This is a genomic window from Terribacillus halophilus (genome assembly GCF_900162685.1).
In the GTDB taxonomy this organism is placed as follows: domain Bacteria; phylum Bacillota; class Bacilli; order Bacillales; family Amphibacillaceae; genus Terribacillus; species Terribacillus halophilus_A.
The window spans coordinates 2,455,249-2,512,919 of record NZ_LT727828.1 but is presented as its reverse complement, the minus strand read 5'-3'; the positions used below and the strand labels follow the sequence as shown (position 1 = coordinate 2,512,919).

58 protein-coding genes and 2 riboswitches (2 of these 60 only partly in view) are annotated in these 57,671 nt (G+C 42.6%); of the genes, 42 read left to right on the top strand and 16 right to left on the bottom strand.

The window, feature by feature from the left end:
• From B1K52_RS17350 to B1K52_RS17330, 5 genes are all read right to left on the bottom strand, one after another.
• Positions 1–349 carry the 5' portion of an ABC transporter ATP-binding protein gene (locus tag B1K52_RS17350; RefSeq protein ID WP_077310469.1) on the bottom strand. It extends 650 nt beyond the left edge of the window, so only the first 349 of its 999 coding nucleotides appear in the window; the start codon lies at positions 347–349; its stop codon lies beyond the left edge, outside the window.
• Between the two features lie 12 nt (positions 350–361).
• A complete protein-coding gene (locus B1K52_RS17345; protein WP_077310468.1) occupies positions 362–1,213 on the bottom strand; it encodes an ABC transporter permease in 852 nt (283 codons plus the stop codon).
• A gap of 15 nt (positions 1,214–1,228) precedes the next feature.
• Positions 1,229–2,176: an ABC transporter permease gene (locus B1K52_RS17340; protein WP_077310467.1), complete on the bottom strand. Its 948-nt coding sequence runs from the start codon at positions 2,174–2,176 to the stop codon at positions 1,229–1,231.
• 71 nt (positions 2,177–2,247) lie between these two features.
• Positions 2,248–3,828, bottom strand: a complete 1,581-nt coding sequence (locus B1K52_RS17335) for an ABC transporter substrate-binding protein (RefSeq protein WP_077310466.1) — start codon at positions 3,826–3,828, stop codon at positions 2,248–2,250.
• Between the two features lie 12 nt (positions 3,829–3,840).
• Positions 3,841–5,037, bottom strand: coding sequence for a M20 metallopeptidase family protein (locus tag B1K52_RS17330; protein ID WP_077310465.1), 1,197 nt, complete (start codon positions 5,035–5,037; stop codon positions 3,841–3,843).
• A gap of 109 nt (positions 5,038–5,146) precedes the next feature.
• Positions 5,147–5,252: riboswitch (SAM riboswitch) on the bottom strand.
• Between the two features lie 195 nt (positions 5,253–5,447).
• Positions 5,448–5,550, top strand: a riboswitch (SAM riboswitch).
• Between the two features lie 75 nt (positions 5,551–5,625).
• Between B1K52_RS17330 and B1K52_RS17325 the strand changes: the two genes are divergently transcribed.
• The 6 genes from B1K52_RS17325 (at position 5,626) to B1K52_RS17300 (ending at position 12,080) form a co-directional block, all read left to right on the top strand.
• The gene (locus B1K52_RS17325) at positions 5,626–6,726 is read left to right on the top strand and encodes a methionine biosynthesis PLP-dependent protein (protein ID WP_077310464.1); all 1,101 of its coding nucleotides are present in this window, start codon (positions 5,626–5,628) and stop codon (positions 6,724–6,726) included.
• Between the two features lie 11 nt (positions 6,727–6,737).
• Positions 6,738–7,910 carry an aminotransferase class I/II-fold pyridoxal phosphate-dependent enzyme gene (locus B1K52_RS17320; RefSeq protein ID WP_077310463.1) on the top strand — a complete coding sequence of 391 codons (1,173 nt, stop codon included), beginning with the start codon at positions 6,738–6,740 and terminating at the stop codon, positions 7,908–7,910.
• A 14-nt stretch (positions 7,911–7,924) separates the two neighbouring features.
• On the top strand, positions 7,925–9,031 hold the full coding sequence (locus B1K52_RS17315) for a 5-methyltetrahydropteroyltriglutamate--homocysteine S-methyltransferase (protein WP_077310462.1): 1,107 nt from the start codon (positions 7,925–7,927) through the stop codon (positions 9,029–9,031).
• A gap of 300 nt (positions 9,032–9,331) precedes the next feature.
• Positions 9,332–10,093, top strand: a complete 762-nt coding sequence (locus B1K52_RS17310; protein ID WP_077310652.1) for a lipoate--protein ligase family protein — start codon at positions 9,332–9,334, stop codon at positions 10,091–10,093.
• Positions 10,094–10,105: 12 nt separating this feature from the next.
• Positions 10,106–11,029, top strand: coding sequence for a lipoyl synthase (gene lipA, locus B1K52_RS17305; protein WP_256855954.1), 924 nt, complete (start codon positions 10,106–10,108; stop codon positions 11,027–11,029).
• A 145-nt stretch (positions 11,030–11,174) separates the two neighbouring features.
• Positions 11,175–12,080 (top strand): DMT family transporter, encoded by a 906-nt coding sequence (locus B1K52_RS17300; protein WP_077310461.1) that lies wholly within the window; start codon positions 11,175–11,177, stop codon positions 12,078–12,080.
• Positions 12,081–12,215: 135 nt separating this feature from the next.
• Here B1K52_RS17300 and B1K52_RS17295 read toward each other — a convergent pair whose 3' ends face one another.
• Positions 12,216–13,112 (bottom strand): AraC family transcriptional regulator, encoded by an 897-nt coding sequence (locus tag B1K52_RS17295; RefSeq protein WP_077310650.1) that lies wholly within the window; start codon positions 13,110–13,112, stop codon positions 12,216–12,218.
• Between the two features lie 208 nt (positions 13,113–13,320).
• On the opposite strand from B1K52_RS17295, the gene B1K52_RS17290 reads away from it, so the two are divergent.
• The 6 genes from B1K52_RS17290 to B1K52_RS17260 all read left to right on the top strand — a co-directional run bounded on the left by B1K52_RS17290 (position 13,321) and on the right by B1K52_RS17260 (position 18,338).
• Positions 13,321–13,596 (top strand): Atu4866 domain-containing protein, encoded by a 276-nt coding sequence (locus B1K52_RS17290; RefSeq protein WP_077310460.1) that lies wholly within the window; start codon positions 13,321–13,323, stop codon positions 13,594–13,596.
• Positions 13,596–14,327, top strand: coding sequence for an SDR family oxidoreductase (locus B1K52_RS17285; protein ID WP_077310459.1), 732 nt, complete (start codon positions 13,596–13,598; stop codon positions 14,325–14,327). Before B1K52_RS17290 ends, B1K52_RS17285 begins: the two co-directional genes overlap by 1 nt.
• A gap of 407 nt (positions 14,328–14,734) precedes the next feature.
• Positions 14,735–15,619: a pyridoxal 5'-phosphate synthase lyase subunit PdxS gene (pdxS, locus tag B1K52_RS17280; RefSeq protein WP_077310458.1), complete on the top strand. Its 885-nt coding sequence runs from the start codon at positions 14,735–14,737 to the stop codon at positions 15,617–15,619.
• 17 nt (positions 15,620–15,636) lie between these two features.
• Complete coding sequence (gene pdxT / locus B1K52_RS17275) at positions 15,637–16,227, top strand: pyridoxal 5'-phosphate synthase glutaminase subunit PdxT (protein WP_077310457.1); 591 nt, start codon at positions 15,637–15,639, stop codon at positions 16,225–16,227.
• Positions 16,228–16,404: 177 nt separating this feature from the next.
• Complete coding sequence (locus tag B1K52_RS17270; protein WP_077310456.1) at positions 16,405–17,700, top strand: aldehyde dehydrogenase; 1,296 nt, start codon at positions 16,405–16,407, stop codon at positions 17,698–17,700.
• Between the two features lie 434 nt (positions 17,701–18,134).
• On the top strand, positions 18,135–18,338 hold the full coding sequence (locus B1K52_RS17260; RefSeq protein ID WP_077310454.1) for a zinc ribbon domain-containing protein: 204 nt from the start codon (positions 18,135–18,137) through the stop codon (positions 18,336–18,338).
• Between the two features lie 32 nt (positions 18,339–18,370).
• Here B1K52_RS17260 and pdxR read toward each other — a convergent pair whose 3' ends face one another.
• Positions 18,371–19,831, bottom strand: a complete 1,461-nt coding sequence (gene pdxR, locus B1K52_RS17255) for a MocR-like pyridoxine biosynthesis transcription factor PdxR (RefSeq protein ID WP_077310453.1) — start codon at positions 19,829–19,831, stop codon at positions 18,371–18,373.
• Between the two features lie 99 nt (positions 19,832–19,930).
• Here pdxR and B1K52_RS17250 point away from each other — a divergent pair, with 99 nt between their 5' ends.
• On the top strand, positions 19,931–20,455 hold the full coding sequence (locus B1K52_RS17250; protein ID WP_077310452.1) for a hypothetical protein: 525 nt from the start codon (positions 19,931–19,933) through the stop codon (positions 20,453–20,455).
• 50 nt (positions 20,456–20,505) lie between these two features.
• On the opposite strand, the gene B1K52_RS17245 is transcribed toward B1K52_RS17250, so the two are convergent.
• Complete coding sequence (locus tag B1K52_RS17245) at positions 20,506–21,051, bottom strand: TetR/AcrR family transcriptional regulator (protein WP_077310451.1); 546 nt, start codon at positions 21,049–21,051, stop codon at positions 20,506–20,508.
• A gap of 226 nt (positions 21,052–21,277) precedes the next feature.
• Between B1K52_RS17245 and B1K52_RS17240 the strand changes: the two genes are divergently transcribed.
• From B1K52_RS17240 to B1K52_RS17220, 6 genes are all read left to right on the top strand, one after another.
• Complete coding sequence (locus B1K52_RS17240; RefSeq protein WP_179106616.1) at positions 21,278–23,449, top strand: MMPL family transporter; 2,172 nt, start codon at positions 21,278–21,280, stop codon at positions 23,447–23,449.
• A 237-nt stretch (positions 23,450–23,686) separates the two neighbouring features.
• Entirely contained in the window at positions 23,687–24,997 is a 1,311-nt protein-coding gene (celB, locus tag B1K52_RS17235; protein ID WP_077310450.1) for a PTS cellobiose transporter subunit IIC, read from the top strand.
• Between the two features lie 169 nt (positions 24,998–25,166).
• The gene (locus B1K52_RS17230; RefSeq protein ID WP_077310449.1) at positions 25,167–25,745 is read left to right on the top strand and encodes a hypothetical protein; all 579 of its coding nucleotides are present in this window, start codon (positions 25,167–25,169) and stop codon (positions 25,743–25,745) included.
• A gap of 82 nt (positions 25,746–25,827) precedes the next feature.
• Positions 25,828–26,112: a hypothetical protein gene (locus tag B1K52_RS17225; RefSeq protein ID WP_077310448.1), complete on the top strand. Its 285-nt coding sequence runs from the start codon at positions 25,828–25,830 to the stop codon at positions 26,110–26,112.
• A 218-nt stretch (positions 26,113–26,330) separates the two neighbouring features.
• Positions 26,331–26,492, top strand: coding sequence for a hypothetical protein (locus tag B1K52_RS18080; protein ID WP_179106600.1), 162 nt, complete (start codon positions 26,331–26,333; stop codon positions 26,490–26,492).
• On the top strand, positions 26,489–26,956 hold the full coding sequence (locus tag B1K52_RS17220; RefSeq protein ID WP_256855951.1) for a GNAT family N-acetyltransferase: 468 nt from the start codon (positions 26,489–26,491) through the stop codon (positions 26,954–26,956). The genes B1K52_RS18080 and B1K52_RS17220 overlap by 4 nt, the downstream gene beginning before the upstream one ends.
• Before the next feature lie 31 nt (positions 26,957–26,987).
• Here B1K52_RS17220 and B1K52_RS17215 read toward each other — a convergent pair whose 3' ends face one another.
• Positions 26,988–27,989 carry an STAS domain-containing protein gene (locus B1K52_RS17215; protein ID WP_077310647.1) on the bottom strand — a complete coding sequence of 334 codons (1,002 nt, stop codon included), beginning with the start codon at positions 27,987–27,989 and terminating at the stop codon, positions 26,988–26,990.
• Between the two features lie 192 nt (positions 27,990–28,181).
• Entirely contained in the window at positions 28,182–29,030 is an 849-nt protein-coding gene (locus B1K52_RS17210) for a YitT family protein (RefSeq protein WP_077310447.1), read from the bottom strand.
• 207 nt (positions 29,031–29,237) lie between these two features.
• Here B1K52_RS17210 and B1K52_RS17205 point away from each other — a divergent pair, with 207 nt between their 5' ends.
• The 14 genes from B1K52_RS17205 to gdh all read left to right on the top strand — a co-directional run bounded on the left by B1K52_RS17205 (position 29,238) and on the right by gdh (position 42,238).
• Positions 29,238–30,236 (top strand): acrylyl-CoA reductase family protein, encoded by a 999-nt coding sequence (locus B1K52_RS17205; protein ID WP_077310446.1) that lies wholly within the window; start codon positions 29,238–29,240, stop codon positions 30,234–30,236.
• Positions 30,237–30,357: 121 nt separating this feature from the next.
• On the top strand, positions 30,358–30,498 hold the full coding sequence (locus tag B1K52_RS18075) for a hypothetical protein (protein ID WP_179106599.1): 141 nt from the start codon (positions 30,358–30,360) through the stop codon (positions 30,496–30,498).
• A gap of 506 nt (positions 30,499–31,004) precedes the next feature.
• On the top strand, positions 31,005–31,871 hold the full coding sequence (locus B1K52_RS17200; RefSeq protein ID WP_077310445.1) for a GAF domain-containing protein: 867 nt from the start codon (positions 31,005–31,007) through the stop codon (positions 31,869–31,871).
• Positions 31,872–31,971: 100 nt separating this feature from the next.
• Positions 31,972–32,778 (top strand): alpha/beta hydrolase family protein, encoded by an 807-nt coding sequence (locus B1K52_RS17195; RefSeq protein ID WP_077310444.1) that lies wholly within the window; start codon positions 31,972–31,974, stop codon positions 32,776–32,778.
• On the top strand, positions 32,753–33,169 hold the full coding sequence (locus tag B1K52_RS17190; RefSeq protein ID WP_077310443.1) for a GNAT family N-acetyltransferase: 417 nt from the start codon (positions 32,753–32,755) through the stop codon (positions 33,167–33,169). The genes B1K52_RS17195 and B1K52_RS17190 overlap by 26 nt, the downstream gene beginning before the upstream one ends.
• A gap of 35 nt (positions 33,170–33,204) precedes the next feature.
• A complete protein-coding gene (locus B1K52_RS17185; RefSeq protein WP_077310442.1) occupies positions 33,205–33,387 on the top strand; it encodes a DUF4177 domain-containing protein in 183 nt (60 codons plus the stop codon).
• 2 nt (positions 33,388–33,389) lie between these two features.
• Complete coding sequence (locus B1K52_RS17180; protein WP_256855950.1) at positions 33,390–33,869, top strand: GNAT family N-acetyltransferase; 480 nt, start codon at positions 33,390–33,392, stop codon at positions 33,867–33,869.
• Positions 33,870–33,891: 22 nt separating this feature from the next.
• Positions 33,892–34,431 (top strand): hypothetical protein, encoded by a 540-nt coding sequence (locus B1K52_RS17175; RefSeq protein WP_077310441.1) that lies wholly within the window; start codon positions 33,892–33,894, stop codon positions 34,429–34,431.
• Between the two features lie 203 nt (positions 34,432–34,634).
• Entirely contained in the window at positions 34,635–36,035 is a 1,401-nt protein-coding gene (locus B1K52_RS17170) for a cytochrome ubiquinol oxidase subunit I (RefSeq protein WP_077310440.1), read from the top strand.
• Positions 36,022–37,038, top strand: a complete 1,017-nt coding sequence (gene cydB, locus B1K52_RS17165) for a cytochrome d ubiquinol oxidase subunit II (RefSeq protein ID WP_077310438.1) — start codon at positions 36,022–36,024, stop codon at positions 37,036–37,038. Before B1K52_RS17170 ends, cydB begins: the two co-directional genes overlap by 14 nt.
• A complete protein-coding gene (gene cydD, locus B1K52_RS17160) occupies positions 37,038–38,759 on the top strand; it encodes a thiol reductant ABC exporter subunit CydD (RefSeq protein ID WP_077310436.1) in 1,722 nt (573 codons plus the stop codon). Before cydB ends, cydD begins: the two co-directional genes overlap by 1 nt.
• Positions 38,746–40,479 (top strand): thiol reductant ABC exporter subunit CydC, encoded by a 1,734-nt coding sequence (gene cydC, locus B1K52_RS17155; protein ID WP_143588912.1) that lies wholly within the window; start codon positions 38,746–38,748, stop codon positions 40,477–40,479. The genes cydD and cydC overlap by 14 nt, the downstream gene beginning before the upstream one ends.
• A 91-nt stretch (positions 40,480–40,570) precedes the next feature.
• Positions 40,571–41,431, top strand: a complete 861-nt coding sequence (locus B1K52_RS17150) for a GRP family sugar transporter (protein ID WP_077310434.1) — start codon at positions 40,571–40,573, stop codon at positions 41,429–41,431.
• 21 nt (positions 41,432–41,452) lie between these two features.
• Positions 41,453–42,238 carry a glucose 1-dehydrogenase gene (gene gdh, locus B1K52_RS17145; protein WP_077310432.1) on the top strand — a complete coding sequence of 262 codons (786 nt, stop codon included), beginning with the start codon at positions 41,453–41,455 and terminating at the stop codon, positions 42,236–42,238.
• 36 nt (positions 42,239–42,274) lie between these two features.
• On the opposite strand, the gene B1K52_RS17140 is transcribed toward gdh, so the two are convergent.
• The 3 genes from B1K52_RS17140 to murA all read right to left on the bottom strand — a co-directional run bounded on the left by B1K52_RS17140 (position 42,275) and on the right by murA (position 44,902).
• Positions 42,275–43,015, bottom strand: a complete 741-nt coding sequence (locus B1K52_RS17140) for an SDR family oxidoreductase (protein ID WP_077310430.1) — start codon at positions 43,013–43,015, stop codon at positions 42,275–42,277.
• Between the two features lie 5 nt (positions 43,016–43,020).
• Positions 43,021–43,527 carry a metallophosphoesterase family protein gene (locus B1K52_RS17135; protein ID WP_077310429.1) on the bottom strand — a complete coding sequence of 169 codons (507 nt, stop codon included), beginning with the start codon at positions 43,525–43,527 and terminating at the stop codon, positions 43,021–43,023.
• Between the two features lie 94 nt (positions 43,528–43,621).
• A complete protein-coding gene (gene murA / locus B1K52_RS17130; protein ID WP_077310427.1) occupies positions 43,622–44,902 on the bottom strand; it encodes a UDP-N-acetylglucosamine 1-carboxyvinyltransferase in 1,281 nt (426 codons plus the stop codon).
• 309 nt (positions 44,903–45,211) lie between these two features.
• On the opposite strand from murA, the gene B1K52_RS17125 reads away from it, so the two are divergent.
• A complete protein-coding gene (locus tag B1K52_RS17125) occupies positions 45,212–45,853 on the top strand; it encodes a TVP38/TMEM64 family protein (RefSeq protein WP_179106598.1) in 642 nt (213 codons plus the stop codon).
• A 529-nt stretch (positions 45,854–46,382) separates the two neighbouring features.
• Here the strand turns inward: B1K52_RS17125 and dat are convergent.
• Positions 46,383–47,249: a D-amino-acid transaminase gene (gene dat / locus B1K52_RS17120; protein ID WP_077310425.1), complete on the bottom strand. Its 867-nt coding sequence runs from the start codon at positions 47,247–47,249 to the stop codon at positions 46,383–46,385.
• Positions 47,250–47,538: 289 nt separating this feature from the next.
• Here dat and queG point away from each other — a divergent pair, with 289 nt between their 5' ends.
• Positions 47,539–48,687 carry a tRNA epoxyqueuosine(34) reductase QueG gene (gene queG, locus B1K52_RS17115; RefSeq protein WP_077310423.1) on the top strand — a complete coding sequence of 383 codons (1,149 nt, stop codon included), beginning with the start codon at positions 47,539–47,541 and terminating at the stop codon, positions 48,685–48,687.
• A 116-nt stretch (positions 48,688–48,803) separates the two neighbouring features.
• On the opposite strand, the gene nfsA is transcribed toward queG, so the two are convergent.
• The gene (gene nfsA, locus B1K52_RS17110) at positions 48,804–49,553 is read right to left on the bottom strand and encodes an oxygen-insensitive NADPH nitroreductase (RefSeq protein WP_077310422.1); all 750 of its coding nucleotides are present in this window, start codon (positions 49,551–49,553) and stop codon (positions 48,804–48,806) included.
• A 246-nt stretch (positions 49,554–49,799) separates the two neighbouring features.
• On the opposite strand from nfsA, the gene B1K52_RS17105 reads away from it, so the two are divergent.
• The 5 genes from B1K52_RS17105 to B1K52_RS17085 all read left to right on the top strand — a co-directional run bounded on the left by B1K52_RS17105 (position 49,800) and on the right by B1K52_RS17085 (position 54,780).
• Positions 49,800–50,651 (top strand): amidase domain-containing protein, encoded by an 852-nt coding sequence (locus B1K52_RS17105; RefSeq protein ID WP_077310421.1) that lies wholly within the window; start codon positions 49,800–49,802, stop codon positions 50,649–50,651.
• 54 nt (positions 50,652–50,705) lie between these two features.
• Positions 50,706–51,179 (top strand): tRNA (uridine(34)/cytosine(34)/5-carboxymethylaminomethyluridine(34)-2'-O)-methyltransferase TrmL, encoded by a 474-nt coding sequence (trmL, locus tag B1K52_RS17100; protein ID WP_077310420.1) that lies wholly within the window; start codon positions 50,706–50,708, stop codon positions 51,177–51,179.
• Between the two features lie 129 nt (positions 51,180–51,308).
• A complete protein-coding gene (locus B1K52_RS17095; RefSeq protein ID WP_256855949.1) occupies positions 51,309–51,677 on the top strand; it encodes a helix-turn-helix domain-containing protein in 369 nt (122 codons plus the stop codon).
• A gap of 86 nt (positions 51,678–51,763) precedes the next feature.
• A complete protein-coding gene (locus B1K52_RS17090; RefSeq protein ID WP_179106597.1) occupies positions 51,764–52,786 on the top strand; it encodes an HD-GYP domain-containing protein in 1,023 nt (340 codons plus the stop codon).
• Between the two features lie 98 nt (positions 52,787–52,884).
• Positions 52,885–54,780 carry a PrkA family serine protein kinase gene (locus B1K52_RS17085; protein ID WP_077310417.1) on the top strand — a complete coding sequence of 632 codons (1,896 nt, stop codon included), beginning with the start codon at positions 52,885–52,887 and terminating at the stop codon, positions 54,778–54,780.
• Positions 54,781–54,820: 40 nt separating this feature from the next.
• On the opposite strand, the gene B1K52_RS17080 is transcribed toward B1K52_RS17085, so the two are convergent.
• On the bottom strand, positions 54,821–55,591 hold the full coding sequence (locus B1K52_RS17080) for a sulfite exporter TauE/SafE family protein (protein ID WP_077310415.1): 771 nt from the start codon (positions 55,589–55,591) through the stop codon (positions 54,821–54,823).
• Between the two features lie 105 nt (positions 55,592–55,696).
• On the opposite strand from B1K52_RS17080, the gene B1K52_RS17075 reads away from it, so the two are divergent.
• Positions 55,697–56,581, top strand: coding sequence for a LysR family transcriptional regulator (locus tag B1K52_RS17075; protein WP_077310413.1), 885 nt, complete (start codon positions 55,697–55,699; stop codon positions 56,579–56,581).
• Positions 56,582–56,750: 169 nt separating this feature from the next.
• On the top strand, positions 56,751–57,671 hold the 5' portion of the coding sequence (locus B1K52_RS17070) for a lamin tail domain-containing metallophosphoesterase family protein (protein ID WP_077310412.1). It continues 4,932 nt past the right edge of the window; only the first 921 of its 5,853 coding nucleotides appear in the window; it begins with the start codon at positions 56,751–56,753; its stop codon lies off the right edge, out of view.

Here is a 57,671-nt window from a genome sequence, read left to right as displayed (position 1 = left end):
TTTGAATGGCTTCAATAAGCTGTTTTCCAATCTTGAAAACAGGGTTTAAACTCGACATTGGATCTTGAAAGATCATTGCAATCTCATTCCCGCGCATACTGCGCAGACGGCGTTTGTTCATTGTTAAAATGTTTTCCCCTTGGAAAAGTATTTCTCCTTTTGGGTAGGTTGCCGGCGGTTCGGGATTTAGCTTAGTCAGCGAGTGAGCAAGGACGCTTTTTCCGCTGCCAGATTCGCCGACGATACCAATTGTTTGACCAGCTTCAAGCCGGAAGGAGACACCATCAACTGCTTTGACGAGGCCAGCTGGTGTTTCCAAATGTACATGCAAATCATTAACTTCTAGCATCGTAATTCCCCCTTAAGCAGCTGGTGCTGTTTGTTTCGGTTTGCGTTTTTTCTTTTTTCTCTTCATGCTGTGTGGATCGAAAGCGTCTCGAAGTCCATCACCGAGTATATTCAATGACAATACCGTAATGACAATTGCAACACCTGGGAAGATTGAAAACCAAGGCGCAATGGTAATATAAATTTGCGACTCTTGCAGCATGTTTCCCCATGTTGGTGTGGAAGGATTAACTCCGACACCAAGAAAGCTGAGCGCAGCTTCCGCCAATATTGCTTTAGCAAAGATGAAGGTACTTTGCACAATAATCGGTGAAAGTACATTTGGCAAAACATATCGAAAAAGGATGACAAAGTTATTTGTTCCGGTCGTTTTGGCTGCTTCTATATATTGCGCATTATTGATTTGCAATACGGCTGAACGGACTACACGTGACATGACTGGGAAAAAGGCGATAGTCAATGCGATGACGATATTCGTAATACTTCCGCCAAGTGCTGCAACTAGCGCTAACGCCAGCAATAGGGCAGGGAAGGCAAGAAATCCATCTACAATACGCATGAGGATAAAATCCGTTTTACGGAAATAGCCTGATATAAGTCCAATCAATGTACCGACCACGGTAGCGACAATCGCTACAATGACGCCGACAGCAAGTGAAACGCGGGCAGCGACGACAACCCGTGCAAAGATATCGCGTCCAAAATCATCCGTACCAAACCAGTGAGCGGCAGATGGTGACAGCAGTCGCTGTTCTGCATCAATGGCGGTAGGGGAGAGTGGCAGCCATAAGTTTGCTGTAATTGTCCCTAATGCTATTAATAAGAAAATAGCTAAAGCAATTAGATTCCTTTTTTTTGACATCATCGGTTATGTACCTCCTTATTCGTCATAACGGATTCTTGGATCTAAAAATGCATATAGCAGATCGACAATTAAGTTAACCAATACATAGATTGCAGCGATAAACAACACCACACCTTGAATCACTGGATAATCGCGGCGATGGATGGAGTCGATCAGCAGCTGTCCAATTCCGGGTATCGTGAAGAGTGTCTCAATAATAACTGTTCCGCCAAGCAAACCGGCAACGGTGGCACCGAGTACAGTTGTTGTTGGGATTAAGGCATTGGCAAAGACATGTTTCATTAACACATCGCGTTCACGAACACCCTTTGCTCGGGCAGTCTTCGTATAATCCTGGTTAACAGAATCAAGCATGCTGTCACGAAGCATACGAGCGATGATGCCGATTTCTAGTATGGCTAACACAAATGCTGGCAGCAGTAAATGGTAAAGCCAGGATCCAAATCCTTCTGCAATTGGCATATAGCCAGCTACTGGGAAAATCGGAATTGATACACCGAGGCCAAGTACAAGTAAGATAGCTAGCCAAAATTCAGGCACCGACACACCTAGAAGCGATGCAGATGTGAATAAAGGATCTAAAATGGTTTTTCGTAAAGAAACGATCAAAATGGCTAATGGTATGGAGATAACCAAGATGAAAAGAAGTGACAAGATCATCAAGCTGAAAGTTGGACCAAAATTGGAGAAGATCAATTCCGTTACCGGCTGTGCAGAAAAGACACTCGTACCGAGATCACCTGTAACGACTTGTTTCAGCCAATCAAAAAATTGAATATACCATGGATCATTTAACCCGAGCTGCTCTTCAAGTTGTGCTACCGCTTCAGGGGATGCATCTTCTCCAAGAATAATGTGTGCAGGATTTCCAGGTGTTAGGTGAACAAGTAAGAAAACGATAATGCTCACAACAAACATAACCGGAATAACAGATAAGCATCTGCGAATCGTATAACCGAGCACGCTTCCACACTCCTTTTAATAAAAATAGAAGAGAATCGCCTGCATGTAACGCAGGCGATTCTCTGCAGGCATTACTTCGTTTTCCAAGTATTCCAGAAGCGAGGCCCATACCACTCGTCAAAGCCCTGCAAATCTGTCGTGCGGGCGTCCAAAGCAGAAATATTCGTCACTTTTTCAAACGGAAGTTCTTCATAAAGCGTTTTGTTGAGCTCAGCTAAAATCTGCTGCTGCTCACCCTCATCTGCTGTTCCCCACTGTGCGAGAAGTTCTTGCCAGCGATCACTGTGATACCAGCCGCTGCTGTTGTTTTCGCGGCTTACCATACCAGCTTGGTTCGGGGAGAAGAATGGCGACCAGCCAACAACGACCATATCCCAATTCTTCGCATCGCCCCATTTTTCCAAGTACGTTGCCCATTCATACGATTCCAGCTCTACCGTAAATCCAACGGCTTCCAGCTGTTGCTCAGCAATCTCAGCAATCTTCGCATAATCTGCGTTGTCATTAGAGAAGATAATCTTCACTGGCTGGCCGTCATAGGAGCTTTCTTCTAGCAGTTTTTTCGCTTCTTCTTCGTCGAAGGCAGCAAAGTTATCAATATTTTCATCTGAATAAAGTGCGGTTTGATCTGGTGTGAATAATGCACCGTCCAGTTCATAAAAATCATCGTTCCCGTAAGTTGCTTTTGCCATTGCTTCTTTATCTAAAGCAGCGTGGAGCGCTTGACGGACTTTTAAGTCATCAAATGGTGCTTCTGACTTATCCGGTGTGATGACGGAATAACCATTACTTGATGTAACAGCTTCCACATTCGGTGTAGAAGTGACTACTTCATACAAATCAAGCGGGATGGATTGCACATAATCATACAAATCTGTTTTCAAACCATTGAGCATAACTTGCGGATCTTTCACTACTTTGAAGTGGATGGAATCCAGGTAAGCTGTTTTCTTACCTGTTAAACCGCCCCAATCTTCTTCGTCACGTGATTTGTAGTCTGCAAACTTCGAGAGAACAATCTCATTTCCGCTTTTCCAAGACTCGAATTGGAATGGTCCAGTACCTATAAATTGTTCATTTGTCAGCGGCTGCTCACCTGCTGCTTCGGCAACATCAGATGGGATGATAATTGCTGAAGCTTTTGGTGCGGCTAGGTCTGTCAGTAAAGAGGTATACACGTCTTTTAGCGTAATAACTAACGTTTTATCGTCTGTTGCTTCAATAGAATTGATGTGGCTAGACGCAATTTTTCCCACAGAAGATACCTTTGTCCAGCGATCAAGTGATGCTTTCGCGTCATTTGCAGTAACATCTTGGCCGTTATGGAACTTGAGGCCATCACGAAGTGTAATCGTGTAGGTTTTCTTGTCATCACTTACTGTATAATCTTCCGCTAGCAACGGACGAGCCTGATATTCTTTATCTAAGGCGAATAATCCTTCATATATATGCCAGCCGATTTTCCGTGTAGCACTTTCACCAGAATACATCCAGTCCAAAGTGTCAGGTTCTGAGCCCATGGCAACGTTTAAGTCGCCGCCTTCGACAGGTTCCCCGCTGCCGCCAGCCGAACTGCTGCTGGAATTGTTAGAGCAGCCGAACAGCGCGATGGCTCCTAATAATCCGAATAAAATAAGTGCGAGTTTCTTCAAGTTAATTCCTCCTTAGCTTCCTAATAACGAGAATACAATTTTTGTAAATGCCTTTTCTGTAATGAGCAGTGCGCGTTCATCAATGTCAAACTTCGGATGATGATGCGGGAAGTGCGTGCTAGTATCTTCATTGCGAGAGCCAACTTTGAAAAAGCTGCCCGGCTTTTCTTGTAAGTAATAAGCAAAATCCTCTGCACCCATGCCTGTTTCAAACGGTATAACTTGTTCCTCCCCGAACTCTTCCGTAAATAGCTGCTTTAGCAAAGCGGTTTCTTCTGGGTGGTTGTAAAGAGCAGGATAACCATTCAAGTAATCAATAGAATACGTTGCGCCAAAACCGCTCGTAATTCCGGCAACAATTGCTTCAATTTGCTCTTGTACTTGCTGACGGATAGCTGCATTGAATGTACGGACAGTACCCTCAATTGTTGCGGTATCTGGGATTACGTTGAACGCTTGACCGGACTGGAAAACCCCAAGTGTGACGACTGCAGATTCCAGCGGGCTGACTCGTCGGCTGACAATTTTTTGTAGGGCGCTGACGATATCACTGCCAATGACGATGGGATCAACCGTTTCTTGTGGCGCTGCGCCATGACCGCCTTTTCCTTGAATGGTAATTGCAAATTTATCGACAGCAGCCATCTTGAAGCCTTCGCCAACATTAACTTTTCCTACCGGGGAAGCAGAATTGAGGTGAGCGCCATACACATAGTCGACACCTTCAAGTGCACCATCTTCAATCATCGCTTTTGCCCCGCCTGGCGGCACTTCTTCAGCTGGCTGGAATAAAAATACTACTTTCCCCTTAAGGCTGTTTCTTTGATTAATAAGTGCTTTAGCGGTTCCGAGGAGCGCAGCGGTATGTCCATCATGTCCGCAAGCATGCATAACACCGTTTGCTTTGGAACGATAAGGGACATCTTTTTCGTCTTCAATCGGCAGCGCATCAAAATCTGCTCGCAAGGCGATTGTCGGTCCCTCTGTTTTTCCTGTCAGCGTGGCAACAATTCCATATCCGCCAACATTTGTCTTTATTTCTTCGTAGCCGAAACTTCGGAGTTTGTCAGCAATAAACCGGGCGGTTTCGGTTTCTTGAAAACTTAATTCCGGATGCTGATGGAGGTATCGTCGCCATTCAACAACCTCCGTAAAATCGTTTTCTAAGTCGATATGTACATCAGCTAGGTTTTTTGTGTGCATTTCCATTCTTTACCTCCTATAAAAATCTTGATATATCCAATCAAAATAATCGGGATTGTTCGCAAAAAAAATCCTCTTCAGAAAGAAGAGGGGGGATGATGCCGCAATTCCGCTCTTCTTATCTTCAGTGTATGTCACACTTGGAATTAGCACAGTGCTGGTGTTTACAGCCTGCTGCTTTGGTTTCGACGGGCCATTCCCTCCACCAATCTTGATAAGAAATATCATTTGTAAGAAACAGAATAGACGGAAAACGATAGATTGTCAATCCTCTTTTCATACTTACTTAGGAAATTGCCAGATGATGCTAAAAATATCAATAAAGAAAAGTTTATTTGGCAGAAAATTTCTAAAAATATATTGACTGCTATTTTTTGTATGTTAGAATAACTTTAATATTAAAAATTAAATATTTTTTCTTATCAAGAGAGACGGAGGGAATTGGCCCTGTGATGTCTCAGCAACCAGTCGAAGAGACACGGTGCTAAATCCAAAAGGTATCTGCCTTAAAGATAAGAAGCTGATTCGGTTATTACTGAACCTTCTTCCTTTTGGGAGAAGGTTCTTTTTTTGATTAGAAGGGTGAGAAGCAAGATGAAAAACAACTTGGAAACCGCATTCGTACAATTAGGAAATCGCAGCGACATGACAACAGGAGCAGTAAATCCGCCATTGTATTTATCAACTGCTTATGCACATCCGGGTATTGGCGAATCAACAGGTTATGACTATACACGTACGAAGAATCCAACTAGAACGGTACTTGAAGAAGGGTTTGCTGAGCTGGAGAAAGGTGATTGTGCCTTTGCATGCAGTTCAGGAATGGCAGCCATTCAATTGGTTTTATCATTATTTCGCAGTGGCGATGAACTTCTTGTTCCGGAAGATATATACGGCGGCACATACCGGCTGTTTGATTTCTATGAAGAAGCATACGACATAAAGCCGATATATACTCCTTTTCGGACGGTGGAAGAGACAGCAGCTGCAATTACAGCGAATACGAAAGCTATTTTCCTTGAAACACCCACAAATCCGCTTATGCAGGAATTTTCAATCGCGGCTTACAGCGAATTAGCTAAGACCTATAACCTGCTGCTGATTGTCGACAACACATTCCTAACGCCTTATTTACAGCAGCCAATTGCAGACGGGGCAGACATTGTTATTCATAGTGCAACCAAGTACATTGGCGGCCATAATGATGTACTCGCTGGGTTGGTTGTCAGCAAAGGAACAGAAATATCCAATCGTTTGGCGGTGCTCCATAATGGTGCAGGTGCCGTACTAGCTCCGCTTGATGCCTGGCTGCTCATTCGAGGTTTGAAGACACTGCCGCTACGAATGCGTCAGCATCAATCCAATGCAGAGCAAATCGCTGCTTATCTCGAAGAAGAGCCAAAAGTGAAGGATGTGCTGTACGCAGGAAAAGGCGGGATGCTTTCCTTCCGTGTCCAGGACAGCAGCTGGATTGATCCGTTTCTCCGCAGCTTAAACGTGATTACATTTGCGGAGAGCCTTGGCGGGGTTGAAAGCTTTATCACTTATCCAACAACACAGACGCATGCTGACATACCTGTTGAAGAGAGAGAAGCCAGAGGGATTTGTAATCGGCTGCTTCGTTTCTCAGTCGGCATTGAAGATGCGGAAGATTTGATTGCAGATCTGCAGCAGGCTTTTGCTAATTTGGATTAGGAGGTCATCTTATGTATAAACAGCAAACAGAAACAACATGTATCCGCGGAACACATAGAGAACAGCGCACGGGTGCGGTGAATGTGCCAATCTATTTATCTTCTACTTTTCATCAGGAAAGCTTTGACGGCTTTGGTCCATTTGATTACAGTCGCTCTGGTAACCCGACTCGGGAAGCATTGGAACAAAAAGCAGCCGAGCTGGAAGGCGGCACGCGCGCCTTAGCATTTTCATCCGGCATGGCAGCTATATCTTCTGCCTTCATGCTTCTGTCTGCAGGGGATCATGTCATTGTGACAGAGGATGTGTACGGGGGAACATACCGGTTTGTAAGTGAAATCCTGCCAAAGTTCCAGATTAGTTACTCTTTCGTTGATTTGACAGATCTGACTGCTGTAAGAGAAGCCATACGTCCGAATACAAAAGTAATCTACCTGGAGACACCTTCTAATCCTTGTTTAAAAGTGACAGATATCCGTGCGATTGTTCAGCTAGCCAGACAGCAGGACTGCTTAACGTTTTTGGACAATACATTTTTGACGCCGCTGTATCAGCAGCCTTTGTCACTGGGAGTAGATGTGGTGCTTCATAGTGCTACAAAGTTTTTGTCTGGTCACAGTGACATCATTGCCGGTCTGGCGATTACAAAAGATGAAGAACTAGGCTCCCGATTGGCATTTATTCAAAACACTTTTGGAGCCATACTCGGTGCCCAGGATAGCTATTTACTGCTGCAAGGCATGAAGACGCTAGGAGCAAGATTACATCAAGCGTCAAACACAGCTGAGCGAGTTGCAGGTTTCCTGTTTGAACATTCGCTTGTGGAAAATGTGTATTATCCTGGCTTGCCCAATCATCAGGGACATGACATACATACAGGGCAAGCCAGTGGAAATGGTGCAGTATTATCCTTTGTGCTGCCGAGCAGAGAGCATGCAAAGGTATTTGTAGAACAGCTGCAAATTCCAATCTTTGCTGTAAGTCTTGGCGCAGTAGAATCGATTCTATCGTATCCAGCTTCCATGTCACATGCTGCGATGCCGGAAGCAGAGCGGAAGAAACGAGGCATAACAGATGGATTGCTTCGTTTGTCCGTCGGATTGGAGCATGCAAATGATCTGCTGGAAGACCTGCAGCAAGCTTTAGCTGCTGCAGCACAAGTAACAGAAACGATAAAACCATAATGGGAGAGATGAACATGACAACGACAACGAAAACAGCACCATTCAGAGCGGATCACGTAGGGAGCTTACTGCGCCCGGAAAGCCTGCACAAAGCGAGACAGCAGTTTAAGGATGGCGATATCAGCCAGAAAGAACTTCGTACGATTGAAACAACAGAAATTAAGCGTATTGTTGATAAACAAATCGAAGTAGGTCTGGAGCTTGTAACAGACGGGGAATTCCGCAGAAGATTCTGGCACACTGATTTTCTGGAAAATTTGAATGGTATTACTGGGTATATTCCGGACACAGGATATCTATTCAAAGGTGAGGAAACAGAACGCTACAATATTAAAAACACAGGAAAAGTCTCCTTTAATCCCAATCATCCATTTGTCGAAGATTATAAGGTTTTCCATGAAATTGTAGACGGTCGTGCAGTTGCAAAGCAGACGATTCCAAGTCCGAACCAGCTTTTCCATGAAGATATCCGTGATCGCAGTGTTTATCCTGATATTGAAGATTTTGCTGTTGATGTGATTCAAGCTTATCGTGACGCAATTCAAGCGTTCTATGATGCCGGTGTCCGTTATTTACAGCTGGATGACGTATATATCGCGGGATTATCTTCACCTGATTTAAAACTAAGTGGAGAACATTCCAGGGAATTTCTAATTGATCTAGCACGCCGGGTCATTAATGGTGTGTTGGAAGGCAAACCAGAAGATTTGGCAGTGACAACTCATCTGTGCCGCGGAAACTATCGCTCTACTTATGCTTTTGGTGGCAGCTATGATCTTATTGCCAAAGATCTGCTGGCGAAGGAAAAAGTAGACGGGTTCTTTTTAGAATACGATGATGAGCGTTCTGGCTCGTTTGAACCGCTTGCTTACATTCCAGAAGGAGGAGCAAGGGTAGTAATAGGAGTTGTAACATCCAAGTTTGGTGAGTTGGAAGATAAAGATTATATCATTAAACGTATTGAAGAGGCAGCAAAATACGTACCGCTAGATCAAATTTGCCTGAGCCCGCAATGCGGCTTTGCTTCCACACATCATGGCAACAAACTAACAGAAGAACAGCAGTGGGATAAGCTGCGCTTTATTGTGGATGTTGCGAATACTGTGTGGGCAGACAAGTAAGGACAAGAAGACCGTCAATTATATTGACGGTCTTCTTGTCCATGAGCTGGGAGATTTGGCGTGTAGAAGAAAACCAGTATAGGATTTATTAACGTTCACATTATGATAAAAATTTCCATGGAAGAAAAGGTACAATTATCCTAGTATAATAGTCGGGTTTTGAGAAAGCGGTTGCGAATTGCGCTTAACGGGAGCTAAAATGAGAATTGTTAAGATTATTTGAACTTTTTAAACTAAGAAGGTGACAATGTGCGGAATTGGGTTTTCTGGGACGACGGTGATCATACGCCAGCCTTTAACATGGCAGCTGATGATATGCTGATGCAATGGCACCGAGAGGGACAGATCGCCCCAGTATTACGTTTTTATGGGTGGAAGCCTGGAGGTTTTTCGATAGGCTATTTTCAAAAGACAAAAAAGCGATTTGATTTGGAAGAAATCCAAAGACGAGGATTTGAATTGGTGCGCCGTCCAACTGGCGGACAGGCTGTCCTGCACCATAACGAACTGACGTATAGCATGATTGTTTCCGAAGATTACCCTGGCATGCCATCGACCATCAAAGAAGCATACAAGGTTTTATCAGAGGGACTGCTGCTTGGTTTTGCGAATCTTGGTATAAAAGCGGAGTTCGCTATACCGGCTGATTCCAAGCCGAAAGGTACAGCGAATTGCTTTGAAGAAGCTTCTTGGTATGAAATCAATGTTGACGGAAGAAAAACGGCCGGCAGTGCACAGACACGACAGAGAGGTGTCATCCTCCAGCATGGATCAATTCCAATTTGGCTTGATCTGGAGGATCTATTGGAATTATTTATCTACCCCAATGAACGAGTGAAAGAACGTACTTACAAAAGTTTCGCCAAAAAGGCAGCTAGTTTGCAGGAATTTATTCCGTCGGATATGACTATCGAAGATATACGGGCTGCATTTTTAGACGGTTTTCAAAAAGGATTGGGTGTAACGTTTGAAAGATTGGAGTTGTCAGCAGACCAACTAGAAGCAATTGAACAGCTAGCGAAGGAAAAATACCAGAATCACGAATTCTTATATGCACGTTAAGGAGGAACGGAAATGGTAAAAAAAACAATGGCAGAGCGGCGGGAAGGCATGCTCCGCAAACCGGAATGGCTGAAGATTGATTTCAATACGAACGAAGATTATATGGATTTAAAGAAAATGATGCGTGAAATGAACTTACATACGGTATGTGAAGAAGCAAAATGTCCGAATATTTATGAATGCTGGTCTGTACGTAAAACAGCGACATTTATGATTCTAGGCTCCATATGTACAAGAGGCTGCCGATTTTGTGCTGTCACATCTGGCAAACCAACAGAGCTTGATTGGGCCGAGCCCGAGCGAGTTGCTGATTCTGTTGCTAAAATGGGACTGCGTCATGCAGTCGTAACAGCTGTTGCACGTGATGATCTGGAAGATGGCGGTTCCGCAGTGTTTGCAGAAACGGTACGTGCAATTCACCGTAAGATGCCGAATACAACGGTTGAAGTATTGCCATCTGATATGAAAGGTACATACGAAAGCATTAAAACTTTAATGGATAGCAAACCGGATATCTTTAACCATAATATTGAAACAGTGCGTCGACTTACGCCGTCCGTTCGTCACCGCGCCACATACGATCGTTCACTTGAATTGCTTGACCGCGTAAAAACAATTGCACCCGATGTGCCGACCAAATCCAGCATCATGCTTGGTTTAGGTGAGACAAAAGAAGAAATCATTCAAGCGATGGATGATTTGCGGGAACACCGTGTGGATATTATGACAATTGGCCAATACTTACAGCCATCTTTCAAGCACTTGAAAGTACAGAAATACTATCATCCAGATGAATTCGCGGAACTAAAGGAAATTGCACTGCAAAAAGGCTTCAGCCATTGCGAAGCAGGCCCTATGGTCCGTTCCTCCTATCACGCAGACGAACAAGTAAATCCAGAAGCGAGACAGCGTCAGTTTGGCGGCTGTGCGCAATAAGACAAAGGAACATGCCTGGTCGGTATGTTCCTTTGCTATTGGTACATACACAATCCCTAAATACAGAGTTGTTAGGGATTACTAAACAAATAATCAAGCTAACTAACAAACTAAATATTCCAATCAGAAGTGAGGAGGGTTCGCTGTGCAGTCGAACCGGGTTGCCATTCTTTTAGTCATTTCTATTATTGCCATCTCTTTTGCAGCTATTTTCGTGAAGTGGTCTGATGCACCAGCCACGATTCTCAGTATGAATCGTATGTACTTGGCCTGCTTTTTTCTTTTGCCAGTTGTTTGGATGAGTAGAAAAGAATTTAAGAAAATTGGCAGCAGAGAAGCATTATTTTTCGTCTTGTCAGGCGCTTGCTTGGCGGCACATTTTGCACTTTGGTTCAGTTCTTTAAAGCTGACAACTGTGGCGAGCTCTACTATTATTCTTTCTCTTCAGCCGATCGTCGCAATGGCTGGAGGATTTTTTTTATATAAAGAGAAAGCATCAAAAACTGTTATCGCGACAATCTGTATTTCCATTGTAGGTGTTGTGATGGTTGGTTGGGGAGACTTTGGTTTGCAATCATCAACGGTTTTGATCGGGGATTTGCTGTCTTTCTGCAGTGTTATTGCTGTCGTTGCGTATTTGCTGATTGGACAGAATAATGTAAAGAAAGTATCACACTGGATCTACAGTTTTTGTGTCTTCTTATCAGCAGCTGTGTGGCTGAATATCTATAATCTTGCAGCAGGCATTCCAATTCGCGGTTATAACTTTGATGAATGGAAAATCTTCATCTTATTGGCTATTTTCCCAACAATAGCACATGTCATCTTTAATCTGCTATTAAACTATGTAAATACTACTGCCATATCCATGAGTGTGCTAGGTGAACCTGTAGGCGCAACGCTTCTTGCCGTTTGGCTGTTAGGTGAAAAATTGACTTTGCTTCAGTTTACAGGCGGGGCGATTGCTTTGATTGGAGTACTGCTGTTTTTGATACGGCAGAATAGTGAGTATGATGTGATGACAGACGAGACAGAGTCGAGAGCTGAATGACGTGATGTAGGTTCAAAGAACTTTATTATGTTTGCTTAAAGAGTCAAACCAAACGGTACTGCTTAAATTACAGTGCCGTTTGGTTTTTTTTTTTTAGTTGCATCATTAATACAGGATACCAGTAATCCCATTTTCTTATAACAATTCCCGCAGACGCCGTATGTCTTTAATAGGCGACAGACCGAATTTTCGGCTGTATTCTCGGCTGAAATGTGATGGACTTTCATACCCTACCTGGAACGCAGCCTCAGCTGCTTCCAGGTTTTCTGTTAAGAGCAATCGGCGTGCTTCCTGCAGACGGAGTTGTTTCTGGTACTGGACGGGGCTCATGCCTGTTATCTCTTTAAAATGGCTATAAAATGATGAAGAGCTCATACTGGCTTCTTTCGCCAATTCATTTACCTTTAGCGGCTGGACAAATTTTCGGTTCAGCATTCCAATCACCTTCGCAATTCGCTGCCCCTGACTACCTGCAAGCGCAAAATGTTTCATGGAATCATTGTAATCATGCTGCAGAACACGGTATATAATTTCTCGCTTAATACTGGTGCCAAGTACTGGTATATCCTGCGGGGTTTCCAGTAGCTTGATGAGCCGCAGCACTGCTTCGATAAGCGAGTTGTCTACCCGATTGATGACTAGACCACGACTTGGGGATTGGTCTTGGGTAATTTGATTTGAGGATTGAAGCACTTCTAAAACTAAATTCATATCAAGCTGTAAACTTACACTTAAATAAGGACTTTCCGGTGAAGCCTTTACTACTTGCCCTGTGATTGGCAGATGAACAGAAGCAGTCAAATAACTGGCCGAATCGTATGTATAGCTTTCATCTCCTAGCATCACCATCTTTGAGCCTTGGGCCACGACACATAGGGAAGGTTCATAAACAGCGTATACAGGATCAGAGATTCGAGAAGCTCGAATAAGCTGTAAGCCAGGTATAGATGTATTATGTGTTCCATCTGCTGTTGCACTTTTCTCTATTGACGCTGCTAGTTCCTTCGTTCTGTGCAATAACAACTCCCCCATTTCCATTAAATGTTTTTTTGCTCTTGTTCTACATATTATAGTTTATTGGAGGATTAGGCAATCATCATGTAGCTTCCGAATACCGCTCTCTATTCGTAACAATTCATAATGAAATTGTGGTCAGAAACTTTGTAGCGGGAGGATGTTTCTGTTACCGGCTCTATTATCATTCAAGTATCATTCTTGATCAGTGAAAGGAGATAGTGTAATGAAAAAAGAACATAGAAATGCTCATCCTTATGTCGGCATGTGGGTAACGGCAGACGGTCATATTCGACATGAGTTACTTCTGAACGGTCGATACGATGAAGCCCGCGGTAACCGCAAAAGCGCCTATCAAGGAAGTTATACGATGAAAGGCGATCATATCGAATATATTGATGATACAGGTTTTACTGCGGACGGAGACTTCATCAACGGGGTACTATACCATGCCGGTATGGTGCTCAAGCGGGAAGAAAACAGGGAAGGGAGCAAGAAATGATGTCATTACTTCGTGGGAAAGTGGTTGTGATTACAGGAGCAAGCAGCGGAATTGGTAAAACAGCAGCGCGGCTTCTTGCAAGTCAAGGGGCTCAACTTGTAATTGGAGCAAGGCGAGTGGAGAGACTAGAGGCACTGGCTTCAGATATTCGGGCAGAAGGTGGTACTGTAGCAGTTCAACAGCTTGACGTGACAGATTTGGAACAGATGCAGGAGTTTCTTAACACAGCACAAAGTCGTTTCGGACGAGTGGACGCTGTTATTAACAATGCTGGTGTGATGCCGCTCTCTCCGCTGGAATCTTTGAAGATTGAAGAATGGAACCGTATGATCGATGTCAATATTCGCGGAGTACTCCATGGAATTGCTGCAGGGCTTCCGATTATGAAAAAACAAGGATTTGGGCATTTCATTAACATAGCATCTATCGGCGCCTATGAAGTGAGTCCTACAGCTGCTGTTTATTGCGCGACTAAATATGCTGTACGCGCCATATCAGAGGGATTACGGCTGGAAACTGCGGGGCAAGGCATCCGCGTGACACTTGTATCGCCAGGAGTAACGGAATCAGAACTAGCGGAAAGCATTACAGACAACGAGGCAAGGGAAGTTATGAAGGAATACCGGCGTATTGCACTGCCAGCGACGGCTATTGCCCGTGCTATCATGTATGCGCTTGAACAGCCAGATATTGTTGATGTAAGCGAACTGGTCGTTAAACCGGTCATTTGAGTAGGCAGGTTATAGTTCGTTTCATTTCGTTCTGAATTCGTAACTATAAACAGCGAAAGTTAGATGCTAAACTGTAACTCCTTCTTTCTCACACTCTAGTGCAAGCAAAAGTCCATAGAAGATGAAAGCAATAGTCAAAAGAGGTTTTCTCCTAAACTGAAAACACCTTTAAGTTTTAAACGGATTGTATTATCCGAAATAAAACTTTGAGGTGTTTTTCTATTGGGACAAGCTAATCTAACAAAAGCAATTGGAAAGACCATGTTAATAGAAAGAACAGTACATAGCTGATCTATAAATGTTGCGTTACATTGTTATACTCATCTATTGCGTGTTATACCCCTTAACTATGTACAATGTACCTATCAAACTTTTCCGACAACGGAAAAAGAGCAGGGGGAGTCAACATGGCGAAAACAGGTACAGATTTAGTCAAACGAGGAATGGCAGAAATGCAAAAGGGTGGCGTCATCATGGATGTCGTAAATGCCGAGCAAGCGAAAATTGCAGAGGAATCTGGTGCAGTAGCAGTTATGGCACTGGAGCGTGTACCTTCTGATATTCGTGCTGCTGGCGGTGTTGCGCGGATGGCGGATCCGACAATTGTAGAAGAAGTATTGAATGCTGTATCTATTCCTGTCATGGCAAAGGCTCGTATCGGGCATATCGTAGAAGCTCGCGTATTAGAATCAATGGGTGTGGATTACATAGATGAAAGTGAAGTGCTTACACCGGCAGACGAACAGTATCATTTGAACAAACGTGATTTCACGGTACCATTCGTATGCGGAAGCCGTGATCTTGGTGAAGCTGCGCGCCGTATTGGGGAAGGTGCTTCTATGCTGCGGACGAAAGGGGAGCCGGGAACAGGCAATATTGTCGAAGCTGTTCGGCACATGCGTATGGTGCAGTCGCAAGTTCGCAAATTGACTTCCATGGACTTGGATGAAGTAATGACATTTGCGAAAGAAATAGGAGCGCCTTACGAAGTATTGCTTCAGATCCGTGAAGCTGGCAAACTTCCTGTTGTAAACTTTGCTGCTGGCGGCGTGGCAACTCCTGCTGATGCGGCTTTGATGATGCAGCTCGGAGCAGATGGTGTCTTTGTCGGATCTGGTATTTTTAAATCTGATAACCCAGCGAAATTCGCTAAAGCAATCGTAGAAGCAACAACACATTACCAAGATTACAAGCTGATTGCTGAACTTTCCAAAGGGCTTGGCACACCGATGAAAGGTATTGATATCGCAAGCTTATCTCCAGAAAACAGAATGCAGGAGCGCGGCTGGTAAAGGAAGGAGATTATATCATGAAAATCGGTGTTTTAGCACTTCAAGGAGCGGTAGCGGAGCATGTGCGAACAGTAAAAGCTGTTGGGGCTGAAGCGGTTCTAGTGAAACGTGTGGAACAGCTAGCTGATTTGGATGGATTGATTTTGCCTGGTGGTGAAAGTACTGCGATGCGCAGACTGATTGATCGGTACAACTTCTTGGAGCCGTTACGCGCTTTTGGGGCTTCGGGCAAACCAATCTTCGGGACTTGTGCTGGGATGATTCTGTTGGCCAAACAGATTCATAATCAAGAATCCAGCCATCTTGGTCTGATGGATATGACCGTCGAGCGAAATGCTTTCGGGCGGCAAGTGGACAGCTTCGAAGCAGACCTTGCCATTAAAGGTGTAGCGGAGGACTTTCCAGCAGTATTTATTCGAGCTCCTTATATTCTCGAAGCAGGAGACGGTGTCGAGATATTAAGTGAAGATACTGGACGCATCGTAGCGGCGAGAGATCGTCATTATTTAGCAACTGCCTTCCACCCAGAGCTGACGAAAGATACAAGATTAATGGGATATTTTTTAAGAATGGTAGAAGACGCGGCTGGAAAAGTTGCGCATAATTAAGGAGAAGATCTTCAGAGATCTTCTTCTTTTTTGTTTACCCTGTAAGTCGTATCTCTTGCAATATGTTATCCAGTATATTATATTTTTCCTCGGCTAATCATTGAGCTATCAATTAATTATATATTGCAAGATTTGCTAGTTTTACTAGATGTACCTAATCTGCAGAGGAGACTTACCATGGAGAACTATCAAGAGCTTTTAAATAAACAGCGTACTTTCTTCAGAAGCGGAAGAACGAAGGATGTACAATTTCGGATAAAATCATTACAAGCTTTGAAAGAACTTATTCAGGCAAATGAACAAGCTATTCTGGATGCTGTAAAAGAAGATTTGAACAAGTCCGAGATGGAGGCAAAGCGCGCAGAGGTTGGTTTAGTAGTAAGTGAAATCAACTTCACGCTGGATAACTTAGAATCTTGGGCAGAAACAAAAGAAGTTCCAACAGCCGAATCGCATGCGGGCGCAAAAAGCTTTATCCAGCCGGAACCTTACGGCAGTGCCCTTGTTATTGCACCGTGGAATTATCCATTTCAGCTCGCCGTATCACCATTAGTAGGCGCGATTGCGGGTGGAAATACAGCGGTGTTAAAACCTTCGGAACTAACACCGAAAACATCAGCAGTTCTATCTGCTATTATTAATGAACATTTCCCGGAAGAATATCTCCGCGTTGTAGAAGGGGAAGTAGAGACGAGCACGGCGCTGTTAAAAGAAGACTTTGACTATATCTTTTTCACAGGCAGCACAGGTGTCGGTAAGATTGTGGCAGAAGCAGCAGCTAAGCATTTAACACCAGTAACACTTGAACTTGGCGGGAAAAGTCCGACGATTGTTCATAAAGATGCAAATTTGGATGAAGCGGCGCTCCGTATTGCACGTGGTAAATTCGCTAATGCCGGTCAAACGTGTGTTGCACCGGATTATCTATTAGTTCATAGCAGCGTAAAAGATACGTTGTTAGCTAAATTAAAAGCTGCTATCACAAGCATGTACGGAGAGAACATTGTAGAAAATCCTAACTTCGGGCATGTTGTCAGTGCCAGACATTTTGACCGTCTCGCAGGCTTCTTAGACAATGGAACACTGGTGACAGGCGGGCAAACAAATCGCGAACAACTAATCATTGAACCAACAATTTTGAATTCTATTTCTTGGGAAGATCCGATTATGCAGGATGAAATTTTCGGACCCATTTTGCCAGTGATGGAATACAACGATACATCCGATATTATCAACCGTATTGCAGAGCGGCCAAAACCACTTGCGCTTTACTTATTTACAGAAGATGAGGCTTTGCAAGATGAAATACTAACTAGCATTTCATTCGGCGGCGGAGCAATAAATGATACACTCAGCCATATGACATCTCATTACTTGCCATTCGGCGGAGTCGGAGCAAGTGGTATGGGAGCATATCATGGGAAAGCAAGCTTTGATACATTTTCTCATTATAAGAGTATATTGAAGCGTTAAATTAAATGAAGAAAATAAAAGAGGAGTCAGTCGAATTAGACTGACTCCTCTTTTTCGTGTATGTATGTAATTTATAGATTTTGCTTAAATTTATCAGTTGCTCTATGTTTAAGCTTATTAGCCAATTTCATAGCGAAGAGCTGAGGGACGGTATTCAACACACTAACAAACATCAATAATTGATCCGTTGTTAACGGCTTGAAATAAACGCCCCATTCATCGTTCCAATCCATCTCGCGTATAAAATAAAATGATACTGCTGCAGATAGTATATTACCGACTATTAGAATACGAACTATTAACTTATTCATTTATTTCCTTCACCTCTTTCTGTATTTTATAGGAAAGCAGTGGATTGGCAATGATTAAATTGAAACCTGGATTAAGCTACTTTCGTATGATAAAGAAAGAAGAAAAAGAAAGAAGTGATGAACATGTCTGAAAGAGGCTGTGTGAAATGCGGAGGTTCAGAGATTACACAAAAGGAAGTTGCTATGACGGGCACGGGTTTGTCAAAGCTATTTGATGTGCAGAACAATCAGTTTCTGGTCATTTCGTGTAAAGCATGTGGTTATTCAGAGTTTTATAATAAAAAATCTTCCCAAGGCAGTAATTTGCTGGACTTATTTTTTGGTTAAAAGCTATCCGTTTAGGGATAGCTTTTACCTCATTAAAAAGTAGGCGAAGAGGTGCTTGCTGACTGCATCGCCCGCATAATCTCACAAAGAATCATGACGCCGTCTTGAAGCTGTTTTTCATTCGCGTAGGAATAGCTTAGCCGTAACGTGCTGTGTTCATTTTCAATTGCAAAACACGCGGACCCGGTCAGGAAAGAAACATGACGCTTATTTGCTTCGTATAATAAGACATTGCTGTCAATCCAAGAAGGAAGCTGGATCCATACATTTAGGCCGCCTTTTGGGATGAAGCATGTCACGCCACTGGGTGCATGCTCTTTTAGAACGGCCAATACAACATCGCGTCTGCTTTTTAAGGCAGCTCGCAGCCGCTTAAGATGCTGTTCCGTCTTCACAGAATCTACAAGCGGCACGATCACCTTTTGCGTAAGCAGCGGGCTGCCAAGATCCATGTTTGCCTTAGCAGCATATAAGCGTTTAAAGATAGAACCTGAAGCTGCTAACAAACCGATTCGGCATCCTGGTGCGATTGTCTTGCTTAAGCCTTTTAAATAGATAACATGCCCGGATTTATCCAGAGATTTAATAGGTAAGGGCGGTTTTCTGTCGAAATAAATATCACTAAAAGGGTCATCCTCCATAATTAAGCAATGATGACTTTCGGCGATATCTAATAATACTTTGCGCCGCTGAAGAGGCATGATTGTGCCCGTAGGATTATGAAAAGTCGGTGTTGTGTAAATAAGCTTCGGGTTATGTTTTTCGCATAAAGCGTGCAGCATGTCGACACGCATGCCGTCTTTATCAATAGGAACTGTCAAGATAGTAGCGCCACGGCTGCGGAATACATCAATGGCACCTGGATAAGTCGGCGCCTCCATAATAACAACGTCACCAGGACCGACGAAAGTACGGGCGACTAAATCAATACCTTGCTGGGAACCGCTAGTGATTAACAGGTTTTCTGCGGTAGTCTCTATCTTAGATTTTAACAAGTTTTGTGTCATTTTCTCCCGCAAAGCAAGGTCGCCTTGAATACCGCCATATTGGGAAAGAATTCGAGGATTTTGCTTGAAAACTTGTTCAATTAGCTGGTCCATATATTGATTTGGGAACAAAGCAGGGTCAATCATAGAAGACGAGAAATGGTAGCTCGCATCTGAATCTTGGAAACGCGCATATTGGGAACGATGCAAATAATCGGGAATGCTTAATTGCCAGTCAAAATCCTGTTCCGGATTACTTGTCTCTGGCTGAAGCTGCATCTTTACATACGTCCCTTTACCTTTGCTTAATTCAATGAATCCATCTTCCTCTAGCTGTTTATAAGCTTTCATTACCGTAACAAGGCTTACCTCAATATCTTTTGCCAGCTGCCGAACTGTTGGCAGCTTTGATCCGCTTGGCAATAGTCCAGAACGAATTTTATCTACGAAGGACATATAAATTTGCTTGGAGAGAGGAATAGCTTCGCTTTTATTAATTGTAATCATCTAATCTATCTCCTATGTGTTATAGCTTGTTATAGTGAAAATAGTATAGCATGATTTTTGTATATGATGTGTTATATAAAAGAGGGGGCAGGTGTATAAGTGACAGAAAAACATTATCTTGCAGTGAACAAAAGATTGCAGCATGGTAGCTATGGAAGAAACGAAATCTGGCTGCCCAGTGAAGAGGTAGATGAGGAGATGCTAAAGAAAATTTATTTCGCACAAGTGCGTGAGATAAAGAAGAAGAAATACTGGCTCATCTGCAAGACAAGAGAAGATGCGGTGGGTATTACCGTGGAACGGCAAAAAGAGATGTATATCCCGCACTTTGAGAATAAGTTTATTTACGAACTAGATTGCCCAGATGAAAGGCTCGCTTATAAGATTCTGTTTCGGTTTATTGAAGAGAAGTTGGATTTCGGCGATAAGGTGGAATTATATACTTGTTTCGATGGAGAAGAAGAACAGCCAAGGATTGCAGCTTGTGATACGGAGATCTTATTGGAAGAAGGCAGGTTTATCTCCGGAGAAACTGAACGCTCTTTCAGGCAGGATAATCGCATAGAGAGCTTATCGCAAAAATTCCGGTGGCACGATCGGCAGTATGTTGTTATAAGCCGCTGATAAGATCGAGGATGGTAAAAACCATTTTCGATCTTTTTGCGCTTTATCATCTATTCCTTTTTCAGCACCACATCTGGCAGAACATCGGCAATCTTAGCAGCGATAGACTGCGGAGATTCTTTTAAATCATGTTTAAACCAATCTGTAATAACACTGAACATCCCGCCTGCAACGAACAATATACTCGCTCGATCCATATCTTTGTTGAAGAATGCACCAGATTGGGCTAGTTTGTCGATGGCATAGATGAAGTAATCCAGCAGTATGCCAGACATATTTGTGTCTATTTGGCGCTTCAATGCAGTGGGGTTGGCAGCCAGCTCTTCCATCATATTAGCAATCACATCGCGGATATCTTTATAAGGGGTCGGTATCACGTGTCTCTCAATGAGGCTTTTTACGGTAACTTCAACATTGGCGTTCATGACATCATAAATAGAGTGATAGTACTTGTAAAAGGTAACCCGTGCTACACCTGCTTTCTTACAAATGTCAGTGATAGTAATATCCTCTAAATCATTTTCTTCAAGCAATTGACTGAGCGCCTCCATTATATATTGCTGTGAATATAAACTATCTTGCCTTGATTTTCTCAAAAGCTAACACTTCCTGTCTGTTTGTTCGTTTTATGCTCAATTTATCACAAGATGATTGAAGAATTTTAACACGATAGTATACTTACAAATTTAAGTACAAACGTTAACTTTAATTACGGGTAAGTGTAATGGAATGCAAAACACAAGTCAATCTAGCTGTGAGAAGCAGCGCTTGCATATGGAAACGTAACTGTACTTGAATCAATCACAACTGGAGGAGATTCAAATCGCAAAGCTTTTATATAAATTAGGAAAATGGGCAGTAAACCATCGCAAAACAATCGTGTTTGGTGCTTTAGCTTTACTTGTTGTTTTAGGACTTGTAACAGCAAAGATGGGCACTGCATTTAATGAAGATTTGTCTATACCGAACACACCTGCTGAAGAAGCCAATGATGTGCTGCGGGATGCCTTCCCAAATGCTGAGTCAGGAGCACAAGTGCAAGTTGTGTTCAAAGCGCAGGATGGCGAAACCCTTGATTCAGAAGAGGCGAATACAGTTATTACAGATATGCTGAATGGCATTAAAGAAGATGATGCGGATGTTGTATCTGTTGCAACACCGGCTCAGCTTCAAAATCTAACGGAAGATAAATCAATTGGGTATGGTACGGTAACATTTGAGAATAAAGCCGAGGAAGTAACGCAAGATTCTATCGATAATATTACCGATAAAGTGGAACAAACAAGAGATGAAGGCATTCAGACGGAGCTGACAGGTGATGTAGAGTTTTCAGGTACACATCTCGGAGCCGGTGAGGTTGTTGGGATTGTCGTTGCTTTCCTTGTATTGGCAGTCACATTCACTTCCTTCCTAGCTGCAGGTATGCCAATTCTATCTGCTTTGATCGGTTTAGGAATTAGTTTGCTGACTATCGTGATAGGATCTAATTTCTTTGATATTCAGAATGTATCCTTATCTTTGGCGGCTATGTTAGGAATTGCAGTTGGTATTGACTATGCTTTATTCATCATGAACCGCTTCAGACAACAGCTGGCAGAAGGGCATGCTGTTAAAGAATCCGTGGCCATCGCAATTGGTACATCCGGCAGTGCTGTTGTATTCGCAGGTATAACAGTTATTATCGGTTTACTAGGGCTGGCAGTTACCGGTATCCCGTTCTTAACAGTGATGGGAATCGCTGCTTCTATCAGTATTTTACTAGCAGTTTTAGTATCAATCATTGTTCTGCCAGCTGTACTGGGAATGCTTGGTTCAAGAATAGCTCCTGCGAATGGCAATATATTTCTGAAGAAGGTCACGGGGTATAAAGAGGGGAAAACTAGCAAAAACGTGTGGGGTAAGTTTGTTACGAGACGACCATGGCTTGTGACGTTCCTTGCAGTAGCCATTTTGCTAGTCATTACGATTCCGTTCACACACATGGAATTAGGACTTCCGGATGATGGAGTAGCAAAACAAGAAGATACAACAGAACGAAAAGCATACGATATACTGGCAGATGCTTATGGGGATGGGTACCATGCTTCGCTCATTGTTGCAGCAAAAATCGAAGCAGCTGAGAGTGCTGAGCAGGTGCAGCAAGATCTACAGGCGTTCAGTCAAGATGTCAGTGAGCTGGACAACGTTAAAAGTGTTACACCGCCAATGCCAAATGAAGCAGGCGATGTGTTTATTATTAATGTAACACCTGAAACAGGACCAAATGATCAAGAAACGAAAGATATAGTAAACGAAATGAGAGGCATGTCCAATAAGAATATTGAATTTCTTGTTACCGGTACGGCCGCTGTCAACATTGATATAGCGCAGAAACTGAACGATGCACTGCCTATTTTTGCATTGCTGATTGTAGGATTAGCTTATGTGCTGCTAGTTCTTGTATTCCGCTCCATCCTGCTGCCGCTTAAGGCTGTTCTAGGATTCTTGCTTTCTATCGGAGCTACATTAGGATTTGTAACGTTTGTTATTCAAGATGGAAACTTAATCAATCTGTTTGGATTCCCAGGTGAAAGTCCCATCTTGGCATTCCTGCCGATTATTGCGATTGGTATTCTTTTCGGCTTAGCTATGGACTATGAAGTATTCCTTGTCAGCCGCATGAGAGAAGTGTACTCGCAAACACAAGATCCTAAAGAAGCGATTCTTGCAGGTATGCGGGATAGCGGGAAGGTCGTCGTTGCTGCAGGATTAATTATGATATCCGTATTTGTCGGTTTCATGGTAACTCCTGACGCTATGATTAAATCGATTGGTATGGCTCTCACATTTGGTGTACTGTTTGATGCCTTTGTCGTACGATTAACGATTGTACCAGCTGTGATGTCCTTAATGGGTAAAGCGGCATGGTATATGCCGAAATGGCTAGATAGAATTTTGCCGAATATCGATGTAGAAGGAGAAGCACTTCTTCATAACAAAGAAAAAGATAAGTAAGTGTGAGGCGGGGGCGTTCTATAATTGAGCGCCTCTTTTTTGTGCAGGTATATATAGCATAGATTTTAAACTAGTCAAATGCAGCCAATGCAAATAAGAATTACAGCGCATCAAGAATTGTAACTGGATGAAAGAAGCATGAAAATTGCAGGTGTGTTTTCATATTTAGGCAATAACCCTTCATCAAATTGTAAGCGTTTACATAAGATGCTGTAATTCAGCTAAGGGGGTACGATGATGAGCAAAGTAAACCAGTTCTTAGAGGAGAAAGTTATGCCTGTCGCAGCGAAGGTAGCACAACAGCGGCATTTGAATGCATTACGTGACGGTCTAATCTTATCGATGCCGCTAATTATTATTGGCTCGTTCTTTCTAATACTTGCAAACTTCCCAATACAGCCTTATATAGATTTCTTAGCAGAAAGGCCGCAGCTGAAAGAAAGCTTGCTGTATCCGTATCGAGGTACATTTGAATTAATGACATTGATTGCTGTTTTTGGGATTGGATATCGGCTTGCCGAATCTTATAAAGTTGATCCGTTGGCAGCAGGTGCAGTTTCTTTGTCGGCTTATTTTGTCGGTACACCCTTTGTTACGTATGTGATCGGCAAGACTCCTGAAGGAGCAGCTATTACAGAAACAGCGTACCAAACAGCGATGTTTACTAGTAAAGGGTTATTTGTCGGAATGCTTATTGCATTATTGTGTACAGAGATTTATCGCATTATTGTGCAGCGAAATATCGTCATCAAACTGCCAGATGGAGTACCTCCAGCAGTAGCGCGCTCATTCACTGCACTTATACCGGGATTCTTTGCCATCATTGCCGTTTGGCTGCTAAGACTTTTAGTAGAAAATGTTGGTTCCTTTGAAAGCATTCATAACGTTATTACGGTGCTGCTCCAGAAGCCGCTCACTTCTGTCGGAACGAGCCTTGTTGGAACGATGGTAATCTTCCTTTTAATCACATTACTTTGGAGTACAGGACTGCATGGAGCAACGATTGTCGGAGCTGTAACAGGTCCGATTTGGCTGACGCTGACAGCAGAGAATGCGAAGTCATTTGAACTTGGTGAACCAGTCCAGCATATTGTTACAAATGAAATAAATGATATTGTCTTTATCGGCGGCTCGGGAACAACGCTAGGCCTTGTTCTGGCCATGCTGCTGTTAGCAAAAAGTCAGCAAATGAAACAGCTAGGCAGGCTCAGTATTGGTCCCGGAATTTTCAATATCAATGAACCGGTACTATTCGGGATGCCGATTGTGATGAACCCGCTGTTAATTGTTCCTTTTATCATGACTCCGCTTCTATCTGTCTTGATTACGTATCTCGCCATGGACTGGGGACTTGTCGCCAAGCCAATTGGTATTGTACCCCCTTGGACGATGCCGCCTATATTGCAGGGATATTTAATAACCGGCAGCATATCAGGAGCGATTTTGCAGGTAATAATTCTAGGATTGTCGTTTTGTATCTATTATCCATTCTTTCGCCTCTGGGACAAACAAAAAGCAGCTGAGGAGGCAGGGGGAGAAGAGCAGTAATTTGCTCTTTCTTCTACATAGAAGCAACATAAATCTGAAGAAGTGTGAAAAGAGAAGGATTGTGGAAAGTTATTTAAAGTTATCTTTCAATATAGAAAAATTGAAATTCATGCAGGAAATTCTGTCTGTCATCGAGAAAGAAATAAAAAAAGGCTATAGGAGGGGAATCATGACGACGTCTTATGAAGAATTAGTAGCGGAAATGGAACGTATTTCGACAGTGATTCAAAAGTTCCCGGAGAATCTGCAAGGAAAAGTTTTCGATATTATGGTCAAAAGCTATCTTGGTGATCAAACCTACGAAGCTGCGACTATGGAAGAACCAGAGCCAGAGCCGATGCAGCATATTTCGGTAGTTGACTCCAATCGTGTCCAGCCAATTAAGAAGCGTCCTATTCGCCGCAACAAGGACTCCTATAGCATGGTAAAGGATTTAGACTTGCTTGGTAAAAGCGGTGTAGAGCCATTCCGTGATTTCCTTGAGCGCTATGAAGTCAATTCAAATATTAAATTTAACACGGTAGCAGTCTATTACTTGAAGAATATTTTGCATATTTCGGACGTTACCATTGATCATATTTATACATGTTATAAAAACGGAGAACGGAAAGTGCCTGGGAATTTAAGGCAGAGTATTACCGACACCTCTAGTTCGAAATACGGCTATATCAATATGAGTGATAATCATATAACTCTCAGTGTACTTGGGGAAAACCTAGTAGAATTCGAGTTAAAGCAAGAAGCTTAAAGTAGTTTAAAGTAAGCGCAGATAAGGAATATATACTTTAGAGAACGTTACTGAAACACAAATGAGTGGAGGGAAGTAACAAATGAAGAAATCAAATATTGGATTGATAGCAGGTGGAACCGTCGCATTAGCCGCAGCAGGTACCTTTTCTTATTTGAAAAAGAAGAAAGAGGAGCCCAAGGTAACTGGGTCAAACCTTCAAGACAAAGAACGCGAAGACAAGATGCCGAGCCCGGAAGCAGAGTTTGAGCGAGAGGAAAGAGGCTTGACTGCACTTGACCACGCGTACAAAGAAGAATGGGTTGCAAACACGCTTACGCCAACAGAAGAAGATATTAAACGAGCAGAAGAAAAAGCGAATAAATGAGAGAATCCCGGCTGATGCCGGGATTTTTTGTTGCACAGCTTGTCATTAATGACCGAGAGCGGCAAGTCTTACGGAATATAAAAGAATAGAAACGTGCACCTAAGCAAGTTTTATGGGTCCAAGAATGATTGAATTTTCCCTCCATATTATTCGCTAGTGTAGATATGGATTTCAATCTATAATGAAATTAACTTTGGTAAGGACAGAAGGAGAAATATATGACGATTGTATCTTTATATACCGTAGCAATCTTGGCGCTTATTGTCCTAGCTTTAATAAGCGCAGTAATTAGTGTTTATTTTATATTTAAGCTATTCAATCGGAGAAGGCAGCAACAGATGATAAAAGTATGGCAAGCAGAGAAGGAGCGGCAGAAATGACAATGTACCAAATGATACCGATGACACAGAGTGAGGCAGAATATATTGCAGCGGAGTGGAAGTATGACGATGTGTATCGTTTCTATAACTTGGATCAAGATGAAGAAGATTTAGCGTTATTTTTAGATCCAGAAGCGCGGAAAGACAAGGTATTTGCTGTGAAGCAAGAAGAAGAGCTTGTTGGGTTTGCCGAAGTAATGATGGAAAACAACATAGCCGAAATTGGATTTGGTATGCGGCCTGATCTTACGGGAAAAGGTCTTGGATATGCATTTGTTTCTTTCTTGGTGGAAACTATTCGAGAAACATACAGACCTGATCATATTACACTTGCAGTAGCGACATTCAATCAACGGGCAATAACTTTATATAAGAGAATCGGATTTCAAGAGACAGCGCATTTTGATCAGTCTACAAACGGCAATGTGTTTCCGTTCGTTAAAATGGTCTTACATACAAGATAACCCTATCACATCGATGTGATAGGGTTAGTGCTTACATAATTTTTTTGCCCATTTGTCCTAAAGCATAATGAATACCATGCTGCAATGTTTGGAAACAATCAAAAGCATCTAGCGAAATTCCGGAGCTGGTAATTTCCATGCCAAGTTCTGGCGAGATGCCGACTAGCAAGGTTTTCGTTCCAATCATGGAAGCTGCCGAGCCTACTTTGCTAATTAAGTTTGCCGTATACTTGCTAATATCATTATCAAGCCCTGTTAAATCAAGCAAAAGATAATTGGCTTTGTATGCTGGTAAGTTTTCCAGCGTTTTGAATAGCAGCTCTTCGGATCGTTCTTCATCATATGTTCCGATTAAAGGAACGACGACAACGTGATCAAGGACAGGAATAATCGGTGAGGATAAGTCACGGACGAGCTTCTTCAGTTCCCGTGTTTTATCTTCTACAATTGCCTCTAGCTCCACAATTTGGTCTTGCTCTTTTCTTCGGGACAACTGATGGATATTCTCTGTGACAGTAATATCGGAAGGGAAGTAACGGATGATTGTGCTTTCGTAACCTTCCAGTTGATACCGTTCCACTTTGTACCATATATTTGTTCCGAACATCCCGCTGAAAATACCGGCATAATGGGCAGGCAGGAAGGAGCCGCCTTCTGTTTTGCCTTGCGAAACATTTAACTTATGTTCCCAGCTGTCAATCAGCTCAGCTGTTAAGGTGAATTTCTCCGGATCAAGATCTTTAATGGCTGTCTTGCCCCAGCCGGCAGAAGCATATGTATTCGTAATTAATTCAGCAGCTTCATGCAATCCAACATCCGGCTTGTTTTGAAAGTACTCGCCGACTACAACGCCCTGGCGGTAACCGGTTGTTTCGAAAACAAGGTTAGATGCCTCTTTTCCAGAAATTTCTTCTATGGTATCAAAAAATGCCCGCATGGCACTGGAGATCCAAAAAAGTACTGCATCTTCGTTCTCGTAAGTGAACCTACCCTTATCCAGTTCCCAACCGAATTGAAGGCCACCAATGTTCATCTTCTCCAATGGCTCCGAACTCCTTTTTGTGTAATTAATTTTAAACGTCAAGTACTATTATAAATTGTCTATATGGTGAATGCCAGTTTTACCTTTCATTAGGTAATTTTATCGATAGTCACAGTATTTTGACTGCAATGCAATAAAAAAAGCAAAAAGCGCACCAAGCAGGAGATGGGTACGCTTTTGCTGTTATTTTGAAATATCCATAAATCCTTCACCAAATACATCGCGTACATCATATAGCGTGATGAAAGCGGAGGAATCTATCGTACGAACAATTCGTTTTAATGGAAGCAATTCTTGTTTATTAATTACAACATACAAGATTTCTTTTTGATTCTGCGTATAATAGCCGCGTCCTTCTAGTAAGGTAACACCGCGGTCAAGCTGAGTTGAAATCGACTGGGCTATGGTGTCTTTTTGATTCGAAATGATAAAGACAGCTTTCTTTGGGTTTAAGCCTTCGATAACAAATTCCATCACCTTGGTAGCAATATAAAGCATAATAACGGTGATCAGCAGTTTTTCAGTACCAATGATAAACCACGATGCTGCTACGACGATTAAGTCAAAGAACAGCAAAGCAAAGCTTGTGTTCCAATCTAGATACTTATTCGCAAGTCGCGCTAGAATAGCTGTTCCAGCTGTTGTGCCGCCTACTTTTAATACTAAGCCAATGCCGACTCCGGCAAATAAGCCGCCAAATACAGCGTTAACTAGTACTTGGTCAGAAGCAATTCGCCAGCTTTCTGTTAGATGTAAGAAAAAAGAATTTAAAATAATGACGATAATTGTATAGTAAATAGTCTGTTTATCCAAAAAACGATATCCTATAATAATGAGAAAACCGTTAATAATGAGATTCACAATACTCGGAGCCCAGCCAAGTGCATAGAACAAAATAATTGTTACACCCGTTACGCCGCCTTCACCCAATTCACTGGGAATGGCAAATACGTTTACTGCTAAAGAAAATATGAATGAACCAGCAATGAGGAATACCAGGTCTCGGAGAAATCGCTGTTTTACTTGTTTCATCTGATAACCCCCTTCTAAGTTGTTTTTTCACTGATGAACCACGAGATTATATCATACTAGCAGATGACTTACTATATTACTTGACAAGATTTTTAATAGAATATCTGGGAGCCGAAAAGGGAAAAGTAGCAAAGTATCGTACAATGTGCACATAAATTGTATCTGATGGGGAAAAGAACTAGTATGAGTAGCAGGAGGTAATGCAAAATGACAGACACTTTTAAAGCACTAGTAGCAGATAAACAAGCAGATGACGTTTCGGTTCAGGTGGAGAATCTTACAGTGGATGATTTACCAGAAGGCGAAGTACTAATTAAGGTTCACTATTCCGGAGTTAACTACAAAGATAGTTTAGCTTCTATAGCGAATGGCAATATTGTGAAAAATTATCCGATGGTACCAGGGATTGATATGTCCGGGGAAGTAGTTTCTTCTGAGGATGAACGCTTTCAGCCTGGTGACCATGTTATTGCGACAAGTTATGAAATAGGTGTGAGCCGGCATGGCGGATATAGTGAATTCGCTCGTGTACCAGCCGAGTATATTGTAGCGCTGCCTGAAGGAATGACAACAAGAGAAGCAATGATTATTGGTACAGCAGGATTCACTGCAGGACTCTCTGTTCAGCGTTTATTGGAAAATGGATTAGATAAAGACAATGGACCTGTTCTCGTAACAGGTGCAACTGGCGGAGTGGGCAGCTTTGCTGTAGCGATATTGAACAAACTGGGCTTTGAAGTGGAAGCTAGCACAGGTAAAGCGGAAGAAGCAGAATATCTGAAGGAACTTGGTGCTACACGAGTGATCTCTCGTGATGAAGTTTATGATGGAGAGGTGAAGCAGATTGCCAGTCAAAGATGGGCAGCTGCGGTTGATCCTGTTGGCGGAGAGCCACTTGCTTCCTTGCTGACACAGCTAAAGTACAATGGATCGGCTGCAGTTAGCGGCTTGACAGCTGGAACAAGTGTACCAACATCTGTTATTCCGTTCATTTTGCGCGGAATCAATTTACTTGGCATAGATTCTGTTTATTGTCCGAAGCCAACTCGTGAAAAGATTTGGCTGCAAATGGCCACAGCTTTTAAACCAGGTGATATGGAAAGCTTTGTGTTAAATGAAGTAACCTTAGATGAGCTTCCGGAAACATTACCTCAATTACTAAAAGGACAAGCTCGCGGACGCTATCTAGTGCGCATTGCGGATTAAACCTATGTGACAAAACTGTGTCAGTTAGAATATGAACGGTTTGTGAACATCGTCACAAAGGGTTTCCTTCTCCTTTGTTCTCATGGCATAATCATGACAAATGCTTAGGAGAGGTGCAAATATGATCTACCTATTAGGATTCATTGCAATCGCATGTGTTATTGGCTGTTTCGCAATTTGGATGAAAATGGTCAAACAGGACGAGCAAAAGTTCTCGAACGAACCAGAAAAGCTAACACAATCATATAAACAAGCAAATTAAACGATAAGAGGCTGGGACATAACTGTTTAAGCTATATAAAAATCCAAACAATACTGCAATTAAAAGCAGTATTGTTTGGATTTTTTGCGTTGGAAACGAGATGAGAGCATCGCTTCGGAAATACACGCCGCTTTCCTGCGGGCGGCTGGTGAGCCTCCTTCCGCGGGAGTCTCCGTGTATTTTCTACGCTGATTTTTGTTATAGGAAATCTTTACTCGTGTAGGCAGAGTACGTAGACTCCTCGAAAAAGATAGCGATTTTCTTGTCGGTGTCTACTTCAAAAGCCATTCTTGTCCGACGATAACAGCTAAAGTTGGAAAGTAGCAGTCGTTAGAGAACTGCATTAAAAAGTACGGATCTAGTTATCGTTCGCTTTTAGGATGAATTAATCTTGTTTTGTCTCGCTCTCTTTTTTGTAATGTCTTTTAAAAATACGTTTTAATAGCAGTGGTCTAGGGTAAAAGATTGATATTCGAATTATGACTAGAGAGAAAGGTACTTAAATAATGAAAACAGTTACAGAAATGACAAAGCGGGTCAAGTTATTTCATGATTTTGATGAAGCGGCTCAAGGTGTACTGAATATGATAAGTGAATTTGTTAAGATCAATACACTTTTCATCGCCAAAAATGACAATGCACGAAATCAGATTGTCAAAGTTGTCAATCAGAATGAAGAGCTTTTACAAGAGGGAGAAACACTACCTTATAATGAAACGTTATGTAAACTTAGTGTTGATCATGGAGAAGAGATATTGATAATTTCTGACTTGGCAGAAAGCGAACTGACACAATCACTAGATGTAGCGAAACATTTGGGCGGCGGCAGCTTTATTGGCATTCCTATTTATTATGAGAATGGTGATAATTACGGTACGATTTGCGGACTGGATAAAAAGTCGTTTCCATTTACAGAAGAACACGTCCGTTTATTCGAGACAATGGCATCTCTTTTAACTTTTGTGTTGGAGCTGGATAGTGCTAACCAGCAAATTAAAAATCTCTCGGCGCCATTTGTACCAATTACATCCGGGGTAGCTGTTTTGCCTGTTATGGGTTTTATAAATGATGTCAGGGCGGAAAATATCATTCAGCTAGCATTGCAGAAAAGCCAGGATCTGAATTTGGATTATCTAGTTATTGATCTATCTGGCATCTCGCAAATTGATCATGTTGTCAGCAATTCGCTGCTAAAGATAGCAACTTTACTGAAGCTTGTCGGTGTAACACCTATATTGACTGGCTTTCATCCAGACTTAGCATTAAAAGCCCGATCTCTGCAAATGGAGCTGAAGGATATTATGATAGAGGCGAATCTGGAACGTGCCCTGAACAAGATAGGTTTAATAGTAGAAAAGCGGGATACCGTATAAAACCAGACAAATGTCTGGTTTTTGCTTTACATATGCTAAAAATTTGTTTGGTTATCTTTCTTACAATATATTAATGGTAAAATAAGGAGGGGATTTATACATGAAGAAGATGCTCGAATATCAGCATAAGGGGACGCTTTTGCGCGGGTCTGTCCACATACCGGAAGGGACTGGATCTTTTCCGGCGGTTTTGATGCTGCATGGCTTTGGATCTAATCGGATGGGCAGTCAGGACAGCTTTGTTAATATGGGAAACAGGTTGGAAGCAGGTGGTTTTGCTGTATTCCGATTTGATTTCAGCGGCAATGGCGAGAGTGAGGGTGATTTCTTCGATATGACAGTCACTAAGCAAATCGAAGAAGCAAACGCGCTTATCCATTTTTGCTGTGGTCAATCTTACGTTGACCACAAACAGTTCCATCTGCTTGGTATGAGTTTGGGGAGTGTCGTGGCCAGTATGGCTGCCGGTACACATCCAGAGCTGATTAAGTCCATCTGCCTGTGGTCGCCAGCTGCTGTCATTGTCGATGAAATAACGCAACAGCGGACCATTCAAGGACAGTCTATTGATGTGTTTGCAACGCAAGGCTATATGGATATCCGCGGCAGAAAACTTGGCCCTGCCTTATTAGATGATGTAAAGGTGTTGGATATCTATGGTATGGCAGCGCATTACCGAGGGTTAGTCAAGATCATCCATGGAGATGCAGACAAAATCGCACCTATTCGATATGCAGAGAAGTATATGGAAGTATATCCAGAGTCAGCGGAGCTTGTCACTGTAACAGGTGCAAATCACGGCTGGGCAACTGTGGCAGACAGAGCTATTCTCTTTGATGAAACGGAGCGCTTCTATCTGCAGCAAGTAGGGGGAGATAGTAGTGGAAATCAAACAAACGAGCAATGATGAGGTAAGAGATTTTGTTCGCAATAAAGTAATTGCTTACAACATGCAGCAGCTGCCAGGAGAAAAAGGTGCAAAAAAGGAAACAGCTGAATTCACCATACAAGATGAAAATGGCGATATCACAGGGGGAGTTACTTGTACCTTCTACTGGCATCATTTGCACATTGATTTTCTTTGGGTAGATGAAACCAAACGGCATAGCGGTTATGGTACAAAGCTTTTAATGAAGGCGGAGGACTTTGCTCGACAAAACGGAGCTAGATTGATAAAACTGGATAGCTTTAGTTTTCAAGCGCCGCATTTCTATGAAAAGCACGGGTATTCTGTTTACGGCAAGCTAGAAGATCACCCTGCTGGTCATACGCATTACTATCTAGTTAAAAGACTTTGAAAATGTATATATGAGTTGACAGGGAGGATTTTTTTATGATGACATATGCATTTGAGACAATTGAAATGAAGAGTTTTACTGGGAAAATGAAGACCGATTACCGGAAAATCGTACAGGAATATGCGCAGAAAGGATGGCGCTTGCATAGTATGAATCCTATTCCGGGGTATGACGGAATGGCTGCCAGTATTGAGCTAATCTTTGAAAGGGAAGCGTAAAAGTGCGGAGTAGGAAGATTAGGGAGATTGAAGAAAAAGACAACTTGCTTATAGAACAGTTAATACGAACATGCTTAAAGGAATTTGGCGCAGACAAACCTGGAACAGCTTGGAGTGACCCAGATTTAGGCCGATTTTATTCTCTTTATCAGCAGCCTGGCTCAAAATATTGGGTCGCAGAGGAGGAAGGACATATAGTGGCGGGCTGTGGTATTGGACCTGTGGCAGCGCATCAAGATGTTTGTGAGCTGCAGAAAATGTATGCAGAAAAAGAGCAGCGCGGAACAGGCATTGCCGAGAAGCTGCTTCAGACAGCTCTTACCTTTGCGAGCGAGCGTTATAAGCAGTGTTACTTGGAAACGTTGAGTAATATGCATGCTGCCAATCGCTTTTATCAGAAGCAAGGTTTCCAGCAGATGGACAAACCGCTGAACGAATCGGAGCATTATGCATGTGACGTTTGGTATATAAAGAATTTGTAATCAGCAGAAAGAGGGCGGTCGGTTGCATTTTCAACCGGTTTTAGAGCTGTTGGAGGAGCATGAGGTATCTTATAGCATTGGCGGATCGCTGCTATTGTCTTTAAAAGGACTGCCTGTCCGGCCGAATGATGTGGACCTTTTGGTAAAGCCAGAGAATTTTACACAAGCAAAACAAGTGCTGCAAAAACGAGCCGTTAGAAAAAAGGATAAGCCACCTCAAGATTGTTTTTTAACAAAAGCATGTACCACTTTTACCATGTTAGATAATATACAAGTAGATTTGATGGCCGACTTTGCGATTATATATGAAGACACTATATTCCGGATGCCGTTTACTGCAGTTATGGAGCAAACAGTTGCTGGTATACTACCGCTTAGCAGTATGGAGGCGTGGTATGTGATGTACTGGCTGCTGCCAAATAAGGAAACAAAGCGAGAACTGATGGAGAATTATTTTCGATCTCATGGCCTTTCCAACCGTCAAACCCTTGAGGAAGCACGCAGATTAGGCATGCCGGCAGAAGCGAATCATACAATGGAGAAGCTGCTAAAAGAATTGTAAAAAGAATAGAAACAACACCAATGAAAATCCCTATGCGAAGGGATTTTTTTGTTTGTTAACAAAGCTGTGACGAATACGCCACAATTTGTTCAATATTTCACAATCTCAAATAGGGAAGAAGGAGTATACTAAATGTAACAGGACATTGTGACTATTTTCACAAAGTTACCGATTACATTACGTTAAAGAAAGAAGGCGGCAATATGGATGTTGTAGAACTATCTCGGATCCAATTTGCATCAACGACTTTGTTCCACTTCCTATTCGTTCCATTGAGTATAGGTTTGGTGTTCATCATTGCAATCATGGAAACATTGTATGTTGTGAAAAAAGACGATAAGTACAAAAAAATGGCAAAGTTCTGGGGGCATTTATTCCTAATTAACTTTGCAGTCGGTGTCGTCACCGGTATCCTGCAGGAATTCCAATTCGGAATGAACTGGTCGGAATATTCCCGATTTGTTGGGGATGTATTCGGTGCGCCGCTTGCAATAGAAGCTTTGTTAGCATTCTTCATGGAATCTACTTTCTTAGGTTTATGGATCTTCGGCTGGGACCGCCTGCCGAAATGGCTCCATGCATTATGCATTTGGTTAGTATCTTTAGGGACGATTTTCTCGGCATTCTTTATTTTGTCGGCGAACTCCTTTATGCAGCATCCAGTAGGGGCTGTGCTGCAAAACGGCAGATTAGAAATGAATGATTTCTTAGCTATCTTGACGAATGGGCAGCTCTGGGTCGAGTTCCCGCATACTCTGTTTGGTTCATTTGCGACTGGAGCGTTATTCATAACAGGAATCAGCGCTATTGCTCTTCTTCGCAAGAAGCATGTAGCCTTTTATAAAGGATCATTTAAAATAGCAATCATTGTTGGTTTAATCAGTGGTATTGGTATTGCGTTGTCCGGACACGAACAGGCGCTTTATCTAGTAGAAACACAGCCAATGAAAATGGCAGCGAGTGAAGGACTTTGGGAAGACAGTGCTGATCCAGCTCCTTGGACAGTGATTGCTAACATTGATACAGAAGCTGGAGAAAACACAGGTGAGCTTAAAATTCCTTACTTGTTAAGTTTCTTATCTTATGGTGATTTCCATGGCTCCGTTGAAGGTATGAATACCTTACAAGAACGCTATGAAAATATGTACGGCCCTGGCGATTATATTCCGCCAGTGAAAACAACATTCTGGAGCTTCCGGATTATGTCTGCACTTGGCGGTGCAATTGCTGCATTAACAATTTGGGGTGCGTACTTGTATGCACGTAAAAAACTTATTACTAGTAAATGGTATCTGCGTATGATGATTGTTGCCATTAGCTTCCCGTTCATCGGAAGTTCTGCCGGCTGGATTATGACAGAAATCGGCCGTCAGCCATGGGTTGTGTTCGGTTATATGCAAACAGAAGACGCAGTCAGTGCAGGTGTAAGTGCAGGGCAAGTGTTATTCTCACTCCTTACATTCTCTGCTTTGTATTTAATTTTGTTCGCGGTCATGATAACGCTATTTGTCCGTGAGATTAAAAAAGGACCAGAACACGATATTGAACAATCTGATTCGATTGGGGATCCATTTACGAAGGAGGGTCAACATGCTTTCTCTTAATGAATTATGGTTCATCCTTGTTGCGGTGTTATTCGTTGGCTTTTTCTTCTTAGAAGGCTTTGATTTTGGTGTTGGAATTGCCGGCAGATTCGTCGCCAAAGATGATTTAGAAAGACGCGCGTTCATAAACTCTATCGGCCCATTCTGGGATGCAAATGAAGTGTGGCTGATTACAGCTATTGGGGCTATGTTTGCTGCCTTTCCGAATTGGTACGCGTCTATGCTGAGCGGTTTTTATCTCTGCTTTGCATTTATCCTTTTCGGGTTGATTGGTCGCGGGGTTGCTTTTGAGTTTCGCGGTAAAGCAGAGCATCCGACATGGCGCAAAGTATGGGATTGGGTTATCCTGATCGGCAGTATTATTCCGCCGCTCACATTCGGAATTATGTTCACAGCTTTGATCCAAGGTGTACCGATTGATGAAAACATGATTATGCATGCTGGCGTAACCGATGTTATTAATGTCTATACCGTTCTTGGCGGCGTAACATTGACGATGCTGTGTGTATGGCACGGTCTTATCTTCGGGACACTACGTTTAATGGATACACTTCGTGAACGCTGCCGCCGTGCAGCAAAGAACTTGCTGCCAATCAATGCTGTTTTACTCATTGCCTTTCTGGGCATGACTTTCTTTAAAACAGATATGTTCGCAGTTCATGGCAATATGTTAGAGTACCTATTCATGGTCGGTATCTTGGTTTATATCGCATCCGGCTATTTCATCACACGTAAACGTGATGGCTGGGCGTTCTTGATGTCAGGATTAATTATTATTCTGCTGATTGCATCTGTATTTATCGGATTATTCCCTCGGGTAATGATCAGTTCTATCAGTGATGCTTACAGTCTGACAGTACAAACTGCATCTTCAGGAGATTATTCTTTGAAAATCATGACCTACCTAAGTTTGGCGCTTTTGCCGTTCGTGTTAGGTTATCAAATTTGGAGCTACTACGTTTTCCGTAAGCGAGTAGATCATAAGGAGCATATGGAATACTAATGGGCAGAAACTTAATGGCTTACAAAGGAATAAAAACGGTGCTGGTGGTGCTCTCCGCGTTCACGCTGCTGCAAGCTGTGGCCATTATCTTTCAAGCAAAGTGGCTGGCGGAGGCCATTACGCACCTGTTCCATGGACAAAGTTTTACATCGCAAATTCCACTTATAGGCTGCTTCGTAGCAGCCTTTCTTGCTAGACAGCTGTTGCAACTAATAATTAAAAAGATATGTTTCCGCTTTGCACAGGCGACTGTAGAAGAGATGCGGAAAGCATTCTTAGAGAGTGTCTTTAAGCTTGGACCACGTTATACCAAGCAAGAAGGTACTGGAAATCTGGTTACGTTTTTGATGGAGAGTGTAGGCAAGCTTCGGGATTATCTCGAACTATTCTTACCAAAGCTCGTTTCCAATATGATTACGCCATGGCTTGTGCTTATTTATATTTGGATGCACGATGATATTTCCGGTGTGATCTTGCTCGTAACCATTCCTATCTTAATTGCATTTATGATTTTGCTTGGCTTAGCGGCTCAGAAGAAAATGGATAGTCAATGGAAGGCTTATCGTATGCTTTCCAATCATTTTGTTGATTCACTGCGGGGCCTGGAAACATTGAAGTTTCTTGGACGCAGCAAAGAACACGGTGAAACAATCGAGAAGGTAAGCGGGCAGTACCGCAAATCGACTTTGGGTACGCTGCGAATTGCGTTTCTATCTAGTTTTGCACTAGATCTGTTTACGCAGCTGGCAATTGCGTTTGTTGCAGTAACGCTTGGGTTGCGTTTAATTGATGGCACGCTGTTATTAGAGCCGGCTTTAATGATCTTGCTGCTTGCTCCTGAGTATTTCCTGCCGATTCGTGAAGTAGGAAATGACTATCATGCCACATTGGACGGCAAAGATGCCGGTGACCAGATGCTTGCTGTTATTCAGCTTGCGCAAGGGAAACGTCAAGGTAAAGATGCAGGTAAGTGGAAACAAGGCAGCGAGCTGGTTCTGCGTGATGTAACAGTTGCTTATGAGGAAAATCAGTCTGCTTTAACAGACTTAAGTATTCGAATAAAAGGCAATCAAAAGGTTGGGCTGATTGGAGCTAGCGGTGCAGGTAAATCGACTTTTATTGATTTGCTTAGCGGTTTTATTGACCCTGCTAGCGGACAAATGGAATTGGACGGAAAAGCTATCGACTTTAACGCAGATGCTTGGCAGCAGCAAACTGCATATATTCCGCAGCATCCATTCATCTTCCAAGGCAGTGTAAAAGATAATGTTCGCTTTTATGCCCCAGAAGCAACCGATGAAGCTGTGGAAAAAGCAATTGATCATGCGGGTCTGCGTGACGTCATCAATAAGCTGCCTGAGGGGTCTGATACGTTAATTGGTGAAGGAGCTCGCAGTTTAAGTGGCGGGCAGGCGCAGCGAGTCGTGTTGGCTAGAGCGTTCCTTAGTAATCGCTCCATCGTCCTTTTGGATGAGCCAACTGCGCAGCTTGATATTGAGACAGAATATGAATTGAAAGAAGTAATTGAGGAATTGGCTGCGGATAAATTGCTGTTCTTTGCTTCACATCGGCTGCATTGGATGCAAGAAATGGATCTTATCATTGTGATGGAGCATGGCAGAATCGCAGAGTACGGTACGCACGAAGAATTAGCAGCAAAACGCGGGCAATATGTCCGCTTGCTGGAAGCACAAATGGGGGATAATCATGAAGCATCGTGACTGGATCATGCCATATGTTAAACGCTATAAATATCGCATGCTGACCATTATGCTGCTCAGTATGCTGACAGTAGGTTCAGCGGCAGCTTTGATGTTCACATCTGGTTTTTTGATTTCTAAATCATCTTTGCGTCCAGAGAATATCTTGCTTGTTTATGTGCCAATTGTTCTGGTACGTGCATTTGGGCTTGGTCGCTCCGTTTTCCGATATTCCGAAAGGCTCGTCAGCCATGACTTCATTCTTCGTGTGCTGGCGAAAATGCGGACACGTTTGTATCATTTGGTTGAGCCGAAAGCGGCAACCAGTAAGTCAATAAAAACGGGTGAAGTGTTAGGTATTTTGTCAGAGGATATCGAGAGCTTACAAGATCTGTATTTACGGACGATTCTGCCTACCGCGTCTGCAGTTCTGCTGTATGTTATCAGTATTTGTGCGCTTGGTTATTTCAGCATAGGATTTGCTTTGCTCATGGCTATTTACTTCTTTGTGCTTGTTGTTGTCATGCCGATTTTCTCCTTACTGCATATGCGGGCAGTCAATCAGGCATATAAGAAAGATAAAGATCAGCTTTATCAATATGTGACAGATGGCTTTCTTGGAATTCATGATTGGCTGTTAAGCGGGCAGAAAAAACATTTCTTCAGCCGCTTCTTCGCACAGCAGCAGACGCAGGATATAGCGGATAGACGGTCGAAGAGTTGGGCGTATTACCGGGAATTTATCGGACAAGTGATTGTTGCTGCTATGCTAGTTACGATGTTAGGTTTCGGAGCTAACCTATTTGCTGACGGCAGAATTGCTGGTGTATTTATTGCGGCGTTTGTACTTGTAATTATTCCATTATCAGAGGCGATTTTGCCAGTATCCAATGCTGTAGAAAAGTATCCACGCTATGAAGAGTCACTGAATCGAGTTACGAAGCTGGAAGAAGATGCAGAAAAAACGCTCGTCTCGGTACCGTATGAAGGTTTATTAGATACAGCTGGGTTAACAATGCAGCATGTCGATTTTGGTTATGATGATGAAGAGAACGTCATCAAGAACTTGTCTCTTGAATTGACCCAAGGAAAGAAAGTTGCAATTATTGGGAAGAGTGGCGCCGGCAAGTCGACACTTTTGAAACTGCTGCAAGGAATGCTCAAGCCAGATTGTGGTTCTGTTCGTATTAATGGCTATGATGCTTCGGCAATTCGTCCGGATATGACAAAGCTTGTATCCGTATTGAATCAAAATCCATATCTGTTTTATACAAGTGTGGCCAACAACTTGCTGTTGGCAAATGAAAGTGCAACCGAAGCACAAGTAAAAGCGGTTATGAAACAAGTGAAGCTTCATGACTTAGTCGCCAGTCAGCCAGAAGGATATCAAACGTCTATGCAGGAAACAGGTCAGCGTTTCTCGGGTGGAGAACGCCAGCGAATTGCCTTGGCACGAGTGCTGCTTCAGGATACACCAATTATTATGCTGGATGAGCCAACAGTAGGGCTTGACCCGATTACAGAACGTGATTTGCTGAATACGATTTTCGATAGCTTAGCTGGGAAATCGTTGCTATGGGTGACACACCACCTAGTAGGGATGGAACAAATGGACGAAATCATCTTCTTGGAAGAAGGTAAAGTCAAGATGCGCGGTACGCACGCACAATTGCTGCAGGAATCGCCGCATTATAAAAAACTGTATGAATTGGACCGCCCTGCGGTTTTCCAAACTACTTAATCCAAAGCATTTGCTTTGGATTTTTTTTTGCATAAAAAGATACTAGCGTCATCATACTAGCATTAAAGCATAACTGAAATGGAGTGACGTGATGGATATCTTACTGGCGGTTCTGCCTGCCTTGTTTTGGGGCAGTATCGTTCTATTCAATGTGAAGCTTGGCGGATCCCCTTATCATCAGATTCTCGGTACGACGATTGGTGCATTGCTGTTATCAATCATACTGTATTTCTTTGTACGCCCGGAATTAACAGGCTTCATCTTCTTAATCGGTTTCCTTTCCGGTGTATTCTGGTCGCTTGGCCAGACTTTCCAGCTGAAAAGTATTCATGCAATTGGCGTTTCACGCACGATGCCAATTTCAACTGGAGCTCAGCTCGTTTCTACTTCTCTGTTTGGTGTTATTGTGTTTGGAGAATGGAGTACATCAAGATCCGTTATTCTCGGAATTCTGGCGTTATTGCTTATTATTGGCGGAGCAATTCTTACTTCCAGACGAGCTAAAGGGGAAGAAGAGGATGAGGCAAGTCGTGGGGCTTTCCGAAAAGGTTTGGTCTTCCTGGCTATTTCTACAGTAGGTTACTTAGTTTATGTTGTTATCGCCAGATTGTTTGGCGTTGACGGCTGGACTGCTTTATTCCCGCAAGCTGTTGGTATGGTGGCTGGCGGACTTATCTTAACTGTGAAATACAAACCGTATGATATGTATACAATAAAAAATATTATCCCCGGTGTTATATGGGCAACAGGTAATATGTTTTTGTTCATCTCGCAGCCTCGAGTTGGTGTGGCAACAAGTTTTTCTTTGTCTCAGATGGGAATTGTCATTTCCACACTCGGCGGTATTTTCATATTAGGTGAAAAGAAAACGAGGGGGCAGCTGGTTAGTGTCGCTATTGGTATCGTGCTAATCGTTATTGCAGGTTTTCTCTTAGGTTATACAAAATCATAAAGCAGCTAAGGAGTGTTGAATATGTATCCAAGTTTAAAGGATAAAGTAGTCGTTATTACCGGTTCATCAACAGGATTAGGAAAGGCAATGGCATTACGTTTTGCCGAAGAAGGCGCAAAAATAGTTATCAATTATTATAAAAACCAAGAAGAGGGCGAGGAAGTTGTCCAACTCATTAAAGATAGCGGCAGTGATGCAGTAGCCGTACAAGGAAACGTGATGCAGGAAGAAGATGTGCAAAAGCTTGTCCAGACTGCCATTGATTCTTTCGGCAAGCTTGATATTATGATTAACAATGCGGGAGTAGAGAATCCTGTTCCTTCACATGAGTTATCGCTGAAAGATTGGGATCGGGTTATCGGTACGAACTTGACTGGTGCGTTTCTAGGCTCCAGAGAAGCATTGAAATACTTTGTTGATAACAACATCAAAGGAAATATCATCAATATGTCCAGTGTGCATGAAGTCATTCCATGGCCGTTATTCGCACATTATGCAGCGAGTAAAGGCGGCGTTAAATTGTTGACAGAAACATTAGCGCTTGAATATGCACCGAAAGGTATCCGTGTGAATAATATCGGACCAGGGGCCATCAATACACCAATTAATGCAGAGAAATTTGCCGATCCGAAGCAAAAGGCGGATGTAGAAAGCATGATTCCAATGGGCTATATCGGAAAACCAGAGGAAATCGCCGCGGTTGCAGTGTGGCTTGCATCTGAAGAGTCCAGCTATGTTACTGGTATTACGTTATTCGCAGATGGCGGTATGACAAAGTATCCGAGCTTCCAAGCAGGAAGAGGCTAAACGAAAGAGAGACAATGCCCGCGGGCATTGTCTCTTTTAATGTGCATAAATCATTTTACGTGTCATTCCGCCATCGATAACTAAATTTTCACCATTGATAAAGTTATTCTCCGCGGTTGTCAGGAACAAACAAGCTCTGGCAATGTCAGATGGAGTGCCGACTCGTTTGGAAGGATGCTGATCGTGATCAACAGGTCGCAATGCGTCGTAATCCTCTGTTTCAATCCAGCCAGGACTAATGCAATTGACGGTAATATAATTATTCTGTAAAGATACTGACAGTGCATGCGTAAGTGCGGTGATGCCGCCTTTTGTCGCAGCGTAGGCCTCTGTATCCGGTTCGGACATGGATGCGCGCGTGGATGCGATGTTCACAATGGCACCGCCTTTTCCGCCATGTTTCATGTAGCTGGCTGCTTCTCGGCTAGCCAGGAAGGTGCCGCGTAAGTTGGTATTGATAATACTATCCCATTCTTCTACGGCTAATTCGAACATATTTTTAAACGCACTAACACCGGCGTTATTGATTAGAATATCAATTTTCCCAAAGTGCTCGTATGCTTGTTTCATGAGATTAGTTATTTCTTTATGGAGACGCATATCGGCTTGCAATGCAAGTCCCTCGCCTTCCATTTCCTGAACAGTCTGTTCGACAGCAGACTTATTCAAATCTACCGCTGCAACTTTCGCTCCGGCTGCTGCATATTGCAAAGCCACAGCCTTACCAATTCCGTTTCCTGCTCCAGTCACAACAACTACTTTACTTGTAAAATCCATCTTGTTCATCCTTTCTTATCTTTGTAATAAATATGTTTTATTCTCCATGTACCATCTTCTTCTACAACTAATTCGCCAAAAGAAAACTGCTCCTGGCGCCGTTTATCCGTTGGTGAACCTGGATTAAAGAGAACCATTCTTTCTTCTGTCTTGTGTTCAGGTATATGAGAATGCCCGTAAATGAGCAAATCCAACGATTCCTCTGCAAAAGCTGCCCGAGCTCGCTGCTCCGTCGTTTTTCCTTTTCCGTGGCCGTGCGTAATACCCACTGTTACACCGTGAAAGGAAATAATCTGTCTATCTGGTAAGATCTCCGTTACATCCGGACCATCTGTATTACCATAAACAGCGGTTATTGGTGCAAAAGACTCGAGTGAATCAAGCACTCGTCGGTCATTAAAATCGCCAGCATGCACAATATGGTCGGCTTTCTCCAAATAAGGAAGTAAAGCGGGGGGCCATATCTTTGCCATCCGAGGCATATGTGTATCAGCTAAAATGATAATACGCATCCGTTTTCCTCCCGTCAGTGACATAGTACCCAAATGTTTCTTTTAGCAATCATAAAAAACGCTCTCCTGCCAAGAGGAGAGCGTTCAAATTTAATTAATATTGTGTTTGATGTGCAGGCTGATGTAACGTAATGTCGGCACCTAGCTGTGTGAACAGACCAACAATATCTTCATAACCTCGCTGAATATGTTTAATATCTGTAATCTTCGTAACACCGTCAGCTGCGAGACCTGCAAGGATTAAGGACGTGCCAGCTCGTACGTCATGCGCCTTCACGGTTGCCCCCGTTAGCTTGGATACGCCATTAATCATAATTTGATGGTCTACTACGTTAATATCTGCGCCGAGCTTCTTTAGTTCAGCTACGTGACCAGTACGGTTTGGATATACTTTATCCGTAATGGAGCTGGATCCTGCAGCAAGTACGAGCAAAGTTGTCAGCGGCTGCTGCAGGTCGGTAGCTAATTCAGGGTACATACCCGTCTGGATTCGTGCACCATGTAAAGCGGAACCGGAAGCAGTCATGGAATCGTCTTCTTCGGTAATCGTCATACCTAATTCAATTAACTTGTTTGTACAGCTTGCCAAATGTTCTGGAATAACGTTTTTCACTGTGATGCGGCCATTCGTTACACCAGCAGCCATTAAGAATGCTCCAGCAATCAAGCGGTCTGGAATAACAGTATGTTCAATCCCGCCATGCAGAGAGGCAACGCCATCGATGGTGATTTTATCTGTTCCGGCACCTTTGATTTTAGCTCCCATTAAGTTAAGCAAGTTGCCTAGATCGACAACTTCCGGGTCTTTAGCGGCATTATGCAATACAGTACGGCCTTCTGCTTTAACTGCCGCCAGCATGGCATTAATAGTGGCACCTGAAGTAATTACATCAAAGGTAATATCCGCTCCTGTAAGTTTGTCACAAGATACTTCATAATACTTTTGCTTAAAGTCAAATGTTGCTCCAAGTGCCGAAAGAGCTTTAACGTGCTGATCAATGGGGCGGGAGCCAAAGTCATCTCCGCCTGGATAGCCAATTTGGACAGTCTTTACTTTTGCAAGTAAAGCTCCGACAAAATAATAGGAAGCACGAAAATCCGATGTTTTTGCCACGTCTAATTTACCGGAAGTGATATACCTTCCGGTAAGCTCATAGGTGTTTTTCTCTGTCTCTTCCATATACAAACCAATATCTTCAGCAATTTCTTTTATTAATAAAATATCCCGAATAGCGGGTATATCATGAATCGTGATCGTTTCATCTGTCAAACAGCCTGCTGCGACCAGTGCAAGAGCACTGTTTTTTGCGCCGGGAATCGTGACTTCTCCGAATAGCGGGCCGCTATTTCTAACTTCAAACCATGCATTGTTCACTCTATTACGCTCCTTGTCTAATTCCAGCTCGGAAGGCAAGAAAACAAGAGGCGAAGAACGATTATGTTAAGTTGCTTCGCTTTTCCTGTATTTTAAACGGCCTTCTGCTCTTTTTCATCTTCTCTCATATGCACATAAACTCCATTTTACCATTAAACACGCAAGAAGTAGATAGGGAATAAGTATTCCTGTATGTAGAATTTTCCTATAGTCCGAACTTCTGTACGAAAGCTTCATATACTACCAGTAACGAACTTTTGTGCTACAATGAAATGGACTGGACTATACCACTGGAAAGGCAGGCTTATCATGAAAGGAAGCAAAGTTATCAAGGGCTTGGGTTTAGGGCTGCTTGTACTTTTTCTAATTTGGTTTGTCCGGGAACATATGAAACTATCACCTGAAGAGATCCAAAAGTGGATTGTATCATTTGGGATTGTCTCCCCTTTAATTTATATTGGAATCTACACAGTAAAACCTATCATCTTTTTTCCTTCGTCAGCACTTTCAATTGCTGGGGGGTTAGCTTTTGGATTTATAAAAGGAACGATTTTTATTTTGATAGGCGCAGCTGGTGCTGCCGTTGTCGCATACTTTCTGGCAAGCATATTCTCTGAACGGTTTGGGGATAAGGATTTTGGTGAACGGGCAGAGAGAATTAAACAAAAATTGCGTGATGCAGGCTTTTTTTACGTTCTCGTCATGCGGGTGCTGCCGGTTTTTAACTTTGATTTGGTTAGTTATGTTTCCGGTCTGACACGTGTTAAATTCAAGCATTATATGGTGGCAAGCATTGTAGGTGTGCTGCCAGGTACGATGACATACGCTCTTGTTGGTGCAAGTATCGTATCCTTCAATTATATGTATCTCGCTATTATTATATTGGTTATGTTAATTTGTGTTCTGATTGGGTTTTGGAAAAGAGATAAAATAAAAGAAATACTAACTTAAGGCAGCCTAGACTGTCTTTTTTGTTTCGGCAGGAAATGATTTTGCTGCTATCGAAAGAAGTTTGTCTTGTATTCGGGCGGATAAATAAGCAGAGGAAGAGGCCGGGACATAACTTGTTTAAGCTATATAAAAATCCAAACAATACTGCATTGTTTGGATTTTTTGCGTTGGAAACGAAGATGAGAGCATCGCTTCGGAAATACACTCCGCTTTCCTGCGGGCGGCTGGTGAGCCTCCTCGTGCTAAAGCACTGCGCGGTCTAACCGAGGCCTTTTTCCCGCGGGAGTCTCCGTGTATTTCCCACGCTGATTTGTGTGATGGGAAACCTTCATTCGTGTAGGCAGAGTACGTAGACTCCTCGAAAAAGATAGCGATTTTCTTGTCGGTGTCTACTTCAAAAGCCATTCTTGTCCGACGATAATAGCTAAGGTTGGGGAGGCAGCAACCTCATAGGACAGCATTAAAAAGTATGGATCTAGTCATCGTTTGCTTTTGGGATGAATTTATCTTGTTCTGTACCAGTGTCTTTTTATGATGTAGATGCTGTTCGTTGGATTTCGCTAACTTTCTCATAAGCAAGCTGTAAACGGCGTGTAATCACACCAGGCTCCCCATTACAAATGCGATTTCCGTTCACTTCTATAACAGGCATAACTTCGCTTGTTGTACTCGTGATAAACACTTCATCTGCATCTAAAAGTTGCTGTGTTGAGAAGATTGTCTCTTGTACTTCCAGCGCTGATTCTGCTGCGAGAGTTAATACACGGTTTCGAACACAACCGTGCAAAATGTTTTTTGCTGCTGGATGGGTGTAAAGGACATTGTCTTTCACAATAAATACATTGGACGAAGAGCCTTCTGTAACTTTGTCGTTTCTATGAAGAATAGCTTCGAATGCACCTTTTTCCTTGGCTGTTTGCTTTGCAAGTATGTTAGGCAGTAAGTTTAAGCTTTTGATGTAGCATAAATCCCATCGGATATCTTCCGCTAATATTGTTCGCACACCTTGTTTAAGCTGTGCAACCGGCCGTGGGCTTTCCTCGATATATGCGTATAAATTGCTCGGCACATCTGGAAAAGTATGCTCACGCGGCGCAGAACCACGGGTAATCTGTAAATAGACCTTTGCATCCGTCTGCACAGCATTTTTTTCTGCCAGTTCTTGCAGAGAGGCGATGATTGTTTCCTTATTGAAAGGTACTTTCAAACGAATTGCTTCTGCTGAACGATAAAGTCGGTCGATGTGAGCTTCGAGTAAATCATAGTTCCCTTGATAAATACGAATAACTTCATAGATGCCGTCTCCAAACTGTAATCCTCTTTCCTCAAACGGATAGACGAGAGAATCTTTTGCAGTTATTCCATTCTGCGTCCATACATAGTTATACAAGCTCATTTTTTTAATACCTCCATTTCGTTAAAATTAAGTATAGCAGAGGAGAAGGAGTGAGAAAGTGAAAAAAATGTCGAATTTTGCTTTGAATGTTGCACGTGTGTAAAAACCTTGTTATACTACTTAACATACTATTTATAAACCGGGGTATTCATTTCGCGCATCATGCACTTGTACATTACCCTTGAGCCAACGCAGTGTCTCGTTTTAAACGTAACGAGGCATTGCGTTTTTACTATGCCTAATATGGAAATAATGCTAGAAATAATGATAAAAGCAGGGAGGCGGCACAATGGATACGGAAAAGTTGAAACAAGAGCTGATTGCTTATAGTAAGGAAATCGGTGTTGATAAAATCAGATTTACAACAGCGGATGTCTTCCAAGAGTTAAAGGAGAGACTGAAGCAGCAACAGGAAAAAAATTATCAATCTGGATTTGAAAAAGGAACAATTGAAGAACGAACCGAGCCGAAAAAACTCATGCCATCAGCCCAATCCATTATTGCCATTGCGCTTGCGTATCCTTCCCGACTGCCTAATGCTCCAAAGAGTACAAAAGAAGAACCGCGCGGGTTGTTTTGCCGTGCATCCTGGGGAATGGACTATCATGAGGTGCTGCGAGACCGATTGAATAAGCTGTCTGCTTTTCTTGCAGAAAGAGTGGAAGGGTTCGCTTATCGTTCGATGGTCGATACAGGAGAACTCTCTGACCGTGCTGTGGCAGAACGAGCAGGAATCGGCTTCAGTGCTAAAAACAGCTTTGTCATCACGCCTGAGTTTGGTTCATATGTCTATCTTGGTGAAATGATTACGAATATACCTTTCCAGCCGGATGAGGCGGTTGAGGATAGTTGTGGCAGCTGTACAAAATGCATTGACTCTTGCCCAACAGGAGCGCTTATCCAAGGCGGGCAGCTGAACGCCCAGCGCTGCATCGCTTATTTGACACAAACGAAGGATTTCCTTCCTGATGAATTTCGAACGAAAATCGGTAATCGTATTTACGGCTGTGATACGTGCCAGCTTGTTTGTCCAAAGAACAAAGGAATGGATTTCCATCTTCATGAAGAAATGGAGCCTGATCCAGAGATTGTGAAGCCATTATTGAAACCATTGCTGAAAATGTCTAATAAAGAATTTAAAACAAAGTTTGGTATAATCTCTGGTTCGTGGCGCGGTAAAAAACCAATTCAGCGCAATGCTATTTTGACGATGGCCCATTATAAAACGACGTCAGCTGTACCAGATTTAATCGAGCTTATGGAAAAAGACCCGCGTCCTGTTATCCGCGGAACTGCTGCATGGGCAATCGGTAAAATTGGGGTGCCGGAAGGTTTTGAAGCTATCAAACATGCGGTGGGTGAAGAGGAAGACGCACAAGTACGAGAAGAAATGGAAAAGGGATTGCAATTTGAAAAAGAATACGCGAAAGCACACTAAAAAAGGAGCTAATGCTCCTTTTTTAGTTTTGGTGCATGTAAAGGCAGTAACTTTAGTTGATAACTGGAAAGCTGTTTCCAGTTATCAGATTGATGGGCTAGCTTTCCATAGTTCGGTTAATGTTTCGCCCAACCTTTTTGCGTAATAAAGTCTTTCATGTAAGCGCGTCTCGGTATACGCAGTTTGTCGGTAGTCTGCTGTGTCCAACTGGTATTGCGTGTATTTTCCGTACGATTTACATAATAGGACTGGATGGTACGATCGTATTCTTCGAGATGTGCATTGAGCATGCCTTTATCTACATTATAGTGATTTTCGTGATATACGCTGGCGAATGGGAGACGTGGTTTTTTTTCATGCACTGTTTCGGGATAGCCAACAGCAATTCCGAACAGCGGCAGTACATGAGCAGGAATACCAAGACTTGCAGAGACACCTGCCAAGTTATTACGAAGACCGCCGATATAGCAGATTCCTAATCCCATTGATTCCGCAGCAATCGCTAGGTTCTGAGCGGCAAGAGAGGCATCAATTGTTCCTATCAGTAATGCTTCTGTACCTTGAATGGATGCAGAAATATCTGCTCGCAGGTTTTGAGCCATTTCTTTATGACGATAGAAATCGGCGCAAAACACAAAGAAGTGACCGTTCTTCACAACATAATCCTGGCTTCCTGCATACGTACTGAGCTCTTTTTTCACTAACGGGTCGCTAACCCCGATGATGGAATAAGCCTGAAGGAAGCTCGACGTGGATGCTGATTGGGCAGCCGTGACGAGTTCTTGTACCTGTTTCTCTGAAAGCGGATCAGCAGAAAAAGATCTTACTGATTTGTGGTTAAGGATAGTTTGCATAACATCTGACATCGTATTCTCCCCCTTTCTTATAAGGATACACAAAATTGACATATTTGTAACTAAAAAATGTTTGCGCTTTCATTTTGTGTTTCGGTCAAGCTGATGAAGCATATACTGTCATGATTCTACATACATACAAATGAGGTGGCAGTATGGAAACGTTCATGACAATTATATCTGTTTTTGTTGTTGGAGGATTACTTCTCTTACGGGGCTATGCAATGTCGTACCGCAGAAAGAACAGGAGGGATAGAGATGGGGAAGAATGAGCAGTTGGTGAATTTTTGGCTGCAGGAGGTCGAAGAGCAGAAAGAAGGAAATTGGCTGGTTGAACGCATAGCCGCTCATGCGAAAGAAGGTGCAAAAGTAGCTCAAATTAAAGGAGAAGGCACAATACTAAGGGAAGAACATGACAAAGATGAAGATATAATCACGTACAGCTTGTGTGCTACATTTCTCGTCCATAAGCAGCATGGAACGTATCATGAGGAAGAAGTACATACGCATACCGCCTATATGCGTAATGGCCAAATTGTGCGGCATGAGCAAAAGGATGAGGCTGTCCAGCCGCATGTCCATGGACTTGTTGGATATGAAAGCAATGATGAAAACTTTGATCGGCAATTTAACTATGACAGACGGGCTGCTGTACAATATGCAGAACGCTGGTGGAATGATTATAATCCGGCTTACAAAAAGTTTGAGGTCGATTGTACGAATTTTATTTCACAATGCTTACACGCTGGCGGAGCGCCAATGCGGGGAGAACCGGATCGAAATTCAGGCTGGTGGTATAACGGAGAAAGCTGGAGCTACAGTTTCACAGTAGCGAACGCATTGCGCTGGTATTTAAGTGGGTCTAAACAAGGGCTGCAAGGAAAAGAAGTTGCAGACGCACGATTGCTTCGTCCTGGAGATGTGATTTGCTATGATTTCGAAGGAGATGGAAACTTTAACCACAATACAATTGTAGTGGCTCGGGATCCACAAGGAGAGCCATTGGTGAATGCGCACACAGCCAATAGCAGAATGCGGAACTGGGCGTATCGTGATTCCCCGGCATATACAGAAAATGTTGTCTATAAATTTTTCCAGATTGGGGTCTGACCTCTGCTGTGCTATACTAGTAAGGTTGAAAGTTAAAAGCAGAGGTGAAAGTTAATGCCAAGACATATCGTACTATACCAGCCAGAAATTCCAGCAAACACAGGGAATATCGCCCGTACCTGTCTCGCTACCGATACTACTTTGCATCTTATTCGTCCACTTGGGTTTTCGACGGATGACAAGATGCTAAGACGATCAGGGTTGGATTATTGGCATGATGTGAATATCCGATATTACGATAGTATTGAAGAACTATATGAGCAATTCCCTGAAGGAGCCTACTATTATATAGAGAATTTTGGTACGAAACATTATTCGGACTATGATTTTAGTGATACGAATCAAGACATCCTGTTTGTATTTGGGCGGGAATCGACTGGTATTCCTAAAGACTTGCTCGCAGGAAAAGAAGAACAATGTCTTCGAATTCATATGACGGATAAAGTTCGATCCCTAAATCTATCTAATACCGCAGCAATCATTATTTATGAAGCTCTTCGACAACAAAACTTTGATGGACTATCTTGAACTGCACCTTGTGTGCGGTTTATTTTTTTCTAGTTAATTGTACTTAGATTCCTTTAGACTTACTGTTCTAATAGAACAATTTTTTTGGTAATAATAGACTAATGTCACTTATATCCGGTGGATTTACGAATGCGACGCTGTATAATGAAATGCATGAATAATGTGAGTGATTACACGCTATTGCTTCGGGCATTTGGAGATAAGCTCCGTTATCTCAGAAAGAAACAAATGCTGACACAAGAGGAATTGGCTGGCGTGGCTGGTTTTAATCGATCGTACTACTCAGATATCGAAAATGGGAAGCGAAATATATCCTTTATTGGTATTAGCAAACTGGCGTCTGCTTTAAATGTAGAGATGCGGGAACTCTTGCCAGCAAAAGAAGACTATTATAAGCTGCTCGAGTTAGATGCAAGACACCGACAGGAAACGATAACATATATATATGGCAGCACGATTGAAGGACAGATACATAATACTTTAAGAGCGAAAGAATAAAACTTCTCAATGCCGGCCAGTTCCAAGAATATGTTGTTAGGCTGCCCGATTTATGGCGGCTTTTTTAATGGAAAAGGAGAATGGAATTGATTTTAAAACGCAAACGCATCCAAGATATACTTCTGGATGATGTGATTGGCAATGACGTCATCTTAGCAGATCAGACAATAGTTGAAAAAGGTACAGTAATTAATCGAGAAGTGCTGGAACAGCTGAAGCAGAATAATGTACCCTCCGTCGTTGTAGAGACGACAGAAGAAGCGGCTGCCAATTTATTCAACAAGTCAGACCGGCTGCAGCAGACGATTCAGCAGCTCTTGGAAAAGGAAACCGATCACCAAGCAACGTACAAGCGCAGTATGGAAAAGCACTTTTATACGAATTTATCTTATATTGCATTTGAGTATCGTTATGGAAAACTGCTTTACGGAGAAGAAAGCATCCGTTTCTTAAAGGATTTATATGTTAAGAGTCTGAAAACAATGGGGCGCAGCAGTCTATGGCATATGTTGGAACAACGAGATCCATATGCTTTCATTCATTCTTTGGATGTATTTGTCATAGGTACGATGCTTGCTTATCATATGAACGTCGTTCAATTGGATTTTTGCGCCACAGGTTACTTGTTTCATGATGTCGGCAAGCTGGAGATTCCGCGTGAAATTCTTGATAAGACAACGGCGTTAACAAAAGAGGAATATGAGATTGTCCAGACACATACAGTCAAAGGAGAAATGCTTCTGCAGCAAGCCGGCGACCCCTTGATGGGACGCTATGCACGGAGCCATCATGAACGTCTAAATAAAAAAGGATATCCTGACGGCGCTTATTTACCAGAGCTTGGAATTGATATTCAAATATTAGCTGTTGTGGACACGTTTTCTGCATTAACATTATCCCGAACATACCGAGAAGTACTGCCAGCAGAAGAAGCGATACAGCTATTGCTGGAAATGTCGGATGCCTATCCGAAGAAAATTGTAAAAAAGCTGGCACAGCTTATGCATATCTACCCGAATGAGAAAGATATGTTGGAAATGGATGACGTTTTGTTTAATGCATATAAAGACGAAGCAACGCTTGAAATTGGTTGGAAACGAAAACCGTAACCAATTGGAATATGGATTTGCTGGCATGACACCCCTGCTCCAGGCATACATTAAGGTAATCGCCTTTTGTCTAACAATGCCTGGGAGGTTAATGAATAATGAATATATTGGATAAGGTACAGCAGTATCGCCAAGAACAAGAGAAGCTTCATTGGGAAGGAACACTTGCTGATTATTTGAACTTGTTAAAGGACCGTCCTTATCTTGCTCAATCTGCACATTCCCGTGTATATAATATGATCAAGCATAAAGGCATTGACGAGGTAGATGGTGTCAAGCATTATCATTTCTTTAAAGATGCCTTGTTCGGTTTGGAAGAACCATTGGAGAAGTTAGTCGAAGAATACTTTCATCCGGCAGCAAGAAGACTGGATGTGAAAAAACGGATTCTCTTGCTCATGGGACCAGTGAGCGGAGGTAAATCTACGCTTGTCAGTCTGCTTAAGCGGGGACTGGAGGAATATACGTTCACAGATGAAGGAGCAGTCTACGCCATCAAGGGCTGTCCGATGCATGAAGACCCACTTCACTTAATTCCCGTACATTTGCGCAAAGACTTTGAAAGCGAATACGGCATTCGTATTGAGGGGAATCTATCTCCGCTGAATTTAATGAGATTAGAAGAAGAATATGATAACAGGATTGAAGATGTTATTGTCGAACGTATCTTCTTCTCCGAAGACAAACGTTCCGGAATAGGTACATTCAGTCCTTCAGATCCGAAATCACAAGATATTGCCGACCTGACAGGATCGATTGATTTCTCCACCATTGCGGAGTATGGGTCAGAATCAGATCCCCGAGCTTATCGCTTTGATGGCGAATTAAACAAAGCAAACCGCGGCTTGATGGAATTTCAAGAGATGCTGAAATGCGATGAAAAGTTCCTTTGGCATTTGTTATCTCTTACGCAGGAAGGTAACTTTAAAGCAGGCCGATTTGCCTTGATTTCCGCTGATGAGCTCATCGTCGCTCACACAAATGAATCGGAATACCGCTCCTTTATTTCCAATAAAAAGAACGAAGCTTTACATTCCCGTATGATCGTTATGCCTGTTCCTTATAATTTGAAAGTGGATGAGGAAGAGAAGATTTATGAGAAGATGATTTCTGAAAGTGATATTAAGGACGTTCATATCGCGCCTCATACACTGAAGGTTGCTGCCATGTTTACCATCCTGACTAGATTAAAAGAATCAAATCAAGGCGGCACCAGCTTGTTAAAGAAAATGCATCTGTATAATGGTAAGCTGCTAGAAGGCTTCAGCGAAGCAGATATTCAAGAATTGAAAAATGAACATAGCGATGAAGGGATGAGCGGTATTGATCCGCGTTATGTGATCAACCGAATCTCCAGCACGATCATTAAAAAAGAAATGCGTTCCATTAACGCGCTTGATGTACTTCGTTCCTTAAAAGATGGCCTTAGCAGCCATGCGTCTATTTCGAAAGAAGACCGGGAACGTTACTTGAATTTCATCGCTGTAGCGCGTAAAGAGTATGATGAAATTGCCAAGAAAGAAGTGCAAAAAGCTTTCGTTTATTCTTATGAAGAATCAGCGAAGACACTAATGGATAATTATTTGGATAATGTTGAGGCTTATTGCAATAAAACAAAGCTGCATGATCCATTAACCGGGGATGAAATGCCATCTGATGAAAAATTGATGCGTTCCATAGAGGAGCAAATCGGAATCTCTGAAAATGCCAAAAAAGCATTCCGGGAAGAAATCCTTATCCGTATTTCGGCATATGCCCGTAAAGGAAAGAAATTTGATTATCAATCACATGAACGGCTGCGAGAGGCCATTCAGAAGAAACTATTTGCTGACCTAAAAGATGTGGTGAAAATCACGACATCCACTAAAACACCAGATGAGCGACAGTTGAAGAAAATGAATGACGTTGTCGCTACATTAATTGATGAGTATGGTTATAATTCCACATCAGCAAACGACCTGCTTCGTTATGTAGGAAGCTTACTGAATAGATAAATAAAAGCCGCCAGAATAATCTGGCGGCTTCTTTGTGCTGTTAAGCGGATAAAAGCAGAAAACCCGCAAAAATCGGAAGTACTACCATTGCCGTTTTTAAATAGACAGGTCGGACGCGTTTTGTGAATTTAGCTCCGATATAAGAACCAATCATTGTTCCGGCAACAACTTCCAATAATAATTTGATATCAAGAAAACCGAGCTGCGCATAACCTATTCCGCCAGCGAATGCAATTGGAATAATAATCATCATCGTCGTTCCAGCAGATTGCTGTGCGGACAGGCCGAGCAGCATAAGCAAACCAATTTGGATGAAAGGAGCTGAGCCGATTCCGAATAAACCGGATAGGGCTCCAGTGATAATACCGAGTAAAGCGGCTGCAATAAAATATATGACTTTATTTTGATAGATAAAGCTGCTGACGGTATTTCCTTTTTTGGTGGGTTTGCCTACTAATAGCAGACGAATACATAGAATAACTCCTGATAGTACAAGCATACCAGCTGTCAGATAGTTTAAAATTTCCTCCGGTATAATCCCGGAAAAGTGAGAACTGATAAAGGCGCCAACTGCGCCAAAGATCCCGATAATAATACCAGCACGCAACGTCACATTTCCTTCACGGTAATGACTGAGCGCCCCCGAGAAAGATGAAAACAGCATGGAGGTGAGTGCTGTTCCAAGCGCTACGTGAATTGGAAATCCAAACAGCACGGTCAGAATACTAATAATGAAGCCGGAGCCGCCAGCACCGACAAAACCGACAATAAGTCCGGCGGCAATCATAATAAGAATAATTTCAATAGCCATATACGACCCTCATTTCTTGTTGTATGTTAAGTTAACCATAAACAAATGCTAGTGTATAATGCATAAATAACATACGAAATATGCAGAAAGGTTATAGGTGATTCTATGGAATGGCAGCAGCTGATTTATTTTAAGGAAGTGGCAGAGCGCGAGCATTATCTACAGGCAGCGAAGGCTTTATCTATCTCACAGCCGGCTCTTAGCCGGTCGATTGCGAAGCTGGAAGAACAACTAGGCGTGCCTTTATTTGAGAAAAGGGGACGAGGAATTGTTCGAAGTGTGTATGGAGATGCTTTTTATGTACATGTTGTTAAAATTTTGGGAGAAATGGAACAAGCAGAAAAGAAAATTCAAAAAATGAAAGATCCACATTATGGGGAAATTACACTTGGTTTTATGAGGTCGCAAGGACTACAGCATATTCCGCATGTAATGAAAAATTTTAAGGAGAGTTATCCATCTGTACAGTTTTCGCTAAATCAAGGATCGACGGAGGAATTGATCAACCAGCTGAAAGAGGGGAAATTAGATTTATGTATTTGTAATATGGATCAGGGAGAAGAAGGTCTAGCTTGGCAGCAGTTATGGTCCGATCAGCTGTATGTATACGTGTCGGATGCGCATCCGCTTGCCATGAAACAGCAGCTGACATTAAAGGAAATAGAGAAAGAACCCTTCCTGCTTATTAAACCCGGGTTCAGTGCCCGTGTTATGTTTGAACAAATCGTCGAGAAGTATGGTTTGAAGCCCCATGTAGCTTTCGAAAGTGAAGATATCATGACCATCCTTGGATTTGTTGCGGCCGGACAGGGCGTGGCACTTCTTCCGGCATTTGAAAACCTTCAGGTTCAGCATGTTCGCAGTATTCCTCTACATGAGCCTACACAAAGAAAAATCGGTATTGCTGTTCGAGAAGGAAGTGTACGTTCTTCTGCTTGTGGACAATTCATTAACCATCTTTTAGCTTATTCAAAAAGTTTACAGGGTTGAAGCTACAATTCGAAGCAGCAACAATCCAATACAACAATCCAATACAATAATTCAAGCTGCAATTCTCATCGTTTTATTTAGTTTCTATGAAGCATTCCGATCATTTTGTCGAAGTCTTCTAAAGACAATTTACATTTCATTCACTTAACCTTCATATATAGACATTAGAATGAACGAAGGGAGACAATTCCCGACAATTGAGAGGGGGAGCTTTATGAAGCGTTTTTATCGAGCAGCAGCAGGTCTTAGCGCAAGCTTGCTGCTGATGCAAGCAGTGGTCCCAGCATCCATGCCAGTAGTAAAAGCAGAGGAAAAGCTCCGCGAAAACAAGATTTCCATCACAGAAGTCTATGGGAGCCAAAAACAAAATGCAGAAAAATTAGCATTCATCGAAGTGCATAATGGCACGGATGAAGCGAAAGCGTGGAAAGACTTAAGCGTCACATACAATAACAGCCAAGAAGAACAGCTTGTCACCCAAGAAGCAGAAGAAGAGATTCCAGCAGGCGGTTATGCCGTGCTCGCTTTGAATCCAGATGCTACAGCTGCTGATTTTAACGCGCAATTTGGAAGCAATATAACAGATACAGCCTTCACCAATGTAACGGAACCCTACATATTTCTAGATGAAGAACAGCAGCTTTCTATAACAGATACAGCCACCGAACAAACCTCTGTCTCTGTATTTCATTTTCAAGATGTGAAACAGACAGACAGCATTCACTTCCAAGATAATCAAAAAACACCTGCCATTCTCGCAGCACCTTCACCAGGTTCTGCTGATATCGTACAAGCTCCAGAAGAGAAGGAAGCAGACACATCTGATCAGAAGAAGCAAGATGACGAAGAAACCACTGCTAATGCGAAAGAAGAATCCGATGCGGTAACAAAGGATGAGGTACAAGAAAAGCAATCGGAAAATCCAAAAGACGAACAACCTGTTAGCGAAGTCGTGCAGGAGGATGCTACTGGTGAAACAGAATCAATTGAAGAAAAGGAAGAACAGCCTGCAAACGAAGAGCAGGAGCAAGCAGATAAGGGTGAAAAAGCTGAGCAGCTAACACTCGTACATGATCCGGTCACGGCAGCA

Coding starts and splice junctions, on each gene's coding strand:
- B1K52_RS17345 (WP_077310468.1), bottom strand. CDS start 1,213: ATGATGTCAAAAAAAAGGAATCTAATTGCTTTAGCTATTTTCTTATTA.
- B1K52_RS17330 (WP_077310465.1), bottom strand. CDS start 5,037: ATGGAAATGCACACAAAAAACCTAGCTGATGTACATATCGACTTAGAA.
- B1K52_RS17325 (WP_077310464.1), top strand. CDS start 5,626: ATGAAAAACAACTTGGAAACCGCATTCGTACAATTAGGAAATCGCAGC.
- B1K52_RS17320 (WP_077310463.1), top strand. CDS start 6,738: ATGTATAAACAGCAAACAGAAACAACATGTATCCGCGGAACACATAGA.
- B1K52_RS17315 (WP_077310462.1), top strand. CDS start 7,925: ATGACAACGACAACGAAAACAGCACCATTCAGAGCGGATCACGTAGGG.
- B1K52_RS17310 (WP_077310652.1), top strand. CDS start 9,332: ATGGCAGCTGATGATATGCTGATGCAATGGCACCGAGAGGGACAGATC.
- lipA (WP_256855954.1), top strand. CDS start 10,106: ATGGTAAAAAAAACAATGGCAGAGCGGCGGGAAGGCATGCTCCGCAAA.
- B1K52_RS17295 (WP_077310650.1), bottom strand. CDS start 13,112: ATGGGGGAGTTGTTATTGCACAGAACGAAGGAACTAGCAGCGTCAATA.
- B1K52_RS17290 (WP_077310460.1), top strand. CDS start 13,321: ATGAAAAAAGAACATAGAAATGCTCATCCTTATGTCGGCATGTGGGTA.
- B1K52_RS17285 (WP_077310459.1), top strand. CDS start 13,596: ATGTCATTACTTCGTGGGAAAGTGGTTGTGATTACAGGAGCAAGCAGC.
- pdxS (WP_077310458.1), top strand. CDS start 14,735: ATGGCGAAAACAGGTACAGATTTAGTCAAACGAGGAATGGCAGAAATG.
- pdxT (WP_077310457.1), top strand. CDS start 15,637: ATGAAAATCGGTGTTTTAGCACTTCAAGGAGCGGTAGCGGAGCATGTG.
- B1K52_RS17270 (WP_077310456.1), top strand. CDS start 16,405: ATGGAGAACTATCAAGAGCTTTTAAATAAACAGCGTACTTTCTTCAGA.
- B1K52_RS17260 (WP_077310454.1), top strand. CDS start 18,135: ATGTCTGAAAGAGGCTGTGTGAAATGCGGAGGTTCAGAGATTACACAA.
- pdxR (WP_077310453.1), bottom strand. CDS start 19,831: ATGATTACAATTAATAAAAGCGAAGCTATTCCTCTCTCCAAGCAAATT.
- celB (WP_077310450.1), top strand. CDS start 23,687: ATGAGCAAAGTAAACCAGTTCTTAGAGGAGAAAGTTATGCCTGTCGCA.
- B1K52_RS17230 (WP_077310449.1), top strand. CDS start 25,167: ATGACGACGTCTTATGAAGAATTAGTAGCGGAAATGGAACGTATTTCG.
- B1K52_RS17225 (WP_077310448.1), top strand. CDS start 25,828: ATGAAGAAATCAAATATTGGATTGATAGCAGGTGGAACCGTCGCATTA.
- B1K52_RS18080 (WP_179106600.1), top strand. CDS start 26,331: ATGACGATTGTATCTTTATATACCGTAGCAATCTTGGCGCTTATTGTC.
- B1K52_RS17220 (WP_256855951.1), top strand. CDS start 26,489: ATGACAATGTACCAAATGATACCGATGACACAGAGTGAGGCAGAATAT.
- B1K52_RS17215 (WP_077310647.1), bottom strand. CDS start 27,989: ATGAACATTGGTGGCCTTCAATTCGGTTGGGAACTGGATAAGGGTAGG.
- B1K52_RS17210 (WP_077310447.1), bottom strand. CDS start 29,030: ATGAAACAAGTAAAACAGCGATTTCTCCGAGACCTGGTATTCCTCATT.
- B1K52_RS17205 (WP_077310446.1), top strand. CDS start 29,238: ATGACAGACACTTTTAAAGCACTAGTAGCAGATAAACAAGCAGATGAC.
- B1K52_RS18075 (WP_179106599.1), top strand. CDS start 30,358: ATGATCTACCTATTAGGATTCATTGCAATCGCATGTGTTATTGGCTGT.
- B1K52_RS17200 (WP_077310445.1), top strand. CDS start 31,005: ATGAAAACAGTTACAGAAATGACAAAGCGGGTCAAGTTATTTCATGAT.
- B1K52_RS17195 (WP_077310444.1), top strand. CDS start 31,972: ATGAAGAAGATGCTCGAATATCAGCATAAGGGGACGCTTTTGCGCGGG.
- B1K52_RS17185 (WP_077310442.1), top strand. CDS start 33,205: ATGATGACATATGCATTTGAGACAATTGAAATGAAGAGTTTTACTGGG.
- B1K52_RS17170 (WP_077310440.1), top strand. CDS start 34,635: ATGGATGTTGTAGAACTATCTCGGATCCAATTTGCATCAACGACTTTG.
- cydB (WP_077310438.1), top strand. CDS start 36,022: ATGCTTTCTCTTAATGAATTATGGTTCATCCTTGTTGCGGTGTTATTC.
- cydD (WP_077310436.1), top strand. CDS start 37,038: ATGGGCAGAAACTTAATGGCTTACAAAGGAATAAAAACGGTGCTGGTG.
- cydC (WP_143588912.1), top strand. CDS start 38,746: ATGAAGCATCGTGACTGGATCATGCCATATGTTAAACGCTATAAATAT.
- B1K52_RS17150 (WP_077310434.1), top strand. CDS start 40,571: ATGGATATCTTACTGGCGGTTCTGCCTGCCTTGTTTTGGGGCAGTATC.
- gdh (WP_077310432.1), top strand. CDS start 41,453: ATGTATCCAAGTTTAAAGGATAAAGTAGTCGTTATTACCGGTTCATCA.
- B1K52_RS17140 (WP_077310430.1), bottom strand. CDS start 43,015: ATGGATTTTACAAGTAAAGTAGTTGTTGTGACTGGAGCAGGAAACGGA.
- B1K52_RS17135 (WP_077310429.1), bottom strand. CDS start 43,527: ATGCGTATTATCATTTTAGCTGATACACATATGCCTCGGATGGCAAAG.
- B1K52_RS17125 (WP_179106598.1), top strand. CDS start 45,212: ATGAAAGGAAGCAAAGTTATCAAGGGCTTGGGTTTAGGGCTGCTTGTA.
- dat (WP_077310425.1), bottom strand. CDS start 47,249: ATGAGCTTGTATAACTATGTATGGACGCAGAATGGAATAACTGCAAAA.
- queG (WP_077310423.1), top strand. CDS start 47,539: ATGGATACGGAAAAGTTGAAACAAGAGCTGATTGCTTATAGTAAGGAA.
- nfsA (WP_077310422.1), bottom strand. CDS start 49,553: ATGTCAGATGTTATGCAAACTATCCTTAACCACAAATCAGTAAGATCT.
- B1K52_RS17105 (WP_077310421.1), top strand. CDS start 49,800: ATGGGGAAGAATGAGCAGTTGGTGAATTTTTGGCTGCAGGAGGTCGAA.
- trmL (WP_077310420.1), top strand. CDS start 50,706: ATGCCAAGACATATCGTACTATACCAGCCAGAAATTCCAGCAAACACA.
- B1K52_RS17095 (WP_256855949.1), top strand. CDS start 51,309: ATGCGACGCTGTATAATGAAATGCATGAATAATGTGAGTGATTACACG.
- B1K52_RS17085 (WP_077310417.1), top strand. CDS start 52,885: ATGAATATATTGGATAAGGTACAGCAGTATCGCCAAGAACAAGAGAAG.
- B1K52_RS17080 (WP_077310415.1), bottom strand. CDS start 55,591: ATGGCTATTGAAATTATTCTTATTATGATTGCCGCCGGACTTATTGTC.
- B1K52_RS17075 (WP_077310413.1), top strand. CDS start 55,697: ATGGAATGGCAGCAGCTGATTTATTTTAAGGAAGTGGCAGAGCGCGAG.